At 61.5% G+C, this 57,671-nt stretch carries 47 protein-coding genes, 2 tRNA genes and 3 rRNA genes (1 of these 52 running past the window's edge); 17 read left to right on the top strand and 35 right to left on the bottom strand.

The features are described from left to right. Nucleotides 1-5 precede the first annotated feature (5 nt). The 5 genes from rrf to OU994_RS00025 form a co-directional block, all read right to left on the bottom strand. Nucleotides 6-118, bottom strand: a 5S ribosomal RNA gene (gene rrf, locus OU994_RS00005). A gap of 131 nt (nt 119-249) precedes the next feature. Further along, nucleotides 250-3,123: ribosomal RNA gene (locus OU994_RS00010) — 23S ribosomal RNA — on the bottom strand. Nucleotides 3,124-3,328: 205 nt separating this feature from the next. Further along, a tRNA-Ala gene (locus OU994_RS00015) sits at nt 3,329-3,404 on the bottom strand. Between the two features lie 24 nt (nt 3,405-3,428). Continuing rightward, nucleotides 3,429-3,505: transfer RNA gene (locus tag OU994_RS00020), tRNA-Ile, on the bottom strand. 107 nt (nt 3,506-3,612) lie between these two features. Beyond that, nucleotides 3,613-5,143, bottom strand: a 16S ribosomal RNA gene (locus OU994_RS00025). Together the 16S, 23S and 5S rRNA genes with 2 tRNA genes alongside form the textbook arrangement of a ribosomal RNA operon. Before the next feature lie 464 nt (nt 5,144-5,607). On the opposite strand from OU994_RS00025, the gene OU994_RS00030 reads away from it, so the two are divergent. From OU994_RS00030 to OU994_RS00075, 10 genes are all read left to right on the top strand, one after another. Then, nucleotides 5,608-7,086 (top strand): B12-binding domain-containing radical SAM protein, encoded by a 1,479-nt coding sequence (locus OU994_RS00030; protein WP_281609119.1) that lies wholly within the window; start codon nt 5,608-5,610, stop codon nt 7,084-7,086. An 87-nt stretch (nt 7,087-7,173) separates the two neighbouring features. After that, nucleotides 7,174-8,298 carry an ABC transporter permease gene (locus OU994_RS00035; protein WP_281609120.1) on the top strand — a complete coding sequence of 375 codons (1,125 nt, stop codon included), beginning with the start codon at nt 7,174-7,176 and terminating at the stop codon, nt 8,296-8,298. Next, nucleotides 8,298-9,128: an ABC transporter ATP-binding protein gene (locus tag OU994_RS00040; protein WP_281609121.1), complete on the top strand. Its 831-nt coding sequence runs from the start codon at nt 8,298-8,300 to the stop codon at nt 9,126-9,128. The genes OU994_RS00035 and OU994_RS00040 overlap by 1 nt, the downstream gene beginning before the upstream one ends. Before the next feature lie 41 nt (nt 9,129-9,169). Beyond that, on the top strand, nt 9,170-10,108 hold the full coding sequence (locus tag OU994_RS00045; RefSeq protein WP_281609122.1) for an MlaD family protein: 939 nt from the start codon (nt 9,170-9,172) through the stop codon (nt 10,106-10,108). A gap of 21 nt (nt 10,109-10,129) precedes the next feature. Further along, nucleotides 10,130-10,771 carry an ABC-type transport auxiliary lipoprotein family protein gene (locus OU994_RS00050; protein ID WP_281609123.1) on the top strand — a complete coding sequence of 214 codons (642 nt, stop codon included), beginning with the start codon at nt 10,130-10,132 and terminating at the stop codon, nt 10,769-10,771. 2 nt (nt 10,772-10,773) lie between these two features. Further along, a complete protein-coding gene (locus OU994_RS00055) occupies nt 10,774-11,979 on the top strand; it encodes a VanZ family protein (protein ID WP_131148750.1) in 1,206 nt (401 codons plus the stop codon). A 149-nt stretch (nt 11,980-12,128) separates the two neighbouring features. Further along, nucleotides 12,129-12,449, top strand: coding sequence for a ferredoxin (locus tag OU994_RS00060; RefSeq protein WP_131148749.1), 321 nt, complete (start codon nt 12,129-12,131; stop codon nt 12,447-12,449). A gap of 2 nt (nt 12,450-12,451) precedes the next feature. Next, nucleotides 12,452-13,114: an alpha/beta hydrolase gene (locus OU994_RS00065; protein ID WP_131149438.1), complete on the top strand. Its 663-nt coding sequence runs from the start codon at nt 12,452-12,454 to the stop codon at nt 13,112-13,114. A gap of 91 nt (nt 13,115-13,205) precedes the next feature. Next, complete coding sequence (locus tag OU994_RS00070; protein WP_131148748.1) at nt 13,206-14,351, top strand: D-alanyl-D-alanine carboxypeptidase family protein; 1,146 nt, start codon at nt 13,206-13,208, stop codon at nt 14,349-14,351. Nucleotides 14,352-14,448: 97 nt separating this feature from the next. Then, nucleotides 14,449-15,351: an aldo/keto reductase family oxidoreductase gene (locus tag OU994_RS00075; RefSeq protein ID WP_281609124.1), complete on the top strand. Its 903-nt coding sequence runs from the start codon at nt 14,449-14,451 to the stop codon at nt 15,349-15,351. 4 nt (nt 15,352-15,355) lie between these two features. On the opposite strand, the gene OU994_RS00080 is transcribed toward OU994_RS00075, so the two are convergent. Then, nucleotides 15,356-16,111, bottom strand: coding sequence for a phosphatidylcholine/phosphatidylserine synthase (locus OU994_RS00080; protein ID WP_281609125.1), 756 nt, complete (start codon nt 16,109-16,111; stop codon nt 15,356-15,358). Nucleotides 16,112-16,333: 222 nt separating this feature from the next. On the opposite strand from OU994_RS00080, the gene OU994_RS00085 reads away from it, so the two are divergent. Together OU994_RS00085 and OU994_RS00090 are read left to right on the top strand one after the other, a co-directional pair. Further along, the gene (locus OU994_RS00085; RefSeq protein WP_281609126.1) at nt 16,334-17,284 is read left to right on the top strand and encodes a CAP domain-containing protein; all 951 of its coding nucleotides are present in this window, start codon (nt 16,334-16,336) and stop codon (nt 17,282-17,284) included. A gap of 2 nt (nt 17,285-17,286) precedes the next feature. Then, nucleotides 17,287-17,883, top strand: a complete 597-nt coding sequence (locus OU994_RS00090) for an Hpt domain-containing protein (RefSeq protein ID WP_281609127.1) — start codon at nt 17,287-17,289, stop codon at nt 17,881-17,883. A 74-nt stretch (nt 17,884-17,957) separates the two neighbouring features. On the opposite strand, the gene OU994_RS00095 is transcribed toward OU994_RS00090, so the two are convergent. The 6 genes from OU994_RS00095 to rpmH form a co-directional block, all read right to left on the bottom strand. Then, on the bottom strand, nt 17,958-18,179 hold the full coding sequence (locus OU994_RS00095) for a hypothetical protein (RefSeq protein ID WP_131148744.1): 222 nt from the start codon (nt 18,177-18,179) through the stop codon (nt 17,958-17,960). 366 nt (nt 18,180-18,545) lie between these two features. Then, nucleotides 18,546-19,922, bottom strand: a complete 1,377-nt coding sequence (mnmE, locus tag OU994_RS00100; RefSeq protein WP_281609128.1) for a tRNA uridine-5-carboxymethylaminomethyl(34) synthesis GTPase MnmE — start codon at nt 19,920-19,922, stop codon at nt 18,546-18,548. Nucleotides 19,923-20,026: 104 nt separating this feature from the next. Beyond that, nucleotides 20,027-21,697 (bottom strand): membrane protein insertase YidC, encoded by a 1,671-nt coding sequence (gene yidC / locus OU994_RS00105; RefSeq protein ID WP_281609129.1) that lies wholly within the window; start codon nt 21,695-21,697, stop codon nt 20,027-20,029. A gap of 9 nt (nt 21,698-21,706) precedes the next feature. Beyond that, complete coding sequence (gene yidD, locus OU994_RS00110; RefSeq protein ID WP_131148741.1) at nt 21,707-21,952, bottom strand: membrane protein insertion efficiency factor YidD; 246 nt, start codon at nt 21,950-21,952, stop codon at nt 21,707-21,709. Then, nucleotides 21,949-22,350, bottom strand: a complete 402-nt coding sequence (gene rnpA / locus OU994_RS00115; RefSeq protein WP_131148740.1) for a ribonuclease P protein component — start codon at nt 22,348-22,350, stop codon at nt 21,949-21,951. Before rnpA ends, yidD begins: the two co-directional genes overlap by 4 nt. Nucleotides 22,351-22,371: 21 nt before the next feature. Beyond that, nucleotides 22,372-22,506 carry a 50S ribosomal protein L34 gene (rpmH, locus tag OU994_RS00120; protein ID WP_040378179.1) on the bottom strand — a complete coding sequence of 45 codons (135 nt, stop codon included), beginning with the start codon at nt 22,504-22,506 and terminating at the stop codon, nt 22,372-22,374. 610 nt (nt 22,507-23,116) lie between these two features. Here rpmH and dnaA point away from each other — a divergent pair. The 3 genes from dnaA (at nt 23,117) to gyrB (ending at nt 28,428) form a co-directional block, all read left to right on the top strand. Continuing rightward, a complete protein-coding gene (dnaA, locus tag OU994_RS00125; protein ID WP_137315085.1) occupies nt 23,117-24,535 on the top strand; it encodes a chromosomal replication initiator protein DnaA in 1,419 nt (472 codons plus the stop codon). A 227-nt stretch (nt 24,536-24,762) separates the two neighbouring features. Further along, a complete protein-coding gene (dnaN, locus tag OU994_RS00130) occupies nt 24,763-25,869 on the top strand; it encodes a DNA polymerase III subunit beta (RefSeq protein ID WP_131148738.1) in 1,107 nt (368 codons plus the stop codon). Between the two features lie 60 nt (nt 25,870-25,929). Next, nucleotides 25,930-28,428, top strand: coding sequence for a DNA topoisomerase (ATP-hydrolyzing) subunit B (gyrB, locus tag OU994_RS00135; RefSeq protein WP_281609130.1), 2,499 nt, complete (start codon nt 25,930-25,932; stop codon nt 28,426-28,428). A gap of 76 nt (nt 28,429-28,504) precedes the next feature. Here gyrB and OU994_RS00140 read toward each other — a convergent pair whose 3' ends face one another. The 21 genes from OU994_RS00140 to OU994_RS00240 form a co-directional block, all read right to left on the bottom strand. Further along, a complete protein-coding gene (locus OU994_RS00140; RefSeq protein ID WP_281609131.1) occupies nt 28,505-28,762 on the bottom strand; it encodes a PAAR domain-containing protein in 258 nt (85 codons plus the stop codon). A gap of 269 nt (nt 28,763-29,031) precedes the next feature. Then, on the bottom strand, nt 29,032-30,045 hold the full coding sequence (locus tag OU994_RS00145) for a DUF6708 domain-containing protein (protein ID WP_281609132.1): 1,014 nt from the start codon (nt 30,043-30,045) through the stop codon (nt 29,032-29,034). 1 nt (nt 30,046) lies between these two features. Continuing rightward, on the bottom strand, nt 30,047-32,506 hold the full coding sequence (locus OU994_RS00150) for a T6SS effector BTH_I2691 family protein (RefSeq protein WP_281609133.1): 2,460 nt from the start codon (nt 32,504-32,506) through the stop codon (nt 30,047-30,049). Then, nucleotides 32,503-33,381 (bottom strand): DUF4123 domain-containing protein, encoded by an 879-nt coding sequence (locus OU994_RS00155; RefSeq protein WP_281609134.1) that lies wholly within the window; start codon nt 33,379-33,381, stop codon nt 32,503-32,505. Before OU994_RS00155 ends, OU994_RS00150 begins: the two co-directional genes overlap by 4 nt. 4 nt (nt 33,382-33,385) lie before the next feature. Then, a complete protein-coding gene (locus OU994_RS00160; RefSeq protein WP_281609135.1) occupies nt 33,386-35,974 on the bottom strand; it encodes a type VI secretion system Vgr family protein in 2,589 nt (862 codons plus the stop codon). 8 nt (nt 35,975-35,982) lie between these two features. Then, nucleotides 35,983-37,770: a type VI secretion system baseplate subunit TssF gene (tssF, locus tag OU994_RS00165; protein ID WP_281609136.1), complete on the bottom strand. Its 1,788-nt coding sequence runs from the start codon at nt 37,768-37,770 to the stop codon at nt 35,983-35,985. Nucleotides 37,771-37,814: 44 nt separating this feature from the next. Then, nucleotides 37,815-39,518 carry a type VI secretion system baseplate subunit TssF gene (gene tssF / locus OU994_RS00170; RefSeq protein ID WP_281609137.1) on the bottom strand — a complete coding sequence of 568 codons (1,704 nt, stop codon included), beginning with the start codon at nt 39,516-39,518 and terminating at the stop codon, nt 37,815-37,817. An 84-nt stretch (nt 39,519-39,602) separates the two neighbouring features. Beyond that, a complete protein-coding gene (locus OU994_RS00175; RefSeq protein ID WP_218943742.1) occupies nt 39,603-40,115 on the bottom strand; it encodes a YgjV family protein in 513 nt (170 codons plus the stop codon). 61 nt (nt 40,116-40,176) lie between these two features. Next, nucleotides 40,177-41,433, bottom strand: coding sequence for an FAD/NAD(P)-binding oxidoreductase (locus OU994_RS00180; protein ID WP_281609138.1), 1,257 nt, complete (start codon nt 41,431-41,433; stop codon nt 40,177-40,179). Further along, nucleotides 41,430-41,762 (bottom strand): c-type cytochrome, encoded by a 333-nt coding sequence (locus OU994_RS00185; RefSeq protein ID WP_281609139.1) that lies wholly within the window; start codon nt 41,760-41,762, stop codon nt 41,430-41,432. The genes OU994_RS00180 and OU994_RS00185 overlap by 4 nt, the downstream gene beginning before the upstream one ends. Then, nucleotides 41,759-42,535, bottom strand: coding sequence for a sulfur oxidation c-type cytochrome SoxA (gene soxA, locus OU994_RS00190; RefSeq protein ID WP_281609140.1), 777 nt, complete (start codon nt 42,533-42,535; stop codon nt 41,759-41,761). The genes OU994_RS00185 and soxA overlap by 4 nt, the downstream gene beginning before the upstream one ends. Nucleotides 42,536-42,540: 5 nt before the next feature. After that, a complete protein-coding gene (soxZ, locus tag OU994_RS00195; protein ID WP_281609141.1) occupies nt 42,541-42,864 on the bottom strand; it encodes a thiosulfate oxidation carrier complex protein SoxZ in 324 nt (107 codons plus the stop codon). Then, nucleotides 42,864-43,322 (bottom strand): SoxY-related AACIE arm protein, encoded by a 459-nt coding sequence (locus OU994_RS00200; protein WP_281609142.1) that lies wholly within the window; start codon nt 43,320-43,322, stop codon nt 42,864-42,866. Before OU994_RS00200 ends, soxZ begins: the two co-directional genes overlap by 1 nt. After that, nucleotides 43,319-43,717, bottom strand: coding sequence for a sulfur oxidation c-type cytochrome SoxX (gene soxX, locus OU994_RS00205; RefSeq protein ID WP_281609143.1), 399 nt, complete (start codon nt 43,715-43,717; stop codon nt 43,319-43,321). The genes OU994_RS00200 and soxX overlap by 4 nt, the downstream gene beginning before the upstream one ends. A gap of 129 nt (nt 43,718-43,846) precedes the next feature. Further along, entirely contained in the window at nt 43,847-46,030 is a 2,184-nt protein-coding gene (locus OU994_RS00210; RefSeq protein WP_281609144.1) for a molybdopterin cofactor-binding domain-containing protein, read from the bottom strand. Next, complete coding sequence (locus OU994_RS00215) at nt 46,027-46,527, bottom strand: (2Fe-2S)-binding protein (RefSeq protein WP_131148723.1); 501 nt, start codon at nt 46,525-46,527, stop codon at nt 46,027-46,029. The genes OU994_RS00210 and OU994_RS00215 overlap by 4 nt, the downstream gene beginning before the upstream one ends. Before the next feature lie 521 nt (nt 46,528-47,048). Then, entirely contained in the window at nt 47,049-47,510 is a 462-nt protein-coding gene (locus tag OU994_RS00220) for a DUF2244 domain-containing protein (RefSeq protein ID WP_281609145.1), read from the bottom strand. 90 nt (nt 47,511-47,600) lie between these two features. Further along, complete coding sequence (locus OU994_RS00225) at nt 47,601-48,806, bottom strand: ATP-binding protein (protein WP_373922600.1); 1,206 nt, start codon at nt 48,804-48,806, stop codon at nt 47,601-47,603. Between the two features lie 35 nt (nt 48,807-48,841). After that, on the bottom strand, nt 48,842-49,462 hold the full coding sequence (locus OU994_RS00230; RefSeq protein WP_281609147.1) for a chemotaxis protein CheB: 621 nt from the start codon (nt 49,460-49,462) through the stop codon (nt 48,842-48,844). 51 nt (nt 49,463-49,513) lie between these two features. Further along, nucleotides 49,514-50,347, bottom strand: coding sequence for a protein-glutamate O-methyltransferase CheR (locus tag OU994_RS00235; protein ID WP_281609148.1), 834 nt, complete (start codon nt 50,345-50,347; stop codon nt 49,514-49,516). An 11-nt stretch (nt 50,348-50,358) separates the two neighbouring features. Beyond that, on the bottom strand, nt 50,359-53,853 hold the full coding sequence (locus OU994_RS00240; protein ID WP_281609149.1) for a response regulator: 3,495 nt from the start codon (nt 53,851-53,853) through the stop codon (nt 50,359-50,361). 120 nt (nt 53,854-53,973) lie between these two features. Here OU994_RS00240 and OU994_RS00245 point away from each other — a divergent pair, with 120 nt between their 5' ends. Then, entirely contained in the window at nt 53,974-54,372 is a 399-nt protein-coding gene (locus tag OU994_RS00245) for a hypothetical protein (RefSeq protein WP_131148717.1), read from the top strand. A gap of 211 nt (nt 54,373-54,583) precedes the next feature. Here the strand turns inward: OU994_RS00245 and folE are convergent, their stop codons facing one another. Next, nucleotides 54,584-55,147, bottom strand: a complete 564-nt coding sequence (gene folE, locus OU994_RS00250) for a GTP cyclohydrolase I FolE (RefSeq protein WP_131148716.1) — start codon at nt 55,145-55,147, stop codon at nt 54,584-54,586. Between the two features lie 56 nt (nt 55,148-55,203). Continuing rightward, a complete protein-coding gene (gene nudC / locus OU994_RS00255; protein WP_281609150.1) occupies nt 55,204-56,061 on the bottom strand; it encodes an NAD(+) diphosphatase in 858 nt (285 codons plus the stop codon). Between the two features lie 160 nt (nt 56,062-56,221). Here nudC and OU994_RS00260 point away from each other — a divergent pair, with 160 nt between their 5' ends. After that, on the top strand, nt 56,222-57,671 hold the 5' portion of the coding sequence (locus tag OU994_RS00260; RefSeq protein WP_281609151.1) for a tetratricopeptide repeat protein. The gene runs 1,055 nt beyond the window's last position; only the first 1,450 of its 2,505 coding nucleotides appear in the window; it begins with the start codon at nt 56,222-56,224; its stop codon lies off the right edge, out of view.

Raw genomic sequence — 57,671 nt, forward strand, 5'->3', positions numbered from 1 at the left:
TAACAGCCTGACGATAACCTACTTTCACACTGGTTGCAGCACTATCATCGGCGCAAAGTCGTTTCACGGTCCTGTTCGGGATGGGAAGGGGTGGGACCGACTTGCTATGGTCATCAGGCATGACTTGTACACAGTGCCGTCCCCTATAGGGCAACGTCACTGCTCAATCCGGAAGAAGTAAAGCGAGGGTAACTCTCATCACAGAGTAAATGCGAGGAATCATCATTGATTCATAACCGTCAAGGTTATAGGGACAAGCCGTACGGGCAATTAGTATCAGTTAGCTTAATGCATTACTGCACTTCCACACCTGACCTATCAACGTCCTGGTCTCGAACGACCCTTCAAGGAGCTCAAGGCTCCGGGAAATCTCATCTCAAGGCAAGTTTCCCGCTTAGATGCTTTCAGCGGTTATCTCTTCCGAACTTAGCTACCCGGCAATGCCACTGGCGTGACAACCGGTACACCAGAGGTTCGTCCACTCCGGTCCTCTCGTACTAGGAGCAGCCCCCTTCAAATTTCCAACGCCCACGGCAGATAGGGACCAAACTGTCTCACGACGTTTTAAACCCAGCTCACGTACCACTTTAAATGGCGAACAGCCATACCCTTGGGACCGGCTACAGCCCCAGGATGTGATGAGCCGACATCGAGGTGCCAAACTCCCCCGTCGATATGAACTCTTGGGAGGAATCAGCCTGTTATCCCCAGAGTACCTTTTATCCGTTGAGCGATGGCCCTTCCATACAGAACCACCGGATCACTATGTCCTACTTTCGTACCTGCTCGACTTGTCGGTCTCGCAGTTAAGCACGCTTATGCCATTGCACTATTAGCACGATGTCCGACCGTACCTAGCGTACCTTCGAACTCCTCCGTTACACTTTAGGAGGAGACCGCCCCAGTCAAACTGCCTACCATGCACTGTCCCCGATCCGGATAACGGACCAAGGTTAGAACCTCAAACAAACCAGGGTGGTATTTCAAGGTTGGCTCCACGAGAACTGGCGTCCCCGCTTCAAAGCCTCCCACCTATCCTACACAGATTGGTTCAAAGTCCAATGCAAAGCTACAGTAAAGGTTCATGGGGTCTTTCCGTCTAGCCGCGGGTAGATTGCATCATCACAAACACTTCAACTTCGCTGAGTCTCGGGAGGAGACAGTGTGGCCATCGTTACGCCATTCGTGCAGGTCGGAACTTACCCGACAAGGAATTTCGCTACCTTAGGACCGTTATAGTTACGGCCGCCGTTTACTGGGACTTCAATCAAGAGCTTGCACCCCATCATTTAATCTTCCAGCACCGGGCAGGCGTCACACCCTATACGTCCACTTTCGTGTTTGCAGAGTGCTGTGTTTTTATTAAACAGTCGCAGCCACCATTTTATTGCAACCCTGTCACCCTTCCACAGTAAAGTGGTCAAGCTACTGGGGCGTACCTTTTCCCGAAGTTACGGTACCAATTTGCCGAGTTCCTTCTCCCGAGTTCTCTCAAGCGCCTTAGAATACTCATCTCGCCCACCTGTGTCGGTTTGCGGTACGGTCTCGTATGACTGAAGCTTAGAGGCTTTTCTTGGAACCACTTCCGATTGCTTCGCACCACGTGGGCGCTCGTCCCAGTCCCTTGAATTATGTGCCCGGATTTGCCTAAGCACCTTCTATGAACCAGAAACTGACTATTCCAACAGTCAGACAACCTTCCGCGATCCGTCCCCCCATCGCATCATACGACGGTGCAGGAATATTAACCTGCTTCCCATCAGCTACGCATCTCTGCCTCGCCTTAGGGGCCGACTCACCCTGCTCCGATGAACGTTGAACAGGAAACCTTGGGCTTACGGCGTGCGGGCTTTTCACCCGCATTATCGCTACTCATGTCAGCATTCGCACTTCTGATACCTCCAGCATCCTTTACAAGACACCTTCGCAGGCTTACAGAACGCTCTCCTACCATATCCTTGCGGATATCCGCAGCTTCGGTGACTGGCTTAGCCCCGTTACATCTTCCGCGCAGGACGACTCGATCAGTGAGCTATTACGCTTTCTTTAAATGATGGCTGCTTCTAAGCCAACATCCTGACTGTTTTAGCCTTCCCACTTCGTTTTCCACTTAGCCAATCTTTGGGACCTTAGCTGGCGGTCTGGGTTGTTTCCCTCTTGACACCGGACGTTAGCACCCGATGTCTGTCTCCCAAGCTCGCACTCATCGGTATTCGGAGTTTGCAATGGTTTGGTAAGTCGCGATGACCCCCTAGCCATAACAGTGCTCTACCCCCGATGGTGATACTTGAGGCACTACCTAAATAGTTTTCGGAGAGAACCAGCTATTTCCAAGTTTGTTTAGCCTTTCACCCCTATCCACAGCTCATCCCCTAATTTTTCAACATTAGTGGGTTCGGTCCTCCAGTGCGTGTTACCGCACCTTCAACCTGGCCATGGATAGATCACTTGGTTTCGGGTCTACACCCAGCAACTAGCGCCCTGTTCGGACTCGATTTCTCTACGGCTCCCCTATTCGGTTAACCTCGCTACTGAATGTAAGTCGCTGACCCATTATACAAAAGGTACGCCGTCACGGAACAAGTCCGCTCCGACTGTTTGTATGCACACGGTTTCAGGATCTATTTCACTCCCCTCCCGGGGTTCTTTTCGCCTTTCCCTCACGGTACTGGTTCACTATCGGTCGATTACGAGTATTTAGCCTTGGAGGATGGTCCCCCCATATTCAGACAGGATTTCTCGTGTCCCGCCCTACTTGTCGCATACTTAGTACCACCGGTCTGGTTTCGCGTACGGGGCTATCACCCACTATGGCGCCTATTTCCAGAGGCTTCCACTACCAGTCCGACTATCATATGCAGGCTCTTCCCATTTCGCTCGCCACTACTTTGGGAATCTCGGTTGATTTCTTTTCCTGCAGCTACTTAGATGTTTCAGTTCGCCGCGTTCGCTTCACACACCTATGTATTCAGTGAGTGATGACCTATAAGGCCGGGTTTCCCCATTCGGAAATCTTCGGATCAATGCTCGTTTGTCAGCTCCCCGAAGCTTATCGCAGACTTCTACGTCCTTCATCGCCTGTAATCGCCAAGGCATCCACCATGTGCACTTATTCACTTGTCCCTATAACCTTGACGGCTATAGCTTCAAGCATTTACTACTGTGTTTGATGAGTTTTTGTATGCGTTCCTTTCGGAACACTACCCTAAGTGTATTCATTGCTGAATACGCTTAATAAAACTTTACTTCTTCCAGATTGTTAAAGAACGAAACAGCAGTGATCTCTAAAAGATCAAACCTAAATCTGACGACTTACGTTTGGACTTTTTGGTGGAGGATGACGGGATCGAACCGACGACCCCCTGCTTGCAAAGCAGGTGCTCTCCCAGCTGAGCTAATCCCCCAGGGAATTACATGCGCTTGATACTTGGTGGGTCTGGTTGGGCTCGAACCAACGACCCCCGCGTTATCAACACGGTGCTCTAACCAGCTGAGCTACAGACCCGCGTCGTTGATACTTGCGTACCTAGCGGTGCTACTGTTTCTTCTTCATTCGACAGTCGATAAGTGTGAGCGTTTGATGCACGACCTTGCGGTCAGTGCCGACTCTAGAAAGGAGGTGATCCAGCCGCACCTTCCGATACGGCTACCTTGTTACGACTTCACCCCAGTCACGAATCCTACCGTGGTAAGCGCCCTCCTTGCGGTTAAGCTACCTACTTCTGGTAAAACCCGCTCCCATGGTGTGACGGGCGGTGTGTACAAGACCCGGGAACGTATTCACCGCGACATGCTGATCCGCGATTACTAGCGATTCCAACTTCATGCAGTCGAGTTGCAGACTACAATCCGGACTACGATACACTTTCTGGGATTAGCTCCCCCTCGCGGGTTGGCGGCCCTCTGTATGTACCATTGTATGACGTGTGAAGCCCTACCCATAAGGGCCATGAGGACTTGACGTCATCCCCACCTTCCTCCGGTTTGTCACCGGCAGTCTCATTAGAGTGCCCTTTCGTAGCAACTAATGACAAGGGTTGCGCTCGTTGCGGGACTTAACCCAACATCTCACGACACGAGCTGACGACAGCCATGCAGCACCTGTGTTCAGGTTCCCTTTCGGGCACCCTCAGATCTCTCCAAGGTTCCTGACATGTCAAGGGTAGGTAAGGTTTTTCGCGTTGCATCGAATTAATCCACATCATCCACCGCTTGTGCGGGTCCCCGTCAATTCCTTTGAGTTTTAATCTTGCGACCGTACTCCCCAGGCGGTCTACTTCACGCGTTAGCTGCGTTACTAAGTCAATTAAGACCCAACAACTAGTAGACATCGTTTAGGGCGTGGACTACCAGGGTATCTAATCCTGTTTGCTCCCCACGCTTTCGTGCATGAGCGTCAGTCTTGACCCAGGGGGCTGCCTTCGCCATCGGTGTTCCTCCACATCTCTACGCATTTCACTGCTACACGTGGAATTCTACCCCCCTCTGCCAAACTCTAGCCTTGCAGTCTCCATCGCCATTCCCAGGTTAAGCCCGGGGATTTCACGACAGACTTACAAAACCGCCTGCGCACGCTTTACGCCCAGTAATTCCGATTAACGCTTGCACCCTACGTATTACCGCGGCTGCTGGCACGTAGTTAGCCGGTGCTTATTCTTCAGGTACCGTCATGAGGCACGGATATTAGCCGTACCCTTTTCTTCCCTGACAAAAGAGCTTTACAACCCGAAGGCCTTCTTCACTCACGCGGCATTGCTGGATCAGGGTTGCCCCCATTGTCCAAAATTCCCCACTGCTGCCTCCCGTAGGAGTCTGGACCGTGTCTCAGTTCCAGTGTGGCTGGTCGTCCTCTCAGACCAGCTACTGATCGTCGCCTTGGTGAGCCTTTACCTCACCAACTAGCTAATCAGATATCGGCCGCTCCAGGAGCACAAGGCCTTGCGGTCCCCTGCTTTCATCCTTAGATCGTATGCGGTATTAGCGTAACTTTCGCTACGTTATCCCCCACTCTTGGGCACGTTCCGATATATTACTCACCCGTTCGCCACTCGCCGCCAGGCCGAAGCCCGCGCTGCCGTTCGACTTGCATGTGTAAAGCATGCCGCCAGCGTTCAATCTGAGCCAGGATCAAACTCTTCAGTTTAATCTCTGTTTTTCCGATACTGCTATCGGAGGTCACTTACTCAAGAATACTGACGAATCATCCGAAGATGATTACGTTTTATTACTTGTGTAAGCGTTTGATGCTATATATTTTGAGCTTCAGGACCGAAGTCCTGGGCACATCACATCAAACGCCCACACTTATCGACTGTTGATTGTTAAAGAATTCTGCCCAAGCATTTCAACTTCGGGCTTGCTGCGGATTCGTGAACTTTCGTTCCATCCGGCGACAAATCGTTGTGTTTGTCAGCAGCAGAGAGATGAGATTATGCGGTGCTTCGTGCAGCTCGTCAACCCCCTCAGTTTCCAGCCTCAGTATCCATCACTGCGCTTTCAACATCTCGCTGCGTCGTTGTTCGCTGCGAGGGACAGAACTATAACGAAACGCCTGCCGCCGCGCAAGGGGTAAAATGCGCAATTCCGCGATCGCCCCCCGAGAAGTTCATGTCCATCCTGCTTTCCACCCTCAATGCCCGCTATACCCACGCATCGCTGGGCCTGCGTTATCTGCTCGCCAATATGGGCGAGCTCAAGAATGAAACGCGCATCCAGGAGTTCGTCATCGGCGCGAAGACAACAGAGATGGTGGAGCGCATCCTGGCACACGCCCCCAGGATCGTGGGATTCGGCGTCTATATATGGAACGTGGAAGAAACCACCAGACTGGTGGCGATGCTGAAACGGGTGGCCCCGCACATCGTCGTCGTCCTGGGTGGCCCCGAGGTCTCGCACGAGACGAACGAACAGCCCATCGTGCAACTCGCGGACTACGTCGTTACCGGGTGGGGCGACGTCACGTTCCCGAAGCTGTGCGGCGAAATCCTGCACGGGCCGAAGCCGCTCATGAAAGTGCACGCCGGCGTACAGCCACCGATGGCCGACATCGCCCTGCCCTACGCCCTGTACAGCGACGACGATATCGCCCACCGCACGCTGTACGTGGAAGCGTCGCGCGGCTGCCCGTTCAAGTGCGAGTTCTGCCTGTCCGCCCTCGATAAAACCGCCTGGCCATTCGATATCGACACCTTCCTGGCCGAGATGGAAGCGCTGCATGCGCGCGGCGCCCGCGTGTTCAAGTTCGTCGACCGTACGTTCAACCTGAACATCAAGACCAGCCTGAAGATCATGCAGTTCTTCCTCGACAAGCTGGCCGCGAACCCGGAGGACCCGGTGTACGCTCACTTCGAACTGGTGCCCGATCACCTGCCGGATGCGCTGAAGGAAGGCATCGCCAAATTTCCGCCCGGCGCGTTGCAATTCGAGATCGGCATCCAGAGCTTCAATCCAACGGTGCAGGCGAACATCTCCCGCAAGCAGGATAACGGCAAGGCCGCCGCCAACATCCGCTGGCTGTGCGAGCACTCGCATGTGCACATGCACGTCGACCTGATCGCCGGCCTGCCCGGCGAAACGGTGGAGAGCTTTGCCGAGGGGTTCGACAAGCTGTGGGCCCTCGGCCCGCATGAGATCCAGTTCGGCATATTGAAGCGCCTGCGCGGTACGCCGATCATCCGGCACACGGAAGCCTTCGGCCTCGTGTTCGACCCGCATCCGCCGTACACGATCCTGGCGAACCGGGATATCGACTTCCCTACCATGCAGCGCCTGGTGCGCTTCGCCCGCTACTGGGACCTGGTGGCGAATTCCGGCCGCTTCACCCATGTCACGCCGGTGCTGCTGGGCGAACGCCCGTTCGCCAGCTTCATGGCTTTCTCCGACTGGTTGTATGCGAATACCGATGCCACCCACCGCATCGCGCTGGATCGCCTCGCGGCGCTCACCGGCAAGTACCTGCGCCAGCTGGGTATCGAAGGTGTCGACGCCCTGCTGGCGAGCGATGGCCACGGTGTGAAGCAGAAAGCCGCGGCACCGGTACCATCGCTGGCCGCCCCGCAGCGCCAGGTGCGCCACCTGGCCGCCTGAGCCCCCCGAACGCACGTAAGCGCGCTCCGACACACGGTAGAGCCGGGGGCTGTAGCGAACGAAACGAATCTCACTTACACTGGCGACATGCCCATTGCACAAGAGCCAACCTTAACTTTTGACCCCGGCGGCACCGCGGGAGCGACGGTGACCGCCGATGGCACATGGCAGGTCCACGCGCTGGCTCACCGCAAGACAATGAAGGCGATTTCCACGCAACTGGGCCGGGCTGGCCCCGATGCGCAATGGGACCTCTCCGCGATCGACAGCCTGGATCACATCGGCGCGCAGCTGTTCTGGCAGGCCTGGGGCTACCAGCGGCCCGCCACCCTGAAGCTGGCGCCCGGCCAGGAGGAATTCTTCAAGCGGCTGGAGGCCACGGGCAAGCTGGAGCTGCCCCGCCAGCGCGGCCTGCACATGAACTGGATCACCACGCTGGGCAGTGGCGTGCTGCATTTCGGCGAACACCTGCAAGGCTTTGTACGGCTGATCGGCCAGGTGGTGCAAGACCTGTGGCGCTTCGTCGCCGCGCCGCAGCGCGGACCTTGGAAGGAAATCTCCGCCAATATCTTCCACGCCGGCTTCCAGGCCCTCGGCATCACCGCGCTGGTGGGCTTCCTGATCGGGGTGGTGCTGTCCTATCTGTCCGCGCAGCAGCTGCGCAACTTCGGCGGCGACATCTACCTCGTCAACCTGCTCGGCATGAGCATCATCCGCGAACTCGGCCCGCTGCTGGCCGCGATCCTGGTCGCCGGCCGCTCCGGCTCGTCGATCACCGCGCAATTGGGCGTGATGCGGGTTACCGAGGAACTCGATGCGATGCTGGTGATGGGCATCTCGCATGGCTTCCGCCTGGTCATGCCGAAAGTGGTGGCCCTGGCGATTTCGATGCCGCTGCTGGTGATCTGGACCGACACGATGGCCCTGATCGGCGGCATGGTATCGGCCAAGCTGGAACTGAACCTGTCGGCCCGCTACTTCATCCAGAAGCTGCCCGATGCGGTGCCGCTGGCGAACTACATGATCGGCCTGGGCAAGGGCGCGGTCTTCGGCATGCTGATCGCGCTGGTGTCCTGCCATTTCGGGCTGCGCATCCAGCCGAACACCGAAAGCCTGGGCCGCGGCACCACCACTTCCGTCGTGACCGCGATCACCGTGGTGATCCTGGCCGACGCCGTGTTCGCGATCGTCTTCAACGGGGTGGGGTTCTGATGGCAACGGATGAGGACATCGACCGCAGCTGCCCGGCAGGGCCCAGCGAACTGACGCTGGACGGCAGCGTCCCTGTCGTGGAGATCACCGGCCTGCAGACCAGGTTCGGCAAGACCGTCATCCACAATGACCTGAACCTGACGATCGAGGATGGCGAGATCATGTCGATCGTCGGCGGTTCCGGCACCGGCAAGACGGTGCTGCTGCGCCAGATGCTGGGCCTGGAGCGGCCATCGCAAGGCTGCGTGCGCGTCTTCGGCGAAGACATCACGCAGGCCAAGCCCGCCCAGCTGCAACTGCTGCGCAACCACTGGGGCATGCTTTTCCAGGAAGGCGCGCTGTATTCGGCCCTCACGGTATTCGAGAACATCGCGCAGCCCATGCGCGAGCTGCGCGTGCTGCCCGATGCGCTGGTGCGCGATGCGGTGCTGCTGAAGATGAACATGGTGGGCCTGGGGCCGGAGCACGCCAACAAGATGCCGTCCGACCTGTCCGGCGGCATGGTCAAGCGCGTGGCGCTCGCCCGCGCGCTGGCACTGGAGCCGAAACTGCTGTTCCTCGACGAGCCGACGGCCGGCCTGGATCCGGACCGCTCGGAAAGCTTCGTCTCGCTGATCAAGTCGCTGCACCGCGAGCTGGGCCTGACGGTGGTGATGGTGACGCACGACCTGGATACGCTGTTCGCGCTGTCCACCCGCATCGCGGTCCTCGCCGAAAAGCACGTGATCGCGGTGGGGCCGACGCGCGACGTGATCGGCGTGGACCACCCGTTCATCAAGGAGTTCTTCCTCGGCGACCGGGGCAAGCGCGCACTCGAAGCGCTGCAATAGCCCCTCCCCGAGAGCAGACAACAAGCAGACAAGGAGTACACATGGAAAACCGATCGCACGCCTTCATGACCGGCATCTTCACGCTGGCACTGCTGACGGCTGCCGTCCTGTTCGGCATCTGGTTCAACCGCGACCGCGTGGAATACGATCCCTACCTGCTGGCGACCACGCTGGCGGTGCCCGGCCTGAACCCGCAGGCGGCCGTGCGCTACCGCGGGCTGGAGGTGGGCAAGGTGGACGCCATCGACTTCGATCCGAAGATGGCCGGGCAGATCCTGATCCACCTGGCGATCGATCCGGCCACGCCGATCACACGCACCACTTACGCCACGCTGGGCTACCAGGGCGTGACCGGCATCGCTTATATCCAGCTGGACGATGAATCGGTGGGTTCGCAGCGCCTGGCCACCAATGAGCAGAATCCCGCCCGCATCCCGCTGCGTCCCGGCCTGCTGGACCAGCTGGAAAAGCGCGGCACGGCGATCCTGTCGCAGGCGGAACAGGTGACGGTGAAACTCAACGACCTGCTCAGCGATGAAAACCGCAAGACGATCCTGGCCGCGTTCTCCGACGTGAGCGAGACCGTCAACCGCTACAAGGCGCTGCCCGACCAGCTGGAGCCGACCTTCGAGCGGCTGCCCGCCCTGGCCGCGAAGGCGGAGACCGCGATCGATTCCGTCAATACGCTCGCGCAGGACGTGACGGCGCTGTCGCAAAGCCTGCACGGACCGGAAGGCACGCTGACGCGCATCGGCGACTCGGTCGACCGCGCCGTCAATGGCGTGGAAGCGGTGACCACCGGTGCGCAGCTGGAAACGCTGCCGAGCATTACGGCACTGACCGATGAAACCCGCTCGTCGATGCGCTCGGTGCGCCGCACGATGAATACCCTGAACGACCGCCCGCAGAGCATCCTGTTCGGCGCGCCGGATGTGGCGCCAGGCCCCGGCGAACCGGGCTTCGCGGCGCCTGCCAAGTGACGATGGAGTGAAAACCACGCGATGAACGACCACACCATGAAACAGTTCCGCTTCCGCCACCGTCTGTGCAGGAACGCCGCCATCGTGCTGGCGGCGGCCCTGCTGGCCGGCTGCGCCTCGACCAAGGGTCCGGCCCCCACCAGCTTCGATTTCGGCCCGGTGGCTGCTCCCGTGACGCCGACGCCGGCCGCGGCCAGCTATCCCGCACTGATCGTGGCGGACGTGAGCGGCCCGGCCACGCTCGATACGGACCGCATGTTCTATCGCCTCGCATACGCCAATGCGCAGCAGGCCCTGCCCTATGCCTACAACCGCTGGGCCGCCACGCCGCTGCAGCTGCTGTCGCAGCGGCTGAAGGCACGCATCGCACAGGGTGGAGTGAAGGTGCTGTCGATCAGCGACGCCACCGGCGGCCTGCCGGTACTGCGCCTGGAGATGGACGAGTTCTCGCAGAACTTCGCCAGCGCCACGGAAAGCACCGCCCACATTTCGCTGCGCGCCTCGCTGTTCCGCGGCCACCAGCTGGTGGACCAGCGCACGTTTACCCGTTCGGCTCCGGCGCCCAGCGCGGACGCGGCCGGTGGCGCCAGCGCGCTGGCCGCCACGTCGGACGCGATCGCGGCCGATCTCCTCGCCTGGCTGGCCACGCTGCCGCCGCGCTGAGCATGACCGGGGACGAACGCGCCGGCACGGCGGCGGGCACGCCACCCGCTCCACCGCCTCCGCCAGCACCGGGACCGGGCGGACCGCCTGCGGACGCGCGGCCGAAGCGCGGTTCGCCGGTGTCCCGCGCCAGCCTGCTCGCCTACCTCCTGCTGATCATCTACGCCAGCTGGTACCCGTTCTCCGGCTGGCACAACCAGGGCCTGTCGCCGCTCATCTTCCTCGAGCACACGTCGATGCCGCGCTACTGGACGAAGTTCGACGCCACGGTCAACGTGATCGGCTACATCCCGTTCGGCATGCTGATCGCCTATGCGCTGCACCCTGCGCTGCGCGGCATCCTGGCATTTCTCGCGGCGGCCCTGCTCGGCGCGTTCGTTTCCGGGTTGATGGAAGCGGTGCAGACCTTCCTGCCCAGCCGCGTATCGTCGAACCTCGACTTCTATACCAATACGGCAGGCTGCGCGATCGGTGGCCTGATCGGCGTGCTCACGGCCCGCAAGCTGCTCGATACCAGCCACCTGTACCGCCTGCGGCAGCGCTGGTTCGCGCTGCACGCCAGCCAGGGCCTGGTGCTGGTGGCCCTGTGGCCGCTGGCGCAGATCTACCCCACCTCGTTCCTGTTCGGCCAGGGCCAGGTGCTGCCAACGCTGTCCGGCTGGCTGAGCGACCTGCTGGAAATGGATATCGACCTGCTGGCCTACGTGCGCCCCGATCCGGAGCTGACGGTGGAGCAGTACTGGCTGTCCGAAACGATGATCACCGCATGCGGCATGGTCGGCGGCGCCCTCACGTTGCTGTGCCTGATGCGCCGCCCCGCGCCGCGCGTGCTGCTGGCGGCCGTGCTGCTGGCCATGGCCGTGCTGACGAAAACCCTGGCCTCGGCGCTGCTGTTCACGCCCGACAACGCGTTCGCCTGGGTCACGCCCGGCGCCCAGGGCGGCTTCCTGATCGGCGGCATCATGGTGGCGGGCCTGGCGTTCGCGCCGATGGTGGCGCAGCGGCGGCTGGCGATCGCCACCATCCTGCTCGGCATCGTGGTCGTCAACAGCACCCCCGTGAATCCCTACTTCAGCGCCACCATGCAGGCGTGGGTGCAGGGAAAATTCCTGAACTTCAATGGCGCAGCCCAGTTCCTTTCCCTGCTGTGGCCCTTCTGCGCACTGTGGTTCCTGTGGCTGCCATCCCATAAACTCAATAAATCCTGATCGCGGGTATCATTACGGCCTGGCTTCCAGCAAGGCACACAGGAAGCAAACCGAAGCACATTCGACGCAATTTCTCCTCGGATTCGCGGCACCTGGCGCAGCACAGCGTAGCAACATCGCCGCAAATTCGAGGCAATCACGAGGCAAGCATGAGCGAGACTCCCTATTTCAAGCACCACGTGTTCTTCTGCATGAACACGCGGGAAGACGGCCGCGAAAGCTGCGGCCCGCGCGGCGCAGAGCAGGCGCAGAAGCACGCGAAAAAGCGCTGCAAGCAGCTCGACATCAATGGCGCCGGCGGCGTGCGCATCAACCAGGCCGGCTGCCTGGACCGCTGCGAGCACGGTCCCGTGCTGGTCGTCTATCCCGAGGGCACGTGGTACACCTACGTGGACACTTCCGACATCGATGAAATCATCGACAGCCACCTGGTCGGTGGCCAACCGGTGGAAAGGCTGAAGATCAAGTAATGATGAACAAGAACACCAAGCATTTCACGATGCAGGGCAACGCCGGCCTGATGGAAGGCCTGCTCGACCTGCCGCTGGACGGCAAGAAGCCGCGCGGGATCGCCCTGGTGGCGCACCCGCACCCGCTGTATGGCGGCACGATGGAAAACAAGGTCGCGCAAACGCTGGCGCGCGCCTTCGTGGCGCTCGACTACGCGGTGGCCCGCATCAACTTCCGCGGCGTGGGCCAGTCCGAGGGCGAGCATGACCGCGGCCATGGCGAAACGGACGACATGGAACTGCTGTACCACCACATGGTCGAGAAGTTTCCCGGCCTGCCGGTGGCATTGACCGGTTTCTCGTTCGGCACCTATGTGCAATCGCAGCTGGCGCAGCGCCTGGCCACCGCCGGTACGCCGGTCGAGGGCCTGGTGCTGGTGGGCGCGGCGGCCGGAAAGTGGCAGATGGCCGATATCGCGCCGAACACGATCCTCATCCACGGCGAGAACGACGACACGATCCCCCTGCAGGCCGTGCTCGACTGGGCACGTCCGCAGGATGTGCCGGTGCTGGTGATCCCGGGCGCGGACCACTTCTTCCACCGCAAGCTCAATCACATCAAGAGCTGGGTGATCGCCTTGTGGCTGGGCCGGGAACAGCAAAAGGACGACCCCGAAGACGCGTGAGCGCCTATAATGTCCGGGCCATTTTTTCACTGAGCAAAATGGCCCCCTGCTTCACGCTTTCTTAGGCGCTCCACATAGAGATTCCAGATCCATGAAAAAACTGCTCGCGGCACTGGCTTCCAGTGTCCTGTTACTTTCGTCCGCCGTCGCGCAAACCATTCCTGCCCCGACCATCGCCGCCAAGTCCTGGCTGCTGCTCGATGCCACCAGCGGCCAGCTGATCGCCGCGCAGGACCCGAACATGCGCGTCGAGCCGGCGTCGCTGACCAAGATCATGACCGCCTACCTCACCTTCGAGGCGCTGCGCGACAAGAAGCTCGACATCAACCAGAAGGTCAATGTCTCCGTGCGTGCCTGGAAGGTCGATTCCTCCAGCTCGAAGATGTTCATCGACCCGGCGGTTCCCGTATCGATCGACGACCTGCTGCACGGCCTGATGGTCCAGTCGGGCAACGACGCCGCCGTGGCACTGGCCGAAGCGGTGGCCGGCGATGAAGCCACGTTCGTCACGCTGATGAACCGCGAGGCAAAACGCCTCGGCATGACCAATACGCGTTTCGCCAACCCGCACGGCCTGCCCAGCCCGGACAACTTTACGACCGCGCGCGACCTGTCGATCCTGGCCAAGCACGTGATCCAGGAATTCCCGCAGTACTACAAGATCGACTCGGTCAAGAGCTTCACCTACAACAAGATCACGCAGCAGAACCGCAACCGCCTGCTGTGGCTCGACCCGACCGTGGACGGCATGAAAACCGGCCACACCGAATCGGCCGGCTACTGCATGGTGGCGTCGGCCAAGCGCCCGAACGGCAACATCGAGCGCCGCCTGATCTCGGTGGTGATGGGCACCAATTCGGATGCGACGCGGACGGCCGAAAGCCAGAAGCTGCTGAACTGGGGCTTCCAGAATTTCGATACCGTGAAGCTGTATGCCAAGGGCCAGGCGGTCGACACGCCGCAGATCTGGAAGGGTTCGCAGAACACCATGAAGATCGGCTTCCGCCAGGATGTGATGGTGACCGTGCCGAAGGGCGTGGCTGCCAAGATGAAGCCTGTGCTGGAACGGAAGGACCCGCTGGTGGCGCCGGTTCCGGCGGGCGCCAACGTGGGCAAGCTGAAGATGATGGTGGACGGCAAACCGCTGCTGGAACTGCCGGTGGTGGCGCTGGAAACGGTGGAACAGGCGTCGATCTTCGGCCGCGCATGGGATTCCATGCGCCTGTGGCTGAAATAAGCTGGCCATGCTCCGCAAAAAGCCCGCCGCCCGGCGGGCTTTTTGCATCTGCACGGCCCTATAATCGTTGTTCCAATCAATCTGAAAGAAGGCCGCCATGACTCCCTGCCCCGCTGTCCGCACTTCCGAAACTGGTCTCGCGCTGTCGCGCATCGTTGCCGGCATGTGGCGCATGGGGGAATGGAACATGTCGCCGCAGCAGCGGCTGGCACTGGTCGAGGGCTGCGTCGAACTGGGCGTGACCAGCTTCGACCATGCCGACATCTACGGGCAATACGCAGTGGAGGAGCTGTTCGGCGAGGCACTCGCCCTGCGGCCGGCCCTGCGCGAGCGCATCCAGCTCGTCAGCAAGTGCGGCATCCAGCTGGTGTCGGCGGCGCGCCCGGCCCACAAGATCAAGCAGTACGACACATCGGCGGCGCACATCATCGCCTCGGTGGACAATTCGCTGAAGGCGCTGCGCACCGATTTCCTCGACCTGCTGCTGATCCACCGCCCGGATCCGCTGATGGACTTCGACGAGATCGCCGAAACCTTCGAAGGCCTGCGCGCCGCGGGCAAGGTGAAGCACTTCGGCGTGTCCAATTTCAGCCGCCACCAGTTCGAAAGCCTGCATCGCCGCATTCCGCTGTCCACCAACCAGGTGGAGTTCTCGCCGCTGCACACGGCGCCGATGTACGATGAAACGTTCGACGGCCTGCAGGACCTGGGCGTGGCGCCGATGATCTGGTCGCCACTGGCCGGCGGCCGCCTGTTCCGCGACGACCCGGCCACCGAAGCGCTGCGCGGCACGATCGCCCGCATCGCCGCCGACATCGAGCAGCCATTCGGCAGCGTCGTTCTTGCATGGATCATGCAGCTGCCATCGAGGCCGATCCCCCTGACGGGCAGCGGCCGCATCGAGGCGATCGAGGAAGCGGTAAGGGCCACGCGAATCAAGCTTTCGCGCAGCCAGTGGTTCGAGATCCTGCGTGCCGCGCAGGGGCACGAGGTGCCCTGAACGGTCAGTCCACCTCTTCCTTGTAGACCAGTGGCGGCGGGATGCCTTTCCAGCCGCGCTTCCAGGCGAAGTTGAGCGCCAGGGTGAAGGCAATGTAGACCACGAAGAACAGCACGAAGTAATAGAAGCGCAGCCAGACGAGCAGGCCCAGGTTCACCAGCAGCAGCACCAGTGCGGCCGCGCTTTTCTTCTGCTTGGAGCTGGGGAAGCGGATCGTGGACACCATCAGGCCGCCCACGGCGAACAGCAGTACCACCACCAGCCAGCCGTGCAGGCTGGTCTCCGGCGGGAATGGCCAGGCCACCACCACCGATGCCACGCAGGCGGCACCCGCCGTGATCGGCATGCCCACGAAGTACTTCGGATCGGTGCGGCCCACGCTCACGTTGAAGCGCAATGCGCCGCAGGCAACGAAGAAGAATGCCGCCAGGCCGCCGGCGCGCAGCAGAACGGGGTCGGCGGGCCCGATCTGCACGAAGGCGTAGCAATACAGGAGGATCGCCGGGCCCACGCCGAAGTTCATCACGTCGGCAATCGAATCGAGCTGCACGCCGAATTCGGAGCTGGTGCCGGTGGCGCGCGCAACGAAGCCATCGAGCGCATCGAAGATGCCGGCCAGGACCAGCAGTGCGGCCGCCAGCCGGTAATCCTGCGGGAAGCCGATGTGCGCATTGTCCACCGAAATCACGATGCTGCCGAAGCCGCAGGCGATCGACAGCAGCGTGACGAAGCTGGGCAAGGCGAATTTGGCGCGTTGCATGCGCCGGGTGCGCGTGTTGTTCAATTGGGCTGGCCTGTGTTGGATGGACCTTATTGTAACGCCGGCACCGGGCGGGCCGCGCCGTATCGTTCAATGGTAACAAGCGTAACGGCGGGGCCGGCATCGGCCCCGCCAGGGCCGAATTGGCATAAAATCGCCCAATGGCCGGGCTGACCGGGATGAAACGGGGAGCTGATCATGCGCTGGACGGAGAGAGGTAACATGCGGTCGAAAGCGGCATTGCCGGCGTTGTTGATGGCGGCGGCGCTGTCCGCCTGCGGTGGCAGCGGCGGTGGTGGCGAAACCGCTATCGCGACGGGTTCGAACGTCGATGTCGCTTTCCCGGTTACTCCCTCCGGGCAGCCTGGCGCGCCGGTCGCCACCGGCGACACCGCGGCGGATGGCTTCGCATGGTTCAACTACCGGCGCAGCCAGATCGGGCTGGCCCCCCTTGCACGCAATGCGCAGATCGACGCGGCCGCCGCGGGCCATTCGAACTACCTGCGCCTTAACAATACCGTCTCGCACGACCAGGTCAGCGGCAACCCCGGCTTCACCGGCGTCGCGGTGGGGAACCGGCTTTCCGCCGCGGGCTATGCGCTGACCAGGCCATCGGCCTATGGCGAAGTGATTTCGGCCGCCCGCGACAGCTCCGGCTTCTTCCATGCGGAAGAACTGATCACGGCGATCTACCATCGCTTCCTGGTGTTCGAGCCGGTGTTCCGCGAAATGGGCGTGGGCGCCGCCACGACCAGCAACTACACGTACTTCACGACCGATTTCGCCACCAGCAACGGCTATGGCGCCGGCGTGGCACGCGGCAGCGTGGCGGTTTATCCGGCCAGCGGGCAAACCATGGTGCCGGTGAATTTCATGAGCGACAGCGAATCGCCCGACCCCGTGCCGAGCCTGAACGAGGTTGGCTACCCGATCAGCGTGCATGCGAATATTTCGTCCGTGCTGAAAGTGACCAGCTTCACGGTAAGGCCGCGCGGCGGGTCGGACCTGGCCGTGCGCCTGCTCGCCAGCGACGTGGATACGCACACGCGGCAATCCGCGGCCGCCATCATTCCCCTCTCGCGGCTCACTTCCGGCACCACGTACGATGTTGCCTTCGCGGGCACCGTGGACAGCGTGGCCGTGACCCGCAGCTGGTCGTTCACTACGCAATGACGGTGCAGGCTGGAACGGCCGTGCCGGTGCTCGACATCGAGCGCGGCATCGCACGGCTGATGGGCAACAGCGGCATTTATTTCAGTGCACTGAAGCGCTTCGCCACGCATATGGAAGCCGCGCGTGCCGTCGCGGCGCAGCTGGCGCAAGGCGATCATGCGGGCGCATGCCGCGCCATCCACACGCTGAAGGGAGCGGCCGGGCTGCTGTGCGCCGGCGAAGTGCACGCGGTGGCGGGCGAACTGGAAACCGCGCTGGCGCACGGCCACGCGGCTCATGCGCTGCTGGACAAACTGGACGTGGCATTGCGGCGCGTGCAGGCATGCATCGCGGTCGCCGTGCCGAAGGATTCCGCCGCGCCGGCGCCGCCGGTGCCGCAAGCGACGATGCGCAATGTCCCCGAACTGCTCGACCGCCTGGGCGTGCTGCTCGACGAGGGCAACAGCGCAGCGCTCGATATGCTGGAAAAGTATGGAACGGTGCTGGAAAAGGTGCTGGACAGCGCCGCCTGGGAGACCATCATGGCGGCGGCGCAGGAGTATGACTTCGAACGCGCATTCGCTGCGCTGCAGGCCGCGCGCTCGGCAGGCATCGGCTGATCGTCGGTTGCGCTGGTGGCCGCGGCGGGCTAGCCGCCGCAGTATCAGCGGCTGTAGTAATTAGCCCCTGTAGTTCAGCCCGTATACTGCGTTTCTTCGTCGAACGACGAGGCGCAATCCCGGCCGCAGAAGCGTTTCACGCTATCGAGTGGCTTCTCGCAATACCAGCACGACCCTTTTGGCGGCAACGTCTGTCGGGGCCGCGGCGCTTCAGCCATTGCCGGCATCATCGCCGGCATCATCGCCGGCATTATCGATATCGCGCTGTCCGGTACGGCTTGTTCGGTCGTTTCCATGATCTTCCCCTCTCCATACACATCAACTGCTAGCAAGATAACGTCAGTGGAAGGATGCGGAAGTGACGAAAATCAACACCGTAAAACTTCTCGCCCGCCGCGTCAGACTCTGTTGCTCAAATCAATCATAGCAGCATTAAATCAGGCCAACAGGCGGGGTTACGTGCGCCAGCACACGTAACGAAGGCAATCATGGTGTGGTTGCTGCAAAGAGAAGAGTGACTGAAAATTTTTCTATGGAAACGAAGCGCGCGATAGTTCAACAGCGGTTTGCAAGGAGCACTGCTCACGCCGGCGTAGCGAAGATGGCCCCGGGGCCATCGCTCCCCCAGGCGTCATTCCCGGAACCACGGCAGCACCCGCCCGCTACTTCCCGATACAGAACCGGCTGAAGATCACCCCCAGCAGGTCGTCCGACGAAAACGCCCCGGTGATGGTGGACAGCTGCACCTGGGCCAGCCGCAATTCCTCGGCAAACAGGTCGAGCGACTGGTCGGTCTGCGCGGCATGCTCTTCGGCGCGGTCCAGGTGGCGGGCCGCCGATTTCAGGGCGATCAGGTGCCGCTCGCGGGCCAGGTACAGCGATTCGCCGGTCTGCTGCCAGCCGGCGATGCGCAGCAGCTCCTTGCGCAACAGGTCGATACCCGTGTGATCGTGTGCCGACAGGTAGATATGGGTGGCATCGTCGCTGGCATCGATCGAGGGCTTGTGGCCGGAAAGGTCGATCTTGTTCCAGATGCGCAGCACCGGCACGCCCGCCGGGAAGCCGGACAGGATCGATTCGTCGGCGCGGGTCGGACCGTGGTTCGCATCGAGCATGTGCAGGATCACGTCCGCCTTGCCTATTTCACCCCAGGTGCGTTCGATGCCGATGCGTTCGACGATGTCCACCGCCTCGTCATGGCTGCGGATGCCGGCCGTGTCGATGATATTCAGCGGAATGCCCTCGATCTGGATGGTTTCGCTGACCTTGTCGCGAGTCGTACCGGCGATCGGGGTGACGATGGCCACGTCGGCGCCCGCCAGCGCGTTGAGGAGTGAAGACTTACCGACGTTCGGCTGCCCGACCAGTACCACGTTCAGGCCTTCGCGCAGCAGCGCGCCCTGCGACGCCTGGCGGAATACCTGGTCGAGCGCCGCCACGATGCCGCGCAACTGGCCGCGCGCGTCGGATTTTTCCAGGAAGTCGATTTCCTCTTCCGGGAAGTCCAGGGTAGCCTCGACCAGCATGCGCAGGTGCGTGACACGCTCGACCAGCGCGTGGATCGCCTGCGAAAACGCGCCGGACAGCGACTGCGAAGCCGATTTTGCCGCCGCTTCGGTGGAAGCGTCGATCAGGTCGGCCACCGCCTCGGCCTGCGCCAGGTCGAGCTTGTCGTTCATGTACGCCCGGCGCGTGAATTCGCCCGGTTCGGCCAGGCGCAGGCCGACCTCGTGGCCCGCCTCGAGCACCCGTTGCAGCAGCATCTGCAGCACCACGGGGCCGCCATGGCCCTGCAGCTCCAGCACATCCTCGCCGGTGTACGAATGCGGCCCCTTGAAATAGATGGCGATGCCCTGGTCGATCAGCGTTCCATCCGCCTGGGTGAAGGGAATATAGGTGGCGTGGCGGGCTTTCAGCTCCACGTTGAACAGGGCCTGCGCCAGCGGCCGCAGGTTTTTGCCGGACGCGCGCACGACGCCGATGCCGCCGCGGCCCGGGGCGGTGGCAATGGCGGCGATGGGGAAGGTATCGAGATTCATGGGCAAATTCTAATGGAACGAAAAAAAACCCGTGTCGCGCACGGGTTTCGATTTTTTTACTGCCGGGTCCGTGTCCAGCGGGCTGGGCACGGACCGGTTAGCGCTTACTTCGCGTCCGGCATCATCTTTTTCGTGATCACCCACTGCTGGGCAATCGAGAACAGGTTGTTGACCACCCAGTACAGCACCAGGCCGGACGGGAAGAACAGGAACATCACCGAGAACGCCAGCGGCATGAACAGCATCATCTTCGCCTGCATCGGATCGGCCGGCTGCGGGTTCAGCTTCATCGTCACGTACATCGAGATCGCGTACAGCACCGGCAGGATGAAGAACGGATCCGGCTTGGTCAGGTCGGTGATCCAGCCCAGCCACGGCGCGCCGCGCATCTCCACCGACGAGTTCAGCACCCAGTACAGGGCGATGAACACCGGCATCTGCACCACGATCGGCAGGCAGCCGCCCAGCGGGTTGATCTTCTCGGTCTTGTACAGCTCCATCATCGCCTGGTTCATCTTCTGCGGATCGCCTTTGTAGCGCTCGCGGATCGACGTCATCTTCGGCGTGACCACCTTCATCTTGGCCATGCTGCGATAGCTCGCAGCGGACAGCGGGAAGAAGATCAGCTTGATCAGGATGGTGAAGGCAATGATGGTCCAGCCCCAGTTATGCAGGACACTGTTGATGTTCTCCATTACCCACCACATCGGCTTGGCGATGATCGTCAGCATGCCGTAGTCCTTCACCAGCTCCAGGCCCGGCGACACGCGCTCCAGCGCCGCTTCTTCCTGCGGACCGGAATACAGCTTGGCGGTGTTCGACACGGTGGCGCCCGGCGCCAGGGCGCCCAGCGGCTGCACCACGCCGATCGAGTAGGTGTTGTGGCCGACCTTGCGCGTGAAGATGTCGTGCATCTGCTTCGCCTGCGGCACCAGCGCGGACACGAAGAAGTGCTGCGAGACCGCGACCCAGCCGTTGTCCGCCTTCACCGGGTGATCCGGCACGAAGTTCGGGTTTTCACGCTTCGAAACGTCTTCCTTCTCCACCTTCTCGAACGTGAGCTTCACGTACTTGTCGGCGTCGGTGTACAGCGTGGGGCCCGTGAAGCTCGGGTTGAACCACGAGGAACCTTCCGGCTTGTTGCCGTCGTGGACCAGTTGCAGGTACAGCTCCGGATTGACCGGCGCGGCGCCGGTATTGGTCACGTCATGGCGCACGTCGATCACGTAGTCGCCGCGCTTGAACGTGAACGTCTTGGTCAGGCGCACGCCGCCCTGTTCCGCATCCATCACCAGTTGCACCTGGTTGCCGTTGGCAAGCACGCGCGGGCCCGGGCGAACCGTGAAGCCGGTGTTATGGTTCGGCAGGTTGGCCGCGCCCACCAGGCCGGTCTGCGCCAGGTATACGCGGTCGCCGGTCTGCTGGAACAGCTGCTGGTTCCTGGTCGGGTCGAAGCCATCCTTGAACTTCAGCAGTTCCAGGCGCTTGATCTGGCCGCCCAGCGTGTCGATATCCACCTTGAACACGTCGGTCGTGACGGTCACGACCTGGCTCTGGAACGGTGCAGCGGCACCGGGCACCGCGGCTACGCCGGCGGTAGTGGAGCCGACAGCGGCGGGAACGCCGGCCGGGGTGCTCTTGGCATCTGCCGGCGCGGTCTTCGGCGGCGGCGCGAACATGGACGGCCGGCCGGTGTAGATCATCCACTCGTTCCACAGGGCGACCAGTGAAACAGCGAAGACGATCCACAGGATTGTGCGTTTATTGAGATCCATTGGGTCAAATCAGGAGTGGTTGCAACCGCAAGCGGTTGAGGAATGCTTTGGCGGAACGGGATCGAATCCGCCCGCGTTCCACGGGTGGCAGCGGCAGACGCGGCGCACGGCCAGCCAGCTGCCCTTCGCCGCGCCATGCTCGCGCAGCGCTTCGAGCGCGTAATTCGAGCAGCTTGGGTAGAAACGGCAGCTGGGCGGCATCAGCGGGCTGATGGCGATCTGGTAGCCACGCAGGAGAAGTGCGAGCAACTTCATCGCGGCGCTTTCGACTGCGCCGCGAACAGGCGCGCCAGCTCGACGCGCAGCATGGCTTTCAGCTTTGCATTGGTGGCTGGATCGGCCTTCGTGTTGACCGCCCTGGACAGGCGCACGACACAGTCGATGGCCGGCAAGCCGGTGGTGCGGAACAGTTCGCGCGTCAGGCGCTTGATGGTATTGCGCGTGACCGCGCGAGGTGCCAGGCGTTTGGCAACGACAACGCCCAGCCGCGCATGAGGCAGCTGATTCTGGCGGGTATAGAGCACGAAGTGCGCGCTTTTCTGGGCTGGGCGCAAACGAAAAACGGATGAAAATTCATCCGTTTTAACGATGCGCCGAGCGCGCGCGAAGTCGTGGGAACCTTCGCCTGTCGAGCCGTTGGAACTGCTGTCCACGCTCAGCGAACAAGCGATGGCTTATACAGCCAGGCGCTTGCGGCCCTTGGCACGGCGTGCGTTCAGAACCTGACGGCCACCACGGGTAGCCATACGTGCACGGAAACCGTGGGTACGCTTGCGGCGCACGACGGAAGGTTGGTAAGTACGTTTCATGTTGGTCTCGCTAAAGAAGCAAAAAAATGCAAAATCGGGCTGCCGCACCGCTGACGAGTCAGGTCGGGCGCCAGGTTATCCCTTCAGTTATTGGTGCCAATGACATTTCGCGCACTTATGCCAACACGTCCGGCACAAGCTGGCCAATCTCATCGCCCGCAAGGATCCGCGCTGATCGTAAACTGAAAAAACACGGAGTACGGGCGGGGAACCCTGAATTATCAGCATTCAGGCATGCCTTGTCAACAGCCGAACCGGATTGCCAGGCCCCTTGCGGGCCGTTTTTTCCGCGATTTCCGGCACAACCCTGTGGATAACTTGTGGGATTCGGAGTTAGAATAGCGTGTTACGTGTGGCGCATATGGGCTTCGCTTCGTGCGAACCATGGTGAGATTGTAATTTCGTGCAAATTCGCAGTTCATTGCGGATTCGTTGCGGATTCGTTGCAGATTCGTCGGCATAGTTGCCGGCGAGTCCGTTATTGAGTCCGTTAACGAACTCGCCTGCGAACCATTGGCAGATCCGCCGGCAAGTCGCCGGGACATCTGCCAGCCGATCGCAATCCGCCGGCCCATGCTGCCCTCCCACAGCTTTTGCAGATAGACGATTCATGGAAAATTTCTGGCAGACCTGTTCCGCCCAACTGGAACTGGAGCTGACGCCGCAACAATTCAGCGCGTGGATCAAACCACTGGTGCCGCTCGATTACGAGAACGGCAAGCTGCGCATCGCGGCGCCCAACCGCTTCAAGCTCGACTGGGTGAAGTCCCAGTTCGCCAGCCGCATCACTGCCCTTGCATCGCAATACTGGGAAGCGCCGATCGAGGTGCAGTTCGTGCTGAACCCGAGCCTGAACCCGCCGCGCGCCCGGCCCACCGAGAGCACCAGCACGGCGGCCAGCGTGCCGAACGGCGCCGGTGCGCCCGCCATGCATCCGGCGGACGTTCGCACCGGCGACCCGGTCACCCCGCCGGCCGGCAACGAATACGCCAACCAGCGTGGCCGCGAGCAAAGCCGCATCAATACCGATCTCACGTTTGAAAGCTTCGTGACCGGCAAGGCGAACCAGCTGGCACGTGCCGCGGCGATCCAGGTCGCCAATAACCCGGGCGTGTCGTACAACCCGCTGTTCTTCTACGGCGGCGTGGGCCTGGGTAAAACCCACCTGATCCACGCGATCGGCAACCAGGTGATGGCGGACCAGCCCGGCGCGCGCATTCGCTACATCCACGCCGAGCAGTACGTGCGCGACGTGGTGACCGCCTATCAGCGCAAGGGCTTCGACGATTTCAAGCATTACTACCACTCGCTGGACATGCTGCTGATCGACGATATTCAATTCTTCGGCGGCAAGAGCCGCACGCAGGAAGAATTCTTCTATGCGTTCGAGGCGCTGATCGCCGCGAAGAAGCAGATCATCATCACGTCGGACACGTATCCGAAAGAGATCACGGGCATGGACGACCGCCTGATCTCGCGCTTCGATTCCGGCCTGACGGTGGCGATCGAGCCGCCCGAGCTGGAAATGCGCGTGGCGATCCTGCTGAAGAAAGCCAAGTCGGAAGGCGTGACGCTGTCCGACGACGTGGCCTTCTTTGTCGCCAAGCACCTGCGCTCGAACGTGCGCGAGCTGGAAGGCGCGCTGCGCAAGATCCTGGCCTACTCCCGCTTCCACGGCAAGGACATCTCGATCGATATCGTGAAGGAAGCGCTGAAGGACCTGCTCTCCGTGCAGAACCGCCAGATCAGCGTGGAGAACATCCAGAAGACCGTGGCCGATTTCTTCAACATCAAGGTTGCGGACATGTATTCGAAGCGCCGCCCCGCGAACATCGCGCGGCCGCGCCAGATCGCGATGTACCTGGCCAAGGAACTGACGCAGAAGAGCCTTCCGGAGATCGGCGAACTGTTCGGCGGGCGCGACCACACCACGGTGCTGCACGCCGTGCGCAAGATCGCGCAGGACCGCACCAAGAACCCGGAGTGCAACCATGAGTTGCACGTGCTGGAGCAGACGCTCAAGGGGTGACAGTGACTTTCGGCGAATGGTCGACTCTGGATTTGCCCCCAACGGCAGATGCAGGGGGCTTCCCAGGGGCTTCGAGGAGCACTGCTCCTCGCCTGGGAAGCGGCAGATGGCATGCATGCCATCTGCCTCTCCAGACCTTGGCGTTCCGGCGGTTGAAATGCGCTATGCCTTATCATTCAGAACACTCAGCAATAAACTGACCCTTTAATTTTTTATCGAGGATATCCATGCAACTGGTCAAAACCACCCGAGATACGCTACTCCGGCCACTGCAGATCGTGAGCGGTATTGTCGAGCGTCGGCACACCATGCCGATTCTGGCCAATATCCTCATCCGCAAGGAAGGCGAAGCCGTCTCGTTCCTGTCCACCGATACGGAAGTGCAGATCACCACGAACGCGAACATCGGTTCCGGCGCCGAGGTGACCGGCACCACCGTGGCCGCGCGCAAGCTGCTCGACATCCTGCGCGCGCTGCCGGAATCGGGCGACGTGTCGCTGACGCTGGTGAACAAACGCCTGACGGTCCAGAGCGGCAAATCGCGCTTCGCGCTGCAAACGCTGGCCGCCGAGGAATTCCCCACCGTGCAGGAAGCGGAAACCTTCAACGCCTCGTTCACGCTGCCGCAAAAAACGCTGAAGCACCTGTTCAACATGGTGCACTTCGCGATGGCCCAGCAAGACATCCGCTACTACCTGAACGGCCTGTTGCTGGTGCTCGATGGCGAGAACGTGATCGCCGTCGCCACCGACGGCCACCGCCTGGCGTTCTGCCAGGTGAAGACCGAGCAGGCCTTCGAACGCCAGGAAGTGATCATTCCGCGCAAGACCATCATCGAGCTGCAGCGCCTGCTGGAAGAAAACGATGAACCGGTGCAGCTGGACATCGCCGCCAACCAGGTCAAGCTGGGCTTCACGGACATCGAACTGATCTCCAAGCTGGTCGAAGGCAAGTTCCCCGACTACACGCGCGTGATCCCGAAGGGCTACAAGAACGACTTCACGATCAGCCGCGACGAACTGCTGCGCTCCCTGCAGCGCGCCGCGATCATGACCAGCGATAAGTTCAAGGGCGTACGCTGCATCATCAGCCCCGGCTCGCTGAAGATCTCGTCCACCAACGCGGACCAGGAAGAAGCGGTCGAGGAACTGGAAATCGACTACGGCGGCGACAGCCTCGACATCGGCTTCAACGTCACCTACCTGCTGGACGTGCTGAACAACCTGAAGTGCGACCAGGTCAACGTGGCACTGGGCGATTCGAATTCGTCCGCCCTGATCTCGATTCCGGACAATCCCGACTTCAAGTATGTCGTGATGCCGATGCGGATCTGATCGCCCCCGTTCGCACGCAGTTTGAAATCGACAGTAATACGTTTTTTGAGAAAGTAGTCCATGTCCGAACGCCAAAACCTAGTACCAGTGCAGGTCAACTCCGAGGATTACGGCGCCTCCTCGATCCAGATCCTGGAAGGCCTGGAAGCAGTCCGCAAGCGCCCCGGCATGTATATCGGTGACACCTCGGACGGCACCGGTCTGCACCACCTGGTCTTCGAAGTGCTGGACAACTCGATCGACGAATCGCTGGCCGGCTACTGCACCGAGATCCACGTGACGATCCACTCGGACAACTCGATCTCGATCACCGACAATGGCCGCGGCATTCCCGTCGGCCTGAAGATGGACGACAAGCACGAACCGAAGCGCTCCGCCGCCGAAATCGTGCTGACCGAGCTGCACGCCGGCGGCAAGTTCGACCAGAACTCGTACAAGGTCTCCGGTGGCCTGCACGGCGTGGGCGTTTCCTGCGTCAACGCGCTGTCGAAACTGCTGCGCGTGACGGTGCGCCGCGACGGCAAGGTGCACCAGATGGAATTCGTGCGCGGCGTGCCGCAGAACCGCGAGATCGAGATCCGCGACGGCATCGCCGTCTCCCCGATCAAGGTCATCGGCGAAACCGACAAGCGCGGTACCGACGTGCACTTCTGGGCCGACGAAGAGATCTTCAGCCACGTGGAATTCCACTACGAGATCCTGGCCAAGCGTATCCGCGAACTCTCGTTCCTGAACAACGGCGTGAACATCAAGCTGTCCGACCAGCGCACCGGCAAGGACGAGATCTTCGCGTTCGAAGGCGGCACGCGCGGCTTCGTCGAATACATCAACAAGGCCAAGACGGTGCTGCACCCGACCGTGTTCCAGGCCACCGGCGACCGCATGTCCGACCAGAACACGAACATTTCCGTGGACGTGTCGATGCAGTGGAACGATGCCTTCAACGAACAGGTCCTCTGCTTCACCAACAACATTCCGCAACGCGACGGCGGTACCCACCTGACGGGCCTGCGCGCGGCGATGACCCGCGTGATCAACAAGTACATCGACGAGCACGAATTCGCCAAGAAGGCGAAAGTCGAAATCTCCGGCGACGACATGCGCGAAGGCCTGACCTGCGTGCTGTCGGTCAAGGTGCCGGAACCGAAGTTCTCGTCGCAGACCAAGGACAAGCTGGTGTCGTCCGAAGTGCGGGGCCCGGTCGAGGAGATCGTGGCGAAAACGCTGACCGACTTCCTGCAGGAGAAGCCGCACGACGCCAAGATCATCTGCGGCAAGATCGTCGAAGCCGCGCGCGCCCGCGAAGCGGCCCGCAAGGCCCGCGACCTGACACGCCGGAAAGGCGTGATGGATGGCCTGGGCCTGTCGTCGAAACTGGCCGACTGCCAGGAACGCGACCCGGCGCTGGCCGAACTGTACATCGTCGAGGGTGACTCCGCAGGCGGCTCGGCCAAGCAGGGCCGCGACCGCAAGTTCCAGGCGATCCTGCCGCTGCGCGGCAAGGTGCTGAACGTGGAAAAGGCGCGCTTCGAGAAGATGCTGTCCTCCGAGCAGATCACCACGCTGATCGCCACGCTGGGCACCTCGATCGGCCCGGACGAATTCAACGCCGACAAGCTGCGCTACCACCGCATCATCATCATGACCGACGCGGACGTCGACGGCGCCCACATCCGCACCCTGCTGCTGACGCTGTTCTACCGCCAGATGCCGCAACTGGTGGAACGCGGCCACATCTACATTGCCCAGCCACCGCTGTACAAGGTGAAGGCCGGCCGCGACGAGCGCTACCTGAAGGACGACACGGAAGAAGCCAGCTACATGATGACGGTGGCGCTGAACACCGCCGTGCTGACGCCGCGCGACGGCGCCGGCCCGATCACCGGCGAGCCGCTGACCGAACTGGCGCGCCAGTACAACCTGGCCAACGCCGTGATGCTGCGCCTGACCCGCGTGATCGACCGCGCCGCGCTGACCGCCATCATGACGGGCGTGACGCTGGACCTGTCGACCACCGACGCCGCCCGCGCCTCCGCCCAGGCCCTGGCCGACAACATCAACGATCCGGCCGTCACCGTCTCGGTGCGCTCGGACGATCTGTCGGACAAGCACCTGCTGTGGATCGAACGCCTGCATCACGGTAACGTGAAGGTTTCCACGATCGACGCGGACTTCGTCAGCGGCGCCGATTACGGCGTTTTGTCCACCGCCGCAGCAACCTTCACCGGTTTGATCGGCGAGGGTGCCATTATTCGCCGTGGCGAAGGCGAGCGCACCAAGGAATTCGCCGTGCGGGACTTCCACGAAGCGATGCAATGGCTGCGCGATGAAGCGGAGCGCACCGTGTCGAAGCAGCGCTACAAGGGTCTGGGCGAGATGAATCCCGAGCAACTGTGGGAAACCACGATGGACCCGACCGTGCGCCGTTTGCTCAAGGTGCAGATCGAGGACGCCATCGCGGCGGACCAGATCTTCACCACCCTGATGGGCGACGACGTGGAACCGCGGCGGAACTTCATCGAGACGAATGCGCTGCGGGCGGGGAATATCGACGTTTGATGGTTTTCAGCGGGTTTTTTAGACGCTGATGAAAAGGGGCCTTGCGGCCCCTTTTCTATTGTGGCTCGATTTCTTGCTAGATCGATGAGATCAGCCTTGCCCCGCACGTCGTTCTGTCGCCTTCATAGGCCACGATCTTCCCGTGATGCTCGCGATCCTCCTTTATCGGCGTGATCAAGAATACGCCCTTGCATTGTGGACAGCGGACTTTGTCGCCTTCTACAGCGACTCGCTTGCCGTAGACCTTGAAATCGGGCTGTGCGGTGATGACTCTTCCGCCGTGATCGGTTGTGTCACCGAGCCTGATGATGCCGCGGTTTTTGCTGTCTTTCATTTCGCCGTCCTTGGTATGCTATTTCGGGGTTAGCAGTAAGTTGTTCTCAGAAATTTTCTACTAGTACTTGAAAAATTTTATCAAATCGAAATCTGCAACCTCAAAAGAAACCACGATAGTGGTAATTTATATCGCCTCATGCCTGCCACTACCCACCATATTAACAATGCGCCCAAGCAGTATATGAAGGGAAATATCATTCTTGATGGCGCAATGAAATTCAACCAACACTTAAACATAAAAATTTAAAAAATGTAGCATACAAAATTTCACTCGCTCCATCTTTCTATAATTAAGTGGGGATTTTCCGGATAGTCCCTTTTATGCCTTGCCTCTATCGTTTCTTTCCAGCCGACTGGCGTGGACCCTTTCGGCTCACCAACCGCAGCATCTTCATCACTAAAATCAATTAACCCAGCGGGCCACACAGGATTTTGGCAAGTCCATACGGAAAAGCGACGGGCAATGAGCAGCATCAATACTAACGGCATGAGGGCAATACGCAAAAATGTCTGGACTGAAAACCCGAACGAATACATACATATGAAAAATGACTCGCTCAGGTCCTCATGCTCGCGAAGGTAAACAGGCGGGATTGGCAGTTTGTGAATTCCCTCGCGCATATACATACACCAGTAATTCCATTGAGCAAGAACCACATTGATTTCGTTTACTTCCCAACGTCGTCCGATAGAAAATCCATCAACGATTTTATTCGTGCCATCCATTTTATAACATCGAATGTTTAGAAATTCTCCGGAGCCATCCTTATCTCTATGTATGCAAAACACAGTACTTATGTCATCCCATAGAATCTCAGCGATCACGTTATGCTTTTCGCGACCAGTTAGCGACTTTCCCGGAAGGATCGCATATAGTTTTTTGACTTTGCGAACCAACCGAATTGGGTAGCGACTCGATGAAAAGAAAACATGGCGCCCAAAATATAGCGTCATCAGCGTAAATGTTCCAATAAAAAATACAACCGGTGTATTAATCAGAAAGTAGTCTAATCTTTCCCATTCAGGAATGTAAATCACCGCAGATAACCATACCATGATCACGGAGACAAGCGCAATAAGGCTAAGTAATGAAGCAAGAGCAATGTTTTGTCTCTGAAAGAATGAAGGATCGACGACCTCCATGAATGATTCATTCAGCCTGAATACCGTTCCGGTATCCATACATATCGGGCTAACGTAGTGTTTTGTTGATAGCAAGTGTTTTTTTTCCCACTCTGACAAAGGCCTACCTACTTCTATAGAGAGGATTCGGTTTAACATATTAACCTCCTACTGCTTCTTTAAAGGCCGAGATCTCATCATCAAGACTCCGGTATTTTGGATTTTCCACGCCAAAATAGCAACGCCCCAACCATTGTTGTAATGAAGATGGAGAAAGCGCCGGGATAATAAAACCAACGACTACCGCGAATACCAAAACCCAACCGATCGCTACAAACCCCGCAATAGTAAGAATCCCTAGTGCTATACCTGCAGCCCCTGCTGTGGCCTGAACCGTCCCCAACACTTTATCGCCAGATTTGAAAGCCATGAAACCTTTATAAACATCAATGCATCCGGCTATTACACCTATTGCGCCCCCGACTACACGTGCAGCCACCCCAAGATGACGCGAGTTTCTGGCAGCGAAACCCCAGTGTGTGTTGATATACATCGACAGTGGATGTAGACTACTTGCCTTAACTGTAGCCATGGCGACCTCTACTAATGAGGAGGCCAAGCTTACCGCAGCGAGAGCACTTTTTAACCTCGTCTCAAATCTGCTTGCATCGTCGCTTTTATGCAAATCACGCAACGAAAAACTAAGTGCAATCATCTGCAGAATAATAGCTACTACGCCAAGCCTGAACTCCACCGGCGTTGTTGATGACGAAAACCATCCCTCTATAGAACCAATACTTGGTATATCGATAACATTTACTACATTTGAAGTAATTCTTCCTTCTTGTTGCAACTTAGCCATATCCAATTGCAAAGCGAAGTTTGCAGAATTGTTTCTACGCTGCGCTAATATATCTTCTGCTACTCGTCGTGCTTCGCTATTAAGACAAAATAGGTTTTCGTTCGGCACTCTGCCCATGGTTTCACTGACTATCCAGCTCTGAATTCCCCCTACAGTGAGCGCACTCGTTCTGACAGGAACCTCTGCGGTCAATGACAAACCAACAACCACGAGATTATGCATTGGCCTATTTTGTAGGTTTGTCGCGTTCTCGGAGATAATGTTCGCAGTAGCAAGCAACAGTCTGTCGAACGCATTTAGAGGGCTACTTTGCCCCGCGAGCTCAACCGCCTTCTTATAAACATTAAATATTCCTTCCCATGGTATATCACTGTCTTTTAGTCGCGGAACTGTGTAATCAATCAGAGCCTTATTATTGAATAGAAGTGCTCTAGCATATAAATTCTTCATATCCGAAGGATCAGCAGAACCGAGCCATTTAGTCAGAACCCCCGCACAATGCTCACTTGCTATACCGTAACCTATGCATTGCGCCAAATTCTCTCTGTAATTCACACCACTATTAATGTTCGCATCATCATGGACGCCATTCATCCAGTTGCAAAGTTGGACGCACCGAAGCCATTCAGCATGGATGGATGCAAGGCGATCCCCAGTTGGCTTAAATTTTTCCAACGCCAAGTTATATTTTGGTTGCCACTCTCGCAGTGTCACCTCATTCAAAATTGGACGTCCATCCGGGCATATCAGATCTTTCCATGATTTTTCCGCATCCGCAGTTGCTTGAACTTTTCTGCTTACCTCTGGCTTTTTGGGTGACATCCTTCCCAAAAAATTTTTGTATTTGTATTTGCTATTAATGATTGGATTCGGGCTGCCTTCTATTTCCATCCTTTTTTCCTCCGCATCTCGGCTGAGGAAATCGCTCTTATATGCGGCTTCGGTAGCAAGAATCATATTTGAAACTACCTTAGCCCTATAACTATTCTCGTTAAACCCTGAGTGCACAGTTGGAATAATCAATTCACTTAGATCAGCCAAGACACCAATCGGATCATTCAGAGCTATAACATAGCCGCTGTGGGTCGATGAGTACCGCTCGAATACAAGAGAAGTTCGCCGCGCCCATTTTTTTATCAAAAGCTCTTTCCCAATGTCATAAGTGCTAAATTTGAACGCTAAGCGCATTTGTTCGCTACTTAGACAAAATTGAGGAATGCTATCAAGTGTTGATAAGAAGGATGATGCATGGGGTACGGGCCCGCTTAGCATTGCTGGCACATCTATGCATTGCATGTGTAACAGTCGCCAGTTCTTTTCATTTACTTTTGATATAAGCCTCTTTGTCCATCGTGAATTCGACCATCCTACCCAAAAGTATCCTGCTGGGTCCGCTTCTGTATGAATAATATCAACACAGCGAGAAAGCGAAATATCAACAGGGTCAGTACATGGTTGTGGCGTATGATTGGCATCGAAATTCGGTGGATGATTTACTGGAAACTCCCATAGCCCACCATTTTCGAAGACTATATAAGCCTTAAGCTGCCGTCGCTTTTCGTCATAAGTATACAAATAGCCAGATCTAAGAGACCGAAGCGTGTACTTTGCTGGAGCTATACTGGAAGGGGCATTATCAACTCTGAAGTTCGCCGGTAGATCTGGGACGTTGCTAGCCCCATTCGGGCAAGCCACAGCATATCTGAGCGGATAGATTAATACCCCTTCTCGTCCACACATATTGCAGTCTTTTTTCATGCCATCTCCTTTTGTGGAAAATTCAGATGAAGCTCCATTGCCTCGACGTCGGCTGGTGACAAGAAATTTTCTATTTCACACCATGAAGAGGTTCCGTCCCGAAGGCCAGACCAAAACGATATAAGTTTATAATGCCGTCTAAAATTGTTCCCGTATCTTAAACAATATCTAAGGAATTCCTTTTGGTAAAACACATCTTTTATTTTTAGATCAACAATCGCTTCACCCAAGTATCGTATTGCATCCCTAGCCAGTTTCAGAGCGTCATCAGATGACTTTATCGTATCTATCACATGCGTGAGTGCGTGGGAAATTCTATCGGTATAACGCAATACATCCCAATGCTTGGCACTGGGCCATCCCAATTCATACGCCGACAAGTTCGGTTCCCCAGTTGGCTGCGTGCACCATATTCGGCCCAGCAATGGGAAATACCACTCTTTTATTGGCCCTAAGAGCGCGCATAGCTCTTCGTCATCATAAATTTGAGCCGCAACACTAAATACACGGGGGTCGTAAAACCTCCAGATAACTTTTCCGATTGTTGGATCATTTCTAGTCATAAAACGTGTGAGATGCTGAGAGACTTCTTTAATAGATGCGGAACTTTTGATAGCCGCGCATATTCGCGGCGGAAATTGTTGCGAAAGATCATTACCTAACTCTCGGGATAACGATTCCCGCTGCTCAACAGACAAAGTCCTTATATCAGTAAGCTGCGGCATCACTGAGTACAGCTTATCCAGTCCTGGAGGGACGCATGCTTGACCAGCCAGAATTGCGTGTGGCCCTGTCGCTTGTATGTTGACTGGATCGATCAATAAGAAATCGCATTCATCAATAATTTGCGCTGCGTTTTTTAATGTGGATTTCATACGATTATCCTAACGAAATTGTAGATATTCCCAATATAGCTGCAGTTTTTATTTGCTGCTCACAGGCTTGAAATCCGGGGAAGTCTATTTTTGCGGCTCTACCCTTCTTCGTTTGATGGTCGGATGCAAAAAATTCGCTAATCCCCTTTGTATATCCTCTTATCCCATCTGCCGTTAGAACAAGCTCACTTCCTCCGCCGTTTATGCGTACACCTAGTTTTGCCTTAATATTAATCCAATCTGTAGTGCTGATTAACTCAATGACCTTTCGAGCAACTATTTCTATAGCGTCATCTTGTGCTTGAACTTGAATCTTTCCACTAGCAGCTGTTAACTTCGCATCTCCGCGGTTGATAAACAGACTCATTCCTTGGCCAGCTCGGAAAGTTGCAAGCTCCACTGCTGACAATCGCAAGTTCTTGCTACTCACGAGATCCAAGTCAGCAGCTGCACCAATTGCTACGCATTGTCCGCTTATGATAGCGACGCCTTCTGGTCCGTTAATCGCTACGACTCCACTCCCTGCCTCGTCAAAGTTTTTCACTTTTTCCATTAGCGCAGCTGGCTCATCCTTTATTGGCTCGTCTTGAGCAAATTTTTCAGCAAGTTTTGCTAGCTGTAGCACTACCTCTCCTAAGCCTTTTGCAAGCCGATTTAAATCGGAGCGGTCTAGCTGCTTACCATCACTACCCCCTCCTTGCTCTGCTGTAATAAGAATGCCGTCAAGTCCTCTGATAGCAACCGAAAGCTCACTAAACAGCTCTGCGCCTTCTCCCCGCTTCTCCGCCGCCCCATCCTTCCTCGGATGCGTCAGAAACCCCAAATTCAACTGCGACTCCCCATGATCACTGGCCAACTGCGCACTGATCTCCGCATTCGTATCGTCGAACTGCAGTTGGTTGCCCCTGCCACCTTCCTTGATTTCCTTGCTCCGAATTCCGGATAAATACCGATTCCCCGGCAAGCCGCCACGGCTGCTGAGTGCTGGCGGCGTGGCACGCTGGTTGTACATCTGCCCCACGATCACAGGCTTGTCGGGATCACCGCCAAGAAAAGCCACCAGCACTTCGCTGCCCACGCGCGGCAGGAACACCGCGCCGCACTGGTCGTATCCCGGACCATCACCTGCCCAACTGCTCGCCACTCGAACCCAGGCCGAATCGCGATCCGTGTTGGTGGTGCCGTTACCGGCCGCATGCGCATGGTCCGGCTCCCGCGTGGCGGGGAAGCGGATCTTCACGCGCCCCTTGTCGTCGCAATGCACCTCTTCTTTTTCCGGCCCGACTACCATCGCGCTTTGCATATGCACCGGCGGCAGGTCGACGCGCGGGTCATAGGCGGGCACGATGGGAACGCCGCGCCGCACGGCAGTGAAGCGGATCTTGACCGGTCGAGTATCCAACCCGTCGCTGGCCCAGCCGCTGCGGGCGAACAGCCTGGCGACGCGGTCGGCAAGATCGCGCGGCAGGTTGTTCTGCACGGCGAGATGGAGCTCGGTGATGACGAATTCCCTGTCGATCGGCTGGTGGCGGTCGATTTCCGGGTGGCCGGTCAAGGCGAAATATTCGCCTGCCCGGAAATCGCGTACAGCCCCTTCGCCCATGAAGCACTTGGTATCGAAGTCGTGCCGGTTCATGGCCAGTTCGCCCAGCGCCTTGAAGTCTTCGCTATCGTCGCCAGCGTGCGGCGCCCATACCTGATAGTCATCCAGCGTGGCGCGCAGGCTGTTGCCCACCGGGCCTTGCTCCATCTGGGTCAGCGATTCCGTCTGCATCAGGTTCCACCCGCGCGGGGTCTTGTAATCCCAGCTGTGCCGCGTTGCGCACATGGGCTGCAGCGTGCGCACGGCGGTCCAGGCGGTAATGCTGTCGCGCTCTTCCGTGGACGCGTCGCGGTGATAGCGCACGGCGCCAGCGGCGTTTTCGCGCACGCTTTCGTAGCGGTTCAACAAGCGCATGCGGTGGGCCGGATAAGGCTTGCTCTTGTCGGGTTCGAAAACCCACGAGATGCCGCGCCGGCGCAGGATGCGCCTGATGAAGGCGGCGTCCGATTCGTTGTGCTGCATCGTGAACTCACGCTTTGGATAACGCATGTCATCGAAGATGTTGTCCGTGATGACACCGAAGGATGGTCCGAGCACCGGGTTGTTCTGCTGCCATTCCTCGCACATCGTTTGCAGGATCTGCACCTCATCCCGATGCCGGAACACACGGGTATTGATGCGTTTTTCCATCACCGCCAGCATGTCGCGGATGACAAGCTGATAGCTGGCCAAGCCGCCATCGCTGTCGCCCGCCCGGGCTTCGGTGACCACGCCGCATATGGTCCGCAGCTTGCCAAAGTCGTTCACGATATCGATCGCGGCGGGCAGTGCGATGAATTCCTTCAGCGGCAGCCGGGCATCCAGCGCCACGCAAAGCACCCGGTATTCAAATCCACCGCACAGCGATTCGTGGCCTTCCACGCGCTGTGGCAGCAACACGTCTTCCATCATCATGCTCGGATGATCGAGGCGCAGCCGTACCGGGCGATTCGCGGTCACGAGGTCGCGGTGGGCGACCAGGAAATTGACGAATGCGTTCAAGAGTTCCATGGGGTCTCCTAAGCGGGGGATTGACCGCCCGGGCGCTGGTCACAGCGCACCAATTCCCGGCCGTCCTGTGCCTGCACGATGAGGCGGGTGAAATTTCCGCGCGGTGTGTAATAACCGAAGACGCGATCCATTACCTCTGCAAAGGCATGAATGCTGCGATGGGTGAATGCCGCTTCGTCGATCGTCAGGCATATCTGGTATCCATATGCCAGCGAGGCACCGTAGTCATTCGGCAGCCACTCGTTCGTCTCGCGCCGCTCCAGCCCGACGATGCCGGCAATCTGGCGTTCCGTTATCGCGCATTCGGGCCGCGCGTGCATCCGCAACAACTCCTGCAAGACGGACAAGTCCCACTGGGCCACGCTCCGGTGATTCGCGCTGATGACGGCGATTACGTCGAAATGAGAATCTGGCTGGTCTGCAAGTACAAGCGGCCTTGTCGGCGTGTCCAGCAGACGAATCCGGTAGCCGGCAGCCAGCTTGTCTCCGCGCAGGTCGCCCCCAGCCGCACCGGCAGGCAGTTTCGACGGCAACTCGCCATTCGTGCAGGTGAGCTGCGCTTTTACCGTTCCTTCCAGCAGTTCAAGCGGACGATGCCGGTCGTCGACGAATGACACCTCAGCTTCTGTTCCAGCGGTAGGGTCAGCCAGCTTGAAAAGCCAGCAGTGTTTTTCCAACGCGGATGATCGGCGCAGGGAGGATGCCATGTCGATCGCCGCACTGCCTTCCTGCCCGGTGCGCAGTAGTTTCATGCCGTCCACACCGTAGATAATGCAAGGCGCATCTTTCATCGGCGGCAAGCTGATTCGATACGCGATGTGACCGGCCTGCACGCGGATAGGATCTGCCATCCGCGTGAACATGTTGATAATGGGTGTACAGCCGAGCCGCAGTGCGGTTGCCGGCAAGGAGCGCAGCAGACGCGGCGTCGACGCCTGGTGCAAGTCCTGGGTCAACAGGTGCAGCACTACCTGCCGTACATTCGGCCGGCATTTAGCGAGCACTGGTTTCAAGTCGATATCGAAAAATTCGAACTTTTCGGGGCAGGCGAAATACTCGGCCAGCAAACGCAGGCTGTCATCCTGCCGCTCCGGCGTCGGCAGCAACGCTTCCCTGTCGTGAAAGCCCACTGACGCCAACGGGACGTCCGGCAGCTTGTGCCATTGCTGCTCTGTCTCCACGCAGGCGCACATCGTGCGGGTAAACAGCGTGTCGTACAGCGCGGCACGTGTGACCGCATCGGTATCGATGCATACGCGCACCGAACCGATTACCGCTTCCGCCAGGGATATGCCTTGATCGGCGCTGTCGATCGTGATTCTGATTGTGCCGCCCGCATTGGCTGGCAGGCCAAGCGATTGCGGGGCTTCGATATGAGCCGTATAGCTGGCGGCAAGCGTAACCGCCGGACTATCGACATCGTAGACGGTGCGGAACCGGCATGTGGGACCTGTCATTGTGCTCAGTTCCGTGCCCCGCGGGATGGTGGGGATACCACGCTTCTCCGCAGGTTCCACGTGGACGACAGAGCATGATGGCACAGGACTGAGGTAGTACGGTCCCAGAACGGCCAGGAGATCGTTCGTCAACCGTGTGTGGTAATAGTCGAGCTTGCGTGAAATCTGCGCGCTCAGCAAAGCGGTGCCTTGCATGATCCGCTCGTGGCCGGGATCGGCGCCAAGCTCACCCGCAAGCCCTATCCTGGCGGCAGCTGCGGGATCGCGCCGAACCAGGTCGTCCATGTGATGGCGCAGGATGCCCATCTCCCGCTCGAAGTAAGGAACAAGTTTGTCCATGATCCACCGTAGAAAATGACTTCGTAAAATGCCTTGCCGACCGGTCAAACCGGCAGCACACCATCCGCCCGTGCCGCACATCGCACCAGCTCCCGCCCGGCCAGGTCCACCACCACCAGCCGCGCAAAACTCTCCTCCCCCGCATAACCGGCAAACAACCGCTCCATCACCTGCGCGAACACGAACACGCTGCTCCGGTCGAAAGCCGCCACGTCGACCGCCAGCCGCACCTCGACGCCGTGCATGTACGCGGCGCCCTGCGGAAACCGCAGCCAGGCTTTCACGGGGCGCTGATCAAGGCTTACGATGCCGGCCAGTTGCCGCTGCACGGCGGCGCTATCCGCAGGCGCGTGGAGCCGCAGCAGGGCCAGCAGCGCCGGCAACGCAGCCTGCGTAGATGCGCAATCTCCCGAAGCGTGGGCAGCAAACTGGCGCCACGCGCGGCCATGCTGGCTCGCGCGCGCGAATGAAATGGAAGGCCGCCGCAGGAAGCGCACCGGATTGCAGCCGGCGGCACCGCTCCCAGTCAGGTCGCCGTCGGGACGCCCGATCGGCAAGCTCGCGGGCGCGTCGCCATTCGTGCAGGTCAGCTGCACGGCCACGGTGCCGCCGCGCAGCGCCAGCGGGCGCTGTTCGCTGTCGACGAACGAGATCGTGGCTTCCGGTCCGCCGGCGGTGCCGGCATGCCGCACCAGCCAGTAGCGGTCGGCCTGGACGCGGCGCAGTGCTTCGAAACGGGGCAGTTCAATGGCCAGGCCAGCGTCGCTGGCGGCTTGCAGCAGCGTGACGGCATCCACGCTGTACAACGATGCATCCGCCTCGGCCAGCGGGAAGGCGCGCAACGGGTATGTGTTGCGCTGCGCCGCGATCGGCAGTGGCTCGGCGGCGCGGGAAAACAGGTTGACGACCGGTGTACAGCCGAGCCGCAACATCGATGGCGCCAGCGATTGCAGCGAGCCGGCGCTTGGCAACGCAGGCAGGAGCACGTGGAGCACCAGCCGCAGCGTGCCGGCCGGGCAGCGCGCCAGCGCGGGTGCCAGATCGATATCGAAGAAGTCGAATTTTTCGGGAAACGCGAAGTACTCCGCCAGCAGGCGCAGGCCATGGCGTTCGCCTGGTGATGGGCCGCCTGGCTGCCGGTCGGCCGCTGCAGGCAGCAGTGCCTCGTCAGCGGCACAGCCCACCGGCGCGAACGGCAGCGCTGCCAGCTGGCTCCACTGGCGGCCCGCCTGCACGCAGGTGCACAGCGTGCGCGTGAACAGCGCATCGTGCAGCGCCGCGCGGGTGGCCGGGTCGGCGTCGATGAACAGCCGTATCGGGCTGGCCGCGGCGTCATCGAGCGCGATGGCGGGGTCGGTGCTTTCGATGGCGATGACGATCGCACACGCCGCGCCTGCAGGCACGCCCAGCGTAGGCGGTATGTCCACGCACGGCACGAAGCGGGCGGCGGCAATCGCGAGCGGTGCGACCGCCACGTCGTAGATGGTGCGGAAGCGGCACGCCGGCTGCGCCTTGGTGGTCAGCTCGGTGCCACGCGGGATCGTGACGAGGGGGCGGTTGCCGGCACTTTCCACCTGCACCACGGAGCAGGATGGCAGCGCGGGCGGTGGACTGTGCCGCAACGTGTCCGGTAGCCAGGCGTCGGCATTGCGGAACGATGCCGCTTGCACCGGCCGGCCGGCTACCGGGTCCGGCATCGGTGCCAGTGTGTCAGCCAGGCCGGGGCGCTGCTGAAGAAGCCTGTCCATGTTTGCCTCCCGTTAATAACGAGAAGCAATATTTACACAGCAGTTCCTGACGCTCATTGACGCCAGGCAACATGAAGAAGGGTATCAGGCGCTTGCCGCCGCCCTTTGCCGCACCATCCGCGCAATGGTGACCAGGTTGACCACGGCGATCACCACTTCCAGCGCCGTGCCCCCGATCGAGCCGGAAATCACGTTATTGGCGATCCAGAAGATGGTCCCGACCAGCATGACCAGCCGCATCGGAATGCCCTCCAGCAGGAACAGCGCCAGCGTACCCAGGCACGAAGCGCCCAGTGGCAGCCAGTCGCTGGGCTGCTTCGCGAAATACAGGCCGAGACAGATATTGATCGCCACCACCGCCAGGGCGACCCACACGGAGCGGGTGCGCAGTGCCAGCAGGGACCGCAATAGCGACATCGTCGAACTGGCCACGGCGGTCGGGTTGCCGAGCAGCGTGAAGTGGACCACGTAGGCCAGGCATTCGCCGGCCATGAACAACTTGAAGCGGCGGTCGTCGGTCTGCAGGAAGGAGCCGACGCCGAGCACGAACGCAACGTAGCCGACGCATTGCGCCGGAGAGAACCAGTCGATGGACATTGAAACAGGAAGTGAAAAGCGGCTGGCGATTATACCCAAGCCACACCGCGCCTGCCGCCGGTCACCCCAGCGTGTCGGCCCAGATAGTGGCGGCCCAGCTCTCGGCATACGCGCCCTCCAGCGCGTTCGCTTCTTTCGACAGGCCGCCGGATCCCGGCACCACCAGCAGCGTCTTCTTCGCCGCATCCCAGGCATGGACCGACGCGACATGGATCACGTCCCGGTCCGACACGAAGCTGTAGCAGGTGTTGGTCAGCACCGGCGCGGGATTCGGCGCGCGGCCGGCCAGCAAGTCCACCACCGCGGCGGCGCAGACCTTGGCGTGCTGGTTCGTCATGTGGGCCGACTTGGGCATCAGCGGCGCGGTCTGGATCGCGTCGCCGATCACGTGCACGTTGGGCGCCCGCGCCGATTCGAACGTGAGGAAATCGACTTCGCACCAGCGCCCGTTGACGTTGGCGAGGCCGGCACCCGAGGCGATCGCGCCGGCGCGGTGCGGTGGAATCACGTTCAGTACATCCGCCTGCACCTTTTCACCCAGTTCCGAGATGGCGGTGCTGCCGGCCGCATCGATTCCCATCGTGCGAAAGCCGGGCCGGTACTCGACGATGCCGCCATACCGTTCCTTCCAGATTTTCTTGAACAGCGGCCCTTTCGACACCACGTCTTCGTTCGCGTCGAGCAGCAGGACTTTCGCGCGCGGCTTGTGGCGGCTGAAGTAATGCGCCACCTGGCATGCCCGCTCGTAGGGGCCGGGCGGGCAGCGGTAGGGGGCGGGCGGCACGGTCAGCGCGTACACCCCACCGTCCGGCATGGCTTCCAGCCGGGCGCGCAGCGCGACGGTCTGCGCTCCCGCCTTCCATGCATGCAGGATCGGGCCGTCGGCCGTCATCCCCGGCAGTTCGCCGAACAGGAATTCGATGCCCGGCGCAACGATCAGGCGGTCGTAGGCCAGCCGCTCGCCCCCGGTCAGTATTACCGTGCGCTTGTCGATATCGATGCCGGTGGCGCTGTCGCGCACGATGCGGATGCCGTGGCGCGACTCCAGCGCACCGTAGCCATGCGTCAGGTCGCCGATGCCGCGCGAGCCGCCCAGCACCAGGTTCGACAGCGGACACGAAATGAAGGCCGGATTCGGCTCCACCAGCGTCACGTCCACTTCGCCGCCGCTCCACAGCCGCACGTAGCGCGCCACGGCCGCGCCGCCGTAGCCGCCGCCGATGACGACCACGCGCGGCCTGGCACGCGGCGCCACGCCGGCGCAGCCGGCCAGCACGACCGCCGCGCCGGCCGCCTGCAGCAGGTCGCGGCGCTTCATGGCCGGTCTCCCTTCTGCGCCGCGAACCACGCGGCCACCTGCTCGAGCTGTTCATCCGTGTAACCCCTGGCCAGCTGGGTCATGATGGTGGCGGGGCGGCTGCCTTCCTTGAAGGCCTTCAGGCTGGCCAGCAGCGTTTCCTTCGGCTGGCCTGCCAGCGGCGGCAAGGTTGCGCCGACGGTGTTGCCGCGCGTGGCGTGGCACGCGGTGCAGGTGGCGGCCAGCCGCTCGCCGGCGCTCACCGGCCCGGCCGCGATGGCCGGCGCGCACAGCGGCGCCAGCACCATCGCCGGCACGAGCACAAGCAACTTCGCTCTCAGGTTCTTCATGGTCGTACTCCCGGGGATTCCATCGTCATGCCTTCCGCGCGCAAGGCCAGCCATGCTTCCAGGTCCACCAGGTCTTGCGCATCGGGCGGCGGCACGGCGGCCCGCACGCCCGTCATGCAATTGCGCAGCCGCCGCTGCAGGCTGCCCATGCCCTGCCATTCGAGCCGGTAGATCGGATAGGCGTTGGCATGGCCTTGCGGGATCGTGGCGCCGGCCAGCTTGCGGCCCCAGTTGGCGTCGTGGCACTGCGCGCAGGACATGTTCAGCTGGCCGATGCGCTGGTTGAACAGTTGCCTGCCCCGTTCAGCGGAAGCCCGCGTCCGGGCATCGCGCGGCGGCGCGACGGGCATGCCGCGCGATTGCAGCGCGATGTACGACTGCAGCGCCAGCAATTCGTCCGCATCGGGTTTCGATGCCGGCAATCCTTGCTTGCCGACCCGGCATTGTTCGATGCGCTGGCCCAGCGTGATCACGCGCCCCGCCGCCTTGTCGAACGCGGGAAAGCGTGCGGCCACGCCGCGCATGCCGGCCTTCGCTTCGCCGTGGCACGAGGCGCAGCTGTTTTTCGCGCCCGCATTCCAGGCAGCCTCCCCGTTCGCTACCCATAGCATCGCGGGATTTTGCGTATCGTCGCGCTGCATCGCGCGGGTGGACTCGCCCATGAACTCGGAGCCGGACTTGCGCAGGTCTGGTGCAAACGCCTGTGCCGATGCGGCCAGCGCCGCCAGTGTCATCACAAGCAGCGCGGCCGCCGCGGGCTTCATCGCCTTCATGGCCCTCATGGCGTGACGGCGAGCGCCATCCGCTCCGTCTGCGAAAAGCCGTTGTCGCCGCTCCATGTGAACTCCAGCGTCCCGCTCACCGTCGCCACCGTGAAAAACGCGATGTACGGATTGGCGGCGATCGCCGGATGCAGCTCGGCGGCGAACACCTGCTCGCCCTCGTACTTGCAGGTGAACTGGCGGATGATGTCTTGCGGTACAGCTTTGCCATCGGCCCCGGGACGATAGCCCGACTCCATCGGATGCGAGATCAGCGCGCGGATCTCGATCACCTCGCCCGCCCGCGCCGTCTTCGGCATGTGGATCAGCGCCCTCACCATTACATCGCCTCCCCTTCGATGCAGGCCGCCAGCGTGACGATCACGTCCACCGACTGCTGCCAGCAGCTGCCGTCGCTCATCTTCGCCACCGCCACCAGCTTTTGCGACGTGGCCAGGCGGATGCGGGTCGATACCTGCGCCTTGCCCGCGCGCGGGCCCAGCGTGACCTTCACCACGTCGGTTTCCGGATTCTTCTCGTTGAAGATGGCGATGCCGGTCACGTGATCCTGCGGCGTGAGCGGGCTGTCGACGCGGACCGTGACCGGCACCGCATTGCCGTTGTCGATCAGCTGGGCGATCTCGAACGTCACGCGGCCGGTTTGCGGCAGCTTGTTGCCCGTGTAAGCCGAAATCGCGGAAGCCATCTGTTGCGGCGTGGCCGCCGCCGGGCGCACCAGTGCCAGCAGCGTGCCGGCGGCAAGCAACTGGCGGCGATAGAGGTCTGGCGGCTGGTTCATGGCGTGTCCTTCAGCGTGGACAGGTAGGCTACGACATCCTCGATTTGCTGGGCGCTCAGGATCGTCTTTCCCGCATGGGCCGGCGCCACGCGTGCCAGCCCTTCGGTGCGGAAGTAGGAGGGCATGATCGTTTGCGGATTCAGGCGCGAGGAGTCCGCGATGCGCAGCCGCAGTTGCGGGACTGTCCAGCGCGCCCCGGCGCCGGCCAGGCTCGGCGCCAGGTCGCCCTGGAAGCGCTCCTCGGGTATCGGCGCCGAGTGGCACAGCAGGCACAGGCCCACATGGCGGTCGGCCACGATGGCGCGGCCGCGCTGGGGATCGCCTGCCGTGGCGCCGGGCAGCGGCGATGCGATGCCGTCGGCAGTGGCGAAAGACGAGGCGCACGCCAACAACACCGGGGACAGACCCCTGGCCACCGTCAGCAGCAAAGACGAAACGGCAACAGTATCGGGGTCAGTCCCATCGGCGAGGGATGGCAGCCGCGGGGTAACGGGGCCGAACCCCTCGCGGCCGGCCATGGCTGCTCAGGCCTTCTTGAGGCTGTGGTTCTTCAGCGGCAGGTCGCGGATCCGCTTGCCGGTGGCGGCGAAGATCGCGTTCAGCACGGCCGGTGCCGCCACGGCGATCGTCGGTTCGCCCACGCCGCCCCAGAAACCGCCGGAAGGCAGGATGATGGTCTCCACCGCCGGCATCTCGTCCATCTTCATCACCTGGTAGGTGTCGAAGTTGGCCTGTTCCATCTGCCCATCCTTCACCGTGCACTCGCCGTACAGCGCGGCCGACAGGCCGTACACGAACGAGCCTTCCACCTGGGCCTCGATCTGCTGCGGGTTCACGGCGTGGCCCGGGTCCGTGGCGGCCACGATGCGGTGGATCTTCAGCTTGCCGTCCTTGTCCACCGAGACTTCGGCGCAGGCTGCCACGTAGCTGCCGAAGCCATGGGTTTGCGCCAGCCCGCGGTAGACGCCTTTCTTCGGTTTCTTTTGCCAGCCGATCCGCTCGGCCACCGCGTTCAGCACGGCCAGGTGCTTCGGGCTGTCCTTCATCAGCTTGCGCCGCAATGCCAGTGGATCCTGCTTCGTGGCGTGCGCGATCTCGTCGATGAAGCATTCCAGGTAGATGGCGTTCTGGTTCAGGTTGACGCCGCGCCAGAAGCCCGGCGGCACCGGCGGGTTGCGCATCGCATGGTCGACCAGCAGGTTCGGCACCGTGTAGCCGATCGAGGCATCCGTGCCCGGCGCGTTCAGCCCCTGGAACACGGCGCCATCCTTGCCGTTCTTGACATTGCCGGGAAACAGGGTCGCCACGATCGACTGGCCGGAGATGCGCATGTGCAGCGCCGTCAGGTTGCCCTGCTTGTCCAGCCCGGCCGTCAGCTTGCACTGCGTGACCGGGTGGTAGCGGCCGTGCAGCATGTCTTCTTCGCGGGTCCAGATCAGCTTGACCGGCGTACCAGGCATCTCCCTGGCGATCTGCACCGTCTGGCGCACCCAGTCATGCACGGCGCCGCGCCGGCCGAAGCCGCCGCCCAGGTGGATCTTGTAGACGTCGCACCTGTCCTGCGGCAGGCCGGCCGCTTCCGACGCGGCGGCCAGCGCCGCTTCGCCGTTCTGCGTGGGCGTCCATACTTCGCAGCGCTCCGGCGTCCAGCGCGCGGTGGCATTCATCGTTTCCATCGTGGCGTGGTTCTGGTGCGGATACGAATACACGGCCTCGATGCGCCGCGCCGCGCCGGCCAGCGCCGCCTTCGCATCGCCGTTCGCGTTGCCCACCGCCGCTTCCGGCGCATCCAGCCCGGCCTTCAGCGTGGCCGCCACGTCCTTGCTGGACAGGCTGGCGTTGGGGCCCTTGTCCCACTCGATCGGCAGCGCGTCGAGCGCGGTCTTGGCACGCCACCAGGTATCGGCCACCACGGCCACGGCGGAGTCGCCCACCTGCAGCACCTTCTTCACGCCCGGCTTGTCCTTGATCGCATCGGCATTGAAGCTTTTTACCTTGCCGCCGAATACCGGGCAATCCTTGATCGCCGCGTTCAGCATGCCGGGCATCGTCAAATCCATGCCGTAGACCTGCTTGCCGGTGGTCTTGTCGACGGTGTCCAGGCGCGCGAGGCGCTTGCCGGCGATCTTCCAGTCTTTCGGGTCCTTGACCGCGATGTCCTTGGGCGCTTCCAGCTTGCCGGCCGCCTCGGCCACCTTGCCGTAGGTGACAGTGCGGCCGCTCGGTGCATGCGTGATCACGCTGTTGGCGGCGCCGCATTCGCTGGCCGGCACGCCCCACTGTGTGGCCGCCGCCTGCACCAGCATCATGCGCGCGGCGGCGCCGCCCTTGCGCACGTACTCGTGCGAGCCGCGCACGCCATTGCTGCCCCCGGTCGAGAAGCTGCCCCATACGCGCTGGCGGGCCAGGTTCGCTCCCGGTGTCGGGTATTCCGTGGTGACCTTGCTCCAGTCGGCGTCCAGCTCTTCGGCCACCAGTTGCGCAAGGCCGGTCAAGGTGCCCTGCCCCATCTCGGAGCGGGCGATGCGGATGATGATGGTGTCGTCCGGTTTCACGACCACCCAGGCGTTGACTTCCGGCGACTGCGCGGCCTGTGCCTGCGCGGCGAACGGGATGTGGAAGGCGACGACGAGGCCGGCGGACTGGCCCAGGAAGCGGCGGCGCGCCGGGCTGGCAGGGCTGGCGAGGCGGGTGTCGATGGCGCTCATGCCTTGCTCCCTTCGCGGTGTTCGATGGCCAGTCCGGCGCTCTTCGGATCGCCGCCGCGCGCCACCACGTGGATCGCCTTGCGCACCCGGTTATAGGTGCCGCAGCGGCAGATGTTGGTCATCGCCATGTCGATGTCGGCATCGGTGGGCCTGGGTTTTTCCTTCAGCAGCGCGGTGGCGGCCATGATCATGCCGCTCTGGCAAAAACCGCATTGCGGCACGTCCAGCGCGGCCCAGGCTTTCTGCACCGGGTGCGAGCCGTCCGGCGACAGGCCTTCGATGGTGACGATCTTCATCTGCTCCGTCACGGTGGACACGGGCCGCACGCAGCTGCGCATCGCTTCGCCATCGATGTGCACGGTGCAGGCGCCGCACTGGGCGATGCCGCAGCCATACTTGGTGCCGGTCAGGCCGAGCTGCTCGCGCAGCACCCACAACAGCGGTGTATCGTCTTCCGCCTGGAACTCGCGGACCTGTCCGTTCACGTTCAGCTTCATGCCTGTTCTCCTGAAGAGGTTGGGTGCGCAGCGGAAATATATTACTTGGTTTTTACCTATCTGTATTCGTTCCGGCAATTTTGACTTGTATCAAAGTTTTTACAGATGAGCTTCCCTACACTGGCGCCGCTATCACAGTGAAAACAAAGAGGAAGCATCATGAAAAAAGCCATTCTCGGCATCACCGCCATCACGGCCGCCATGATGTGAAGAAGGTGCGGCTGCGCAGCGATGTGCTGATCGGCGGCGTGGAAGCCAGCAAGGTCAAGGTCGACCCGGTGCTGTTCGGCGCCGGCATCGGCTACCGCTTCTGAGAAGGCGCTGAGGAGGCGAATACAGCATTTCAACCTGGCGTATCTCCAAGCCTTTGCCTGCCCCCGGTTCGCCAGCGGCAGGTTTTTTTACAGATATCTGGGACGAAAATCGAGTTTCCTCAAACCGGGGTCACCCCGGTTTTTGGCAATTATTTCCTGAAAACGGGGTCTGACCCCGGTTGTGGGAAATACGGTGTCAGCGGATTCTTATTGCGCGAGCTGTTCGCGCAATTCCCGCGCCAGCGCGCGCCGGGCTTCCTCGGGCAGCCAGGTGCCGACGTCGACGGTAACGCCGCGGGCGACGAGCCGGATCGGGTCGCGCCGCCGTTGCGGTGCTTCGATGCGCACCCAGCAGGGGTCGAGCTGGATGGTGGAGGCGCGGCCGCCGCGCACCTTTTCCACGAACAGCATGTCATGCTCGTGGACGATGCGGTCGCAATCGGTGGCATGCCGGCTGTAGACGATAAAGGCGGCGGTCACGGCGGTCATTTCCAGCACGGAAAATACCAGCACGTACCAGGCGCCCTGCAGCGTGAAGAACAGGCCCACGCCCAGCGACAGCGCGAGCAGCGCGGCCCAGACGGCCACGGTCTGGCGCGGCGTCAGCGAACAGTTGCGCCGTACCAGCCATTCCCGCCTGTCGCCATCGATGGGCCAATCGCGTTTCACCGTGCGCCCTCCTTCGCCATGCATTGTACGAAAGGCGGTAAAAGGCGTCAGCACGAAAGAACCGGCGGCGCGGTCGCCTCGGGAAATCGTTCAGGCCGGCCGTTCGTCGCGCGGCAGCACCAGTGTGAATACGGAGCCCTCGCCCGGCCGGCTGGCCACGGTCAGCGTACCGTGGTGCGCCTCGGCGAGTTGCCGCGAGATGTACAGCCCCAGGCCCAGGCCGGACGGCACGCCATTGCCGGCGCCCCGCTCGTAGGGCAGGAAGATACGGGCCTGCATCGCCTCGTCGATGCCGGCGCCCTGGTCGATCACGTCGATACGGGCCTCGGTTTCGGTGGCCGAGAGGCGGATGCGCACCGGCTTGCCGCCACCGTAGCGCAACCCGTTGGTCAGCAGGTTGACGATCACCTGTTCGATGCGGAACTCGTCCCACCAGCCGCTCACGGTGTCGGGCGCTTCCAGCTCGAACGTGGTGCCGGCGTCCTGCGCCTGGCGCGCCAGGTCGCCCGTGAGCCGGCGCAGCATGGCCTGCAGCTCGGTCCAGGCGGGGCGGATCGACAGCACGCCGCTGCGGATGCGCGATACGTCCAGCATGTCGTCGATCAGGCGGATCATCGCCTGGATCTGGCGGCCGTCGCCCTCCACCATCTTTTCCAGCGCTTCCTTGCCGAACGCTTCGAGGTTGCCGCGCTCGAGCTGCATCTTGCGCATCTGGGTGCCCAGGAACAGCGTGTTCAGCGGCGTCCTCAGTTCGTGCGCCACCATCGACATGAATTCGTCGCGCATGCGCAGCGCGTAGCGCAGTTCTTCCTGGGCAGCGCGCAGTTCGTTCATCGTGGCATGCTGTTCCTCGACGCGGCGGCGGATCTCCATGCGCTGGCAATGCAGGTCGACGAACACGTTGACCTTGCTGCGCACGGCGTCCGGATCGAGCGGCTTGTAGAGGAAATCGACGGCGCCCGTTTCATAGCCCTTGAACGCGTAATTGAGTTCCTTGCCGGCCGCGCTGACGAACACGATCGGGATGTGGCGGGTCTTGTCCGTGCCGCGCATCAGTTCGGCAAGCTCGAAGCCATCCATGCCCGGCATCTGCACGTCCAGGATGGCCAGCGCGAAGTCGTGTTCGAGCAGCAGCGCCAGCGCCTCTTCGCCGGACATGGCCTGGTACACGGCGCGGTTGTCGGCCCGGATGATGGCGTTCAGGGCCCGCAGGTTCTCCGGCAAGTCGTCGACGATCAGGAGCTTCGTCACGCTACCGGTGCCCCTCTCCGCGGGGATTCCAACCGAGCTGCTCATCAATCCCATGCTGCACTCCTTGTTGGGCACACTATTCATTGCTCTTTCTCCATCGACAGTTGCAGCAGCCTGCGGATATCGCGCAGCGGCAGCACCAGGTCCGGCGTGCGCAGCCGGATCGCTTCGTTCGGCATCACGCTCACTTGCGCTTCCGCCGGGTCCTGCACCACCGTCAGCCCGCCCGCCGCGCCGATCGCGGCCAGGCCCGCGGCGCCATCCTGATTGGCGCCGGTGAGCAGGATGCCCATCAACCGCGGGCCGTACACGTCGGCCGCCGTTTCCATCGTGATGTCGATCGCCGGCCGGGCAAAATGCACCGGCGGTTCGAGGCTCAGCGAGAACACCCGGTCGGCCTCGATCGACAAGTGGTAATCGGCCGGCGCGAAATACAGCGTACCTGCCTTCGGTTCCCCCTTGTCCGCCGCTTCTTCCACCCGGATGGCCAGGCGCTGGCTGAACACTTCCACCAGCTGGTTCGGGCGCGCCCGCATCACGTGCAGCACCGTCAGCACCGGGTAGGGAAACTCGCGCGGCAGCCCGGGCAGGATCTCGATCAGCGCGTTGACGCCGCCGGCGGAAGCGCCGATGACGATCGCTTCGATGCGGCGCCCCGCCAGCGCCAGCGCGAGGACGGCATCATCCATTGGTGCCGTCATCCATTGGTTCCGTCAACCATTCGCGCCGTCATCCATTCTGAACGCCGTCCATTACAGTTTCCTGAACAGCCGCTCGCGCTTGGCGACCGGTTCGAACAGCGGACCATAGGCGGAAAAGTCGATGCTTTCCTTGCTGCCCAGGCCCAGGAAACCGCGCCGGCACAGCGACTCGTGGAACAGGCCCAGCGCGCGCTCCTGCAGCTTCTTCTTAAAGTAGATCATCACGTTGCGGCAACTGATGAACTGCGTTTCCGCGAACACCGCGTCGGTGGCCAGGCTATGGTCCGCGAACGTCACGTTCTCCGCCAGCGAACGGTCGAACAAGGCGGCATTGTACGCTGCCGTGTAGTAATCCGAAAAGGCGCGCCGCCCGCCGGCGGCCTGGTAGTTTTCCGTGTAGGCGCGCATGTTCTCCAGCGGGAAAACCCCTTTCTTGGCCTTTTCCAGCGACTGCGGATTGATGTCGGTGGCGTAGATGATACTGCGTTCCAGCAGGCCTTCTTCCTTCAGCAGGATCGCTAGCGAAAACACTTCCTCGCCGGTGCTGCAGCCGGCCACCCAGATCTTCAGCGACGGATAGGTGGACAGCACCGGCATCACGTGCTCGCGCAGCGCGGCGAAGTAGGTGGGATCGCGGAACATCTCCGTGACCGGGATCGTGAGGTACTGCAGCAGCTCGGAAAACGCGGCCGGCTCGTGCAGCACGCGCGATTGCAGCTGCGAGATCGTGGCGCAGTTCATCTCGCGCATCGCATGGAGCACGCGGCGCTTCTGCGATGCCCCGGTATAGTCGCGGAAGTCGTAGCTGTACTTCAGGTAGATCGTCTCCATCAGCATTTTCAGCTCGATGTCGGTATCGCTCTGAGGTGGGCGGATCGGCTGCATCGGCGTCATCCTCAGATGCGGTCCAGCGCAGGCATCCACACCCGCAGCAGCGAGTACAGGCGCGACAGGTCGATCGGCTTGGCCAGGTAATCGTTGGCGCCGGCGGCCAGGCACTGTTCCTGGTCATCCTTCATCGCCTTGGCGGTGATGGCGATGATCGGCAGGCGGTTCCAGCGGCCATCGGCGCGGATGCGGCGGGTGGCTTCCAGCCCGTCCATGCCCGGCATCATCACGTCCATCAGCACCAGGTCGATATCCTGCACCTGCTCGAGTTTTTCCAGCGCCTCGAAGCCGTTGCGGCCGATCTCCACGATCGCGCCCTTGTGCTCCAGCGCCGAGGTGAGCGCGAAGATGTTGCGCACGTCGTCATCCACCAGCAGGATGCGGCGGCCTTCGAACACCCGGTCGCGCGAGCGCACCGTCTTCAGCATGGTCTGCCGCTCGGACGACAGCTCGGACTCCACCTTGTGCAGGAACAGCGTCACCTCGTCCAGCAGGCGCTCCGGCGAGCGGGCGCCCTTGATGATGATCGAGCGCGAATACTTGTGCAGGTCCGCTTCCTCGGCGCGCGTGAGGTTGCGGCCGGTGTACACGATCACCGGCGGGAACGAGGCGATCTCCTCGCGCGCCATGCGCTGCAGCAGTTCGTTGCCCTGCATGTCCGGCAGCTTCAGGTCGATGATCATGCAGTCGAACACTGTCTTTTCCAGCAGGGCGAGCGCTTCCTCGCCGGAGGCCACCGCTTCGATCTCGATATCCTCGTCGGAAATCAGCTGCACCACGCTGTCGCGCTGGCGCGCGTCGTCCTCGACCAGCAGGATGCGCTTGATCTTCTGGGTGAATTTCTGCTCCAGGCGCGCGAACACTTCGCGCAATTCCTCGCGCGTGGTGGGTTTCAGCGCGAAGCCCACCGCGCCCATGTGCAGTGCCGCCTCGCCGGCATCGGAGGCCGACACCACGTGCACCGGGATATGGCGGGTGCGCGGGTTATCTTTCAGCAGCTGCAGCACGGAGAGGCCGGAACGGTCCGGCAGGCGGATATCGAGCAGGATCGCGGTCGGCTGGTATTGCTCGGCCATCTGCAAGCCTTCGTCCGCCGCGAATGCCACCAGGCAGCGGTAATCCATTTCATGGGCCAGGTCGTACAGGATGCGCGCGAACGCCGGCTCGTCCTCGATCACCAGCAGCCTGCGCTCCGGCGGCGCTTCCCGGTCGCGGTCGTCCTCGAACGCCCGCTGCACCGGTGCCGGCGCCGGGGACGGCACGCCGGCGGGCGGGGAAGCCAGCGGCATGGCCGGCGGCGCTACCGGCAGCGTGGCCGGCGCCGCGGCCGGCGACAGCGACGACGATACCCGGTGCGGTGGCGCCGACCATTGCATCGGCAGCGTCAGCGTGAAGGTACTGCCCTGGCCCACCGTGCTGTCCAGCGTGATCGTGCCGCCCAGCAGCATGGCCAGGTCGCGCGAGATCGACAGGCCCAGGCCCGTGCCGCCGTACTTGCGGCTGGTGGTGCCATCGGCCTGCTGGAAAGCGCCGAAGATCGTTTCGTGCTGGTCTTCGCGGATGCCGATGCCGGTATCCGAGACCGCGAAGCGCACCTGGCCATTCGGCCCCGGTTCCACGCGCAGCATGACGGTCCCCCGGTCGGTGAATTTCAGCGCGTTGGACAGCAGGTTCTTCAGGATCTGTTCGAGACGCTGGCAATCGGTGTACACGGTGTCCGGCAGCCCGGCCGCCAGCACCAGCGAAAAGCCGAGGCCCTTTTGCTGCGCCAGCGGTTCGAAGGTGCGCCGCAGGCCTTCCATCACCTGCTGCAGGCGCAGTTCTTCCGGATTGAGCTCCAGCTTGCCCGCCTCGACCTTGGAAATGTCGAGGATGTCGTTGATCAGGTTCAGCAGGTCGTTGCCGGCCGAGTAGATGGTTTGCGCGAAGCGCACCTGTTCCTCGTCCAGGTTGCCCTGGGAATTGTCGGCCAGCAGCTTGGCCAGGATCAGCGAGCTGTTCAGCGGCGTGCGCAGCTCGTGCGACATATTGGCCAGGAACTGCGACTTGTACTGGCTGGCGCGCTCCAGGTCGCGCGCCCGTTCCTCCAGCTGGACCTGGACATCGTTCAGCGCGGTGTTCTTCTGGTCCAGCGCCACGGCCTGTTCGGCCAGCTGCTCGTTGGTCTGCTCCAGTTCCGCCTTCTGGTTTTCCAGGCTGGCCTGCGATTCTTCCAGCACGCGCGACTGTTCTTCCAGCTCTTCGTTGGCGGTGCGCAGTTCTTCCTGCTGCACCTGCAGCTCCTCGTTCAGCTGCTGGGTTTCCACCAGCAATTCCTGCATCCGCTGGCGTGCCAGCGTGGCTTCGATGGCGGTACCGATATTGTCCGCCACCAGGTTGAGGAATTCCGTTTCCTTCTCGCCCACGGGGTGCAGGAAGCCCAGCTCGATCACGCCGTTGACGCGGCCATCGCTGGCCACGGGCAGCACCAGCACCTGGGTGGGAGTGGCGCTGCCCAGCGCGGAGGACAGCTTCAGGTAATCGGGCGGCAGGTTTTCCAGGTGGATCAGCCGGCGCATCTGCGCGGCCTGGCCGACCACGCCTTCGTCCGGCGCCAGCAGGCGGCCGCGTTCCTCGTCCTCGGCCGAGAAGCCGAACGCGGCGGTGCGGCGCAGCAAGCCATCCGGCTCGCGCACGTACATCGCGCCCACCACCACATCCAGGTAGCGCGCCAGGAAGTGCAGCATCGCCGTCGACAATGCCGGCGTCGACATCTGGCCGATGCCCTGCTCCGCCATCTGGCTCTGGCCCGAGCGCATCCACGACTGCCGCTGCACGCGTTCGGCATGCTTGCCCTGCTCCTTCAGCGCCTCGTTATACGCATCGGACAGGCGCATCAGTTCCTTGCGGCCGAACCAGGCCAGGAAGCCGCTGAGCACCAGGCTGACGGTGAGGAAGCCCACCACCGTGATGTAGGTGACGCTCTTGGCATCGCGGTTGCGTTCCGCCCGCAGCCGGTCTTCGTCGGCAATGAAGGCGATGAACAGCGAGCGCAATTCGTCGAATTCGATCTTGCCCCGCTGCGCCCGCACCGTCGACAGGTAGTCGCCGCCAGTCTTTCGCAGGTCGATCATTTCCTGCGCCGCGCGCTCCCATTGGGCCTGCTGGGCGCGGATATTGCGGAGCCGGTCGACCTGGGTGGGATTGTCGGCCACCAGCTCCAGCAGCGTTTTCAATGACGTGTCGAACTTCGGCCGGGCCAGTTTATAGGGCGCCAGGAACGATTCTTCGCCGGTCAGCAGGTAACCGCGCATGCCGGTTTCCATGTCGACAGCCAGCTTGCGCATTTCCTGGGCATTGCCGACCACCCGTTCGGAATGCTCGACCAGGGTCAGCGCATTCAGCAGATAAGCGAAGACGGCGATGAAAACGGCGGCGCTGACGATGCCGGCACCCAGCGGCAGCGTGATGTTGCGGAACAGGATACGGCGAAAACTCTGGTCGTCGATGCGGGTGTGGGGCATATGCGCGAACTGGACGGGAAAAGGAGAAGTTTATCCTAATTGCAACGAATGCTGCCCGGTTGGGCAATTGTGCGCGCATGGCTATAATCGGCCGGACAACCACCCCGCCAGGACTATCCGATGCGCAAGCTGATTCTGCTGACCCCGCTGCTGCTGGCCGGCTGCTACAACGATTCCGCCACCTATTACGCGGACAGCACCCAGGAACACACATTGACGGTGCGCCGCCAGCAAGACCATTTCTGGAGCGAGGAAGGCCGCTTCGTGCTGATGGCCACGCGGCTGCCCGAGTGCCAGCGGCGCATCGACCTAGCCGAACTGCCGCTGGAAGACACGACCGTGGAACTGTTCAGCGAGGGCGACAACCAGTGGGCGCTACGCGCCGGCAGCCAGGTATGGCACGTGGAAACGCAAACGTGTTCGCTGGTTTCCACGGAAGGGCCGGCAACGGGCACGAAAGTGGGCGACTTCCGGGCGGAAATCGACGAGATCACTTTTAACGAGGCTGGCGAGAAATAGTTGGCAAGAAAACGGGGACGGACTCAATGCCGTTTAGACAAGCCCGCCCCAAGTGCAAGTTCCGGGGTCAGACCCGCCGGGTCTGACCCCAGCCCTTCGCTGTTGGGGGTGAATGTATGCGCCTCCAAGGCGCCGGGTAACGCTTAACTAAACGCATCAGACAGACCTGCTTTTACGAAAATTCCACAAGAAACAAGGTCCGTCCCGGTCTTCAGTCCCGCGCCAGCGCCAGGAACTCGGTGCGCAAGGCCAGGTTCGGCTGCAGTTCACCCAGCATGGCCGACGTGATGGTTTCCTCGCCGGGGGTGCGGATGCCACGGCTTTCCATGCACATGTGACGGCATTTCACCACCACGCCCACGGCCTTCGGCTCCAGCACTTCCATCAGCGTATTGGCGATCTGCACCGTCATGCGCTCCTGCACCTGCAGCCGCTTGGCGAAGCAGTCGACCAGGCGGGTCAGTTTCGACAGGCCGACGATCTTGCCGTTCGGCAGATAGCCGACGGTGGCCTTGCCGAAGAACGGTGCCAGATGGTGTTCGCAATGGCTGTACACGGGAATGTTGCGCACGACGATCAGCTCGTTGTATTCCTCCGCGCCATCCTCGAACGCCTTCAGCAGTTCGACCGGATCCTGGTCGTAGCCGGAGGTCCAGTGCTTCCAGGCCTTGGCCACGCGGTGCGGGGTTTCCGCCAGGCCCGGACGGTCCGGATTCTCGCCCAGCGAGGTCAGGAATCGGCGCCAGTCATGGTCGGAAAAAGAGTCTTTGGACATGATGAATGCTGCTCAAATGAAAGGGTATCCGCCAGTATACATAAAATAGCCGCTCTTCACCGGCCATCCTTGCCGGGGCGGTGGGCCGCCAGCAGCGCGCTGGCGATCGAGACACCGGGCGGCGTGTCGGGCCATGCGTCATCCGGCCCGAACCAGCGCGCATCCTCGATCTCGGCCGGGTCGACGCGGATGTCGCCGTCGAGGTAATCCGCGGTAAACGCGATCATCAGCGAGTTCGGGAACGGCCATGACTGGCTGTCGAAGTACCGCAGGTTGTGCACGCGCAGCCCCACTTCCTCGTACACCTCGCGGTGCACGGCTTCCTCGATCGATTCGCCGGCCTCGAGGAAACCAGCCAGCGCCGTATAGCGGCGCACCGGCGAGTTGGTATGCAGCGCCAGCAGTACCTGATCGCCCTTGCGGATCAGCACCATCATGGCGGGACAGATCTGCGGATAGGCGGTGTATCCGCAGGCGCCGCACTTGTACGCGCGCTCGCCCGTGGCACGCGCCATCGGCGTGGCGCACACGCCGCAGTAACGGTGCGTGCGCGCCCACTCGGCGATCTGGCCGGCGCGGCCCGCCAGGCCGATAAAGCCGTCGTCGGCGATGCCGAACAGCATGCGCAGGCCATGCCAGGCGTAGCCGTCGCCGGGCAGCGCCTCGTCGTCGACCCAGGCGGCCTGGCAATAGCGCCCGCGCCACAGGCCGACGGTGTGCAGCCGGTCGGGCGGAAGGTCCAGCAGCCTGGCCGGATCGGCAGGCAGCGCCAGCTCGGGGGCAGCGCCGGGTTCCGTGCCGCGCAACAGCAGTTTGCCGCGATGGTAGATGAACGTCAGCGGTGCGCCGGCGTGCCGCGATGTGCTGGCTGGCGGATCGATCAGGGGCGTGAAATCGGGTGGCGTGTGGAGCATGGCGGTATCGGTATGCGTCGGGATACCTCATCTTACCGAGTTCGGCGGAGCGGCGCCGCAGGACGGCGAAGTTGCCAAAACACCACGAAATCCACGCTGGCGCCACCGTCTCCCGAGTACGATTACGCTTCACTTACACCCTCGAGAGATACCACCACAGATGAGCGTAGCCGCGACTCCCGAAGCATTGTTCCGCCAGGCCGAACGGGGCGTGCTGCCGCTCGGGGAACTGTTCCAGGGGGCGCAAACGCTGATCGATGAAGGGGCGCCGCACGCGGCGATCCGGCTGTACGAGGCATGGCTGGAGCATACCCGTTCGCCGCTGGCCTATGCCGTGTGGTTCAACCTGGCGATCGCCTACAGCGGCGTGGGCAACGACACCAGCGCCGAGCGCGCTTATATCAAGGCGATCTCCGCGAATCCCCGCTTCATCGAGGCGCGCCTGAACCTGGGCACGCTGTACGAACGCCTCGGCCGGCCGGACGACGCGCTGGCCGCCTGGCAGGCCATCCTGGCCGATGGGCCGAACCTGGCCGCCCAGCCGAAGCTGCACCTGCAGGCACTGAACAACCTGGGCCGCCTGCTGGAAATCCTCAGGCGCCTGCCCGAAGCCGAGGAAATCCTCACGCACAGCCTGGAACTGGACCCGGACCAGCCGAACGTCATCACGCACTGGGTGCACCTGCGCCAGAAGCTGTGCCGCTGGCCCGTGTACCAGCCGTTCGGCGGCGTCTCGCTGGACATGATGCGGCGCCACACCTCCGCGCTGGCCATGCTGGGCGCGTCGGGCGATCCGGCCGGTCAGCTGGCGGCGTCGCGCCACTTCATCGCCGAGAAAGTGGCCGAGGCCGGCGCCGCGCTGGCACCGCCGGAAGGCTATCCGCACAAGCGCGTCCGCATCGGCTACCTGTCGTCCGACCTGTGCTCGCACGCGGTGTCGATCCTCACCGCCGAACTGTACGAACTGCACGACCGCTCGCGCGTCGAGGTCTACGCCTTTTCCTGGAGTCGCGAGGACAATTCGCCGCTGCGCGCCCGCGTGGTGGGGGCGATGGACCATTACATCCGCATCGACCGCATGAGCGACGAGGAAGCCGCGCGCTGCATCCGGTCGCACGAGATCGACGTGCTGGTCGACCTGCATGGCCTCACCCTGGGCGCACGGCCGGAAATCCTCGGCTGGCGTCCGGCCCCGGTGCAGCTGACCTGGCTGGGGTTTCCCGGGCCGACGGCGATTCCCGGCGTCGACCACGTGGTGGCCGATGCCTTCGTGCTGCCGCCCGAACTCGAGCCGCACTTCACCGAACAGCCGCTGCGCATGCCGCACACGTTCCAGGTCAACGACCGCCAGCGCGCCATCGGCGCCACGGTCGACCGCGCGGCCAGCGGCCTGCCGGCGGACCGCTTCGTGTTCTGTTCGTTCAACAGCAACTTCAAGATCACCCCCGAGGTGTTCGGCGCCTGGATGCGCATCCTGCAGCGGGTGCCGGACAGCGTGCTGTGGATCGTGGCCGACTCCGACGCCACGCGCGCCAACCTGCTGCGCGAGGCACAGACACGCGGTGTCGACAGCGACCGGCTGCTGTTCGCCAGCCGCGTGGCGCCTGCCG

The sequence above is a fragment of the Pseudoduganella sp. SL102 genome (assembly GCF_027856995.1).
GTDB lineage: Bacteria > Pseudomonadota > Gammaproteobacteria > Burkholderiales > Burkholderiaceae_D > Rugamonas > Rugamonas albidiflava.

Coding starts and splice junctions, on each gene's coding strand:
- OU994_RS00235 (WP_281609148.1), bottom strand. CDS start 50,347: ATGCAGCCGATCCGCCCACCTCAGAGCGATACCGACATCGAGCTGAAA.
- OU994_RS00140 (WP_281609131.1), bottom strand. CDS start 28,762: ATGAAAGACAGCAAAAACCGCGGCATCATCAGGCTCGGTGACACAACC.
- tssF (WP_281609137.1), bottom strand. CDS start 39,518: ATGGACAGGCTTCTTCAGCAGCGCCCCGGCCTGGCTGACACACTGGCA.
- OU994_RS00200 (WP_281609142.1), bottom strand. CDS start 43,322: ATGAACCAGCCGCCAGACCTCTATCGCCGCCAGTTGCTTGCCGCCGGC.
- OU994_RS00175 (WP_218943742.1), bottom strand. CDS start 40,115: ATGTCCATCGACTGGTTCTCTCCGGCGCAATGCGTCGGCTACGTTGCG.
- OU994_RS00085 (WP_281609126.1), top strand. CDS start 16,334: ATGCGGTCGAAAGCGGCATTGCCGGCGTTGTTGATGGCGGCGGCGCTG.
- yidD (WP_131148741.1), bottom strand. CDS start 21,952: ATGAAGTTGCTCGCACTTCTCCTGCGTGGCTACCAGATCGCCATCAGC.
- folE (WP_131148716.1), bottom strand. CDS start 55,147: ATGTCCAAAGACTCTTTTTCCGACCATGACTGGCGCCGATTCCTGACC.
- OU994_RS00030 (WP_281609119.1), top strand. CDS start 5,608: ATGTCCATCCTGCTTTCCACCCTCAATGCCCGCTATACCCACGCATCG.
- OU994_RS00185 (WP_281609139.1), bottom strand. CDS start 41,762: ATGAAGAACCTGAGAGCGAAGTTGCTTGTGCTCGTGCCGGCGATGGTG.
- tssF (WP_281609136.1), bottom strand. CDS start 37,770: ATGGACAAACTTGTTCCTTACTTCGAGCGGGAGATGGGCATCCTGCGC.
- OU994_RS00210 (WP_281609144.1), bottom strand. CDS start 46,030: ATGAGCGCCATCGACACCCGCCTCGCCAGCCCTGCCAGCCCGGCGCGC.
- rpmH (WP_040378179.1), bottom strand. CDS start 22,506: ATGAAACGTACTTACCAACCTTCCGTCGTGCGCCGCAAGCGTACCCAC.
- nudC (WP_281609150.1), bottom strand. CDS start 56,061: ATGCTCCACACGCCACCCGATTTCACGCCCCTGATCGATCCGCCAGCC.
- OU994_RS00040 (WP_281609121.1), top strand. CDS start 8,298: ATGGCAACGGATGAGGACATCGACCGCAGCTGCCCGGCAGGGCCCAGC.
- OU994_RS00060 (WP_131148749.1), top strand. CDS start 12,129: ATGAGCGAGACTCCCTATTTCAAGCACCACGTGTTCTTCTGCATGAAC.
- yidC (WP_281609129.1), bottom strand. CDS start 21,697: ATGGATCTCAATAAACGCACAATCCTGTGGATCGTCTTCGCTGTTTCA.
- OU994_RS00160 (WP_281609135.1), bottom strand. CDS start 35,974: ATGGAACTCTTGAACGCATTCGTCAATTTCCTGGTCGCCCACCGCGAC.
- OU994_RS00065 (WP_131149438.1), top strand. CDS start 12,452: ATGAACAAGAACACCAAGCATTTCACGATGCAGGGCAACGCCGGCCTG.
- soxZ (WP_281609141.1), bottom strand. CDS start 42,864: ATGGTGAGGGCGCTGATCCACATGCCGAAGACGGCGCGGGCGGGCGAG.
- OU994_RS00075 (WP_281609124.1), top strand. CDS start 14,449: ATGACTCCCTGCCCCGCTGTCCGCACTTCCGAAACTGGTCTCGCGCTG.
- dnaA (WP_137315085.1), top strand. CDS start 23,117: ATGGAAAATTTCTGGCAGACCTGTTCCGCCCAACTGGAACTGGAGCTG.
- OU994_RS00240 (WP_281609149.1), bottom strand. CDS start 53,853: ATGCCCCACACCCGCATCGACGACCAGAGTTTTCGCCGTATCCTGTTC.
- dnaN (WP_131148738.1), top strand. CDS start 24,763: ATGCAACTGGTCAAAACCACCCGAGATACGCTACTCCGGCCACTGCAG.
- OU994_RS00035 (WP_281609120.1), top strand. CDS start 7,174: ATGCCCATTGCACAAGAGCCAACCTTAACTTTTGACCCCGGCGGCACC.
- OU994_RS00145 (WP_281609132.1), bottom strand. CDS start 30,045: ATGTTAAACCGAATCCTCTCTATAGAAGTAGGTAGGCCTTTGTCAGAG.
- OU994_RS00155 (WP_281609134.1), bottom strand. CDS start 33,381: ATGAAATCCACATTAAAAAACGCAGCGCAAATTATTGATGAATGCGAT.
- OU994_RS00095 (WP_131148744.1), bottom strand. CDS start 18,179: ATGGAAACGACCGAACAAGCCGTACCGGACAGCGCGATATCGATAATG.
- OU994_RS00150 (WP_281609133.1), bottom strand. CDS start 32,506: ATGAAAAAAGACTGCAATATGTGTGGACGAGAAGGGGTATTAATCTAT.
- OU994_RS00080 (WP_281609125.1), bottom strand. CDS start 16,111: ATGCAACGCGCCAAATTCGCCTTGCCCAGCTTCGTCACGCTGCTGTCG.
- gyrB (WP_281609130.1), top strand. CDS start 25,930: ATGTCCGAACGCCAAAACCTAGTACCAGTGCAGGTCAACTCCGAGGAT.
- OU994_RS00055 (WP_131148750.1), top strand. CDS start 10,774: ATGACCGGGGACGAACGCGCCGGCACGGCGGCGGGCACGCCACCCGCT.
- soxA (WP_281609140.1), bottom strand. CDS start 42,535: ATGAAGGCGATGAAGCCCGCGGCGGCCGCGCTGCTTGTGATGACACTG.
- OU994_RS00070 (WP_131148748.1), top strand. CDS start 13,206: ATGAAAAAACTGCTCGCGGCACTGGCTTCCAGTGTCCTGTTACTTTCG.
- OU994_RS00050 (WP_281609123.1), top strand. CDS start 10,130: ATGAACGACCACACCATGAAACAGTTCCGCTTCCGCCACCGTCTGTGC.
- OU994_RS00245 (WP_131148717.1), top strand. CDS start 53,974: ATGCGCAAGCTGATTCTGCTGACCCCGCTGCTGCTGGCCGGCTGCTAC.
- OU994_RS00225 (WP_373922600.1), bottom strand. CDS start 48,806: ATGAGCAGCTCGGTTGGAATCCCCGCGGAGAGGGGCACCGGTAGCGTG.
- OU994_RS00230 (WP_281609147.1), bottom strand. CDS start 49,462: ATGACGGCACCAATGGATGATGCCGTCCTCGCGCTGGCGCTGGCGGGG.
- OU994_RS00180 (WP_281609138.1), bottom strand. CDS start 41,433: ATGAAGCGCCGCGACCTGCTGCAGGCGGCCGGCGCGGCGGTCGTGCTG.
- OU994_RS00215 (WP_131148723.1), bottom strand. CDS start 46,527: ATGAAGCTGAACGTGAACGGACAGGTCCGCGAGTTCCAGGCGGAAGAC.
- mnmE (WP_281609128.1), bottom strand. CDS start 19,922: ATGAATCTCGATACCTTCCCCATCGCCGCCATTGCCACCGCCCCGGGC.
- OU994_RS00045 (WP_281609122.1), top strand. CDS start 9,170: ATGGAAAACCGATCGCACGCCTTCATGACCGGCATCTTCACGCTGGCA.